Raw genomic sequence first — 56,157 nt, forward strand, 5'->3', positions numbered from 1 at the left:
ATAGGGCGGAGCAAATAGTCTTCCTCGCACACTATCCTGATAAAATGCAAAGCCTTCATAAAATTCTCCATAGGTTGCTAAAGATGAGGAACAGGCTAGTCTAGATATCTCTGGATGAAAGCCATCAGCACTGCCAATGTTTTTAATGACTCGACTAAAATAGAAGGAGGTGTAATTGCCTGAGCTAAGATTATATCGTTCAAAGGCAATTTGTCCCGAAATTTCCGCAGAGATACTATCTATATATAGGGTGTCTTGGTCTGGAAAATTGGAGTTGCCATTGCAAGTTGAGCGCGGATTGCGAACAATCAAAGAATCGCCTACTGTAGCATTAAAATCAAACTTGAGGATAAAGCTATTGCTAGTAGGATCATAAAAATAAAGACTATCATTAGACATGTATTCATACTCATAGCCCAAATGGTTCTCTATTCGACCAAGAATAGGACTGACGGAGTAGTATTGAAGGCGGCTAACGGCAATTTTTTTGACCGCTTGATTTAGAATCACAGTATCTTTCTCATAAGAATATTTAAGATAAGCGCCAGAGTTTGCGCTAAATGTTCGGTATACCCAAGTCGCTCCAGGGGGGCACCAAGCAGCCGTATCTGCTTGCTGGGCTTTTACAGTACTAAAGAGTAGGCAAAAAGCCATTAGGCTGAATAGAAACTTCATAAGTTTTGGTTTAAATATTAGAAGATTGAAAAGTTAACTATTGATTTTCTAACTTTTCTACACGTCTTTTTAACTCTTCAATTTGAGTCTGTTGTTCCTGTAGAGCTTTAATTAAAACAGGAACTAATGCCGTGTATTGTACACTATGGTAGCCATTGTCATCTGTTCCCACAATTTCGGGGAGGATTTCTTTAACCTCTTGGGCAATTAACCCCATACTAGTACTAGCTTCTACTTCATTTTTATTTTCCTTATCAGCGGCTATTGTTTTTTGCTTCATTTCAGTTTCTGCTCCTTCTTTAATGCCCTTGTATTTATTATCAGGGAAGTTATACTGATAACTAACAGGACGAAGCTGCATAATTGTAGAAAGACCGACATTTAAATTTTTAATATTTCTTTTAAAGCGCTTATCAGATGTTACAAAAACATAGTTCTGTGCGGATATACTCCCATGAACTCTTAGCTTATAGTTATTCTCAACAGGTCCTCCAATAGAGACATTACCATTGTCCCCTAACGCTAGAATATAGTTTTGTGCATTCCAAGTAGGCCAAGGTTTAAAGAAATTTAAAGCACCCGCAGATTCCCAGTACTCTAAAGCAAAGTGGCCATTTGTTGGAACAGCTGTTCCTGAGCCAAAAGATAGAACTTTGTATTGATCGTAACCAATCTGAACAAACTCATCTGAGCGCACTTTAAAGTGCCCGTTCTGAGCTTGTAGTTGAAATTGAATACAACCAATGAAAAAAACAAGTAGAAAATTTTTAAAAAAATAATTTGAATTGTGACTAAAGTAAAACATTTTAGTTGTGGTTTTAGATTAAAAATGAAGGCTCAAATGTAGTGAGTATATATTTAATATTGATATTAAGTTATTGTTAATAGCTCTATTCTGTATACAGAAGGTTTTTGGGACTGAAATTTAGAGGTACATAAAAAAGCCCAGCAGATAACTAAATCTACTGGGCTTTTGACAATCTGCATCCAAGCTATTGCTTCACAAATTTAGTTTGATAAAACTGTTGATCATCTGTTCGCAAATGCAAGATGTACATGCCCTTGGGCAAGTCTCGAATAGAAAAGTGGTTTTGATGCAGCTGAAAATGACGAACTTCCTGCCCCGCCAAATTATAAATGCTAAGATTCAATGCGCCATTTAGCGCTATATCTAGCCAAAGCTCATCCTGCGCTGGATTCGGAAATACCCGCACTTCTTTTGCTGCCGAAACCCCCGATTCCGTTCTGAAAATATTGCTGATGATGTTATCTACAAGGGTATCATTATAATTTTCGCTAAAAACTAGTCGGCCACGAAGACTGTCCTGATAGAAAAATAGCTGTTTATGGACATAGCCATCAATGGGCAGCGGACAGGTCATTTCAGAGACCTCGGGATGAAAACTCTCAAAACTACCAATGTTCTTAATAACTGGATTGAAATTAAATGAGGTGTAACTACCTGAACTAAGATTATATCGTTCAAAGGCAAGCTGTCCCAAAATTTCTGTAGAAACACTATCTATATATAGGGTGTCTTGGTCTGGAAAATTGGAGTTGCCATTGCAAGTTGAACGCGGATTGCGAACAATCAAAGAATCACCTACTGCCGCATTAAAATCAAACTTGAGGATAAAGCTATTGCTAGTAGGATCATAAAAATAAAGACTATCATTAGACATGTATTCATATTCATAGCCTAAATGGTTCTCTGTCCGACCAAGAATAGGACTTACGGAGTAGTATTGAAGAAAGCTAAGGGCTATTTTCTTAACCGCCTGGTTCAGAAGCAGAGTATCCTTTTCATAAGTATATTTTAGATAGCTATCTGGCCCCCAAGCCGAGACCGAATATACCCAAGTCGCTGCAGGGGGGCACCAAGCAGCCGTATCTGCTTGCTGGGCTTTTGTGACATTGAAAAACGTGAAAAGAGTAAGGAAAAGTAATAAATACCTCATAAGAATTTTATTTATAATTTTAAGATAATGGCAAATGTAGTTCTTTTTGAAAAAAAACAATTCAAAGTTAATATCTTTGTTAAGCTGGGCTGTTTTGGGGCCTCCGCTTCGCTCGTTGGCGCTAGGTTTACTCTCTTCAGGTTGTTTAAAATTTTGTGTTTCTCCTTTTCTGCGCCTAGGGACAAGCCCCTAGGCTAGCTTTTCAGACAGCCCTCTAAAGAGGGCCTTTGGATGAGGTTTTTTTTTGCGATAACAACTGAGCAAGGCCTTGTATATCAGCAGTTGAGGCCCTTTAGGGCTGACTCCATTGGATTAGCCTAGGGGCTTGTCCCTAGGTGATGAATGGCTGAATCCTGCTTTTAAGCACTAAGAGAAAAGCTAGCCCGAGCAAGGAAAAAGCTAGCCCGAGCAAGGAAAAAGCTAGCCCGAGCAAGGAAAAAGCTAGCTCATTAGGGGCATCAACAAAGTTCGTTTAGCTTCTGATTTAACAAAGCTTTAATAATTATACTCAAGAGAGGCTATTTAATTGCTAAAGAGAAGAGGAAGTCGGCCAGGCCTATATTGGCCCAGCGCTGCGGAGCGGGTGGCGCGCAGCGGCAGACCCAGGCGGCGGAGCCGCCGCAGGGCCGAGCAGCCTTGCGAGCCCCGCAGCATAGCGGCGGCCTACCGAGGCAAAGCCGAGCAGGCCGCGGGCCCCAAAACCCCTTGAAAAAGAGCGGTTTTAAAATTTTTGTGCGATTTTGGGGTTGATTTTCAGGGATTTAGAAAAGGGCAGTTGAAAAAACCCATAAAAAAGCTTCCGAATACAGAATAGGAATTGTACATTTGCAAGCGCTTTGGGCTAAAGTAGATTGTTTTTGTGCTCAAAAGCTGCTAATAAATTGATTACTAATATAAAATTATAGGAATTGTGGATACGCTGAGTTACAGAACACAGTCTGCAAAAAAAGAGACCGTAGAGCGCAATTGGTGGATTGTGGACGCAGAGGGTAAAACCCTAGGTCGTCTTGCTTCTGAGATTGCCAAGGTACTAAGAGGCAAGCACAAAGCATGCTTTACTCCTCATGTAGATACAGGAGACTATGTGATCATCATCAATGCTGAGAAAATCAACTTGACTGGTCGCAAATTGCAAAAGAAAGTATATTTGACTTATTCTGGTTACCCCGGTGGTCAGAAGTCGGCTACAGCAGCAGAGTTGTTGGCCAAGCGTCCTCGCCGCGTGCTAGAGAATGCGATCAAAGGTATGTTGCCCAAGAACAAATTGGGTCGTGCCACTTTCAAAAAATTGTTTGTATATGAAGGTTCGGAGCATCCTCATCAGGCCCAGAAGCCTCAGACTTTCGATCCTACTAATAAATAAAAGGCAAGTATTACGATATGGAAATGATTAACACTCTCGGAAGAAGAAAAGCGGCTGTAGCCCGTGTATACCTGCGTCAGGGAACTGGCCAAGTAACGGTAAATGGTCTTGATTATAAAGAGTACTTTCCTGCTATCCACATTCAAGGTAAAGTAGTAGCTCCTCTACATGAGGTAGAAGTACAGAACCTATATGACATCAAAGTTAATGTAAGTGGAGGTGGAATCAAAGGACAAGCTGAAGCGGTACGTTTGGGTATCTCTAGAGCGTTGGTAGAGTTGAACGAAGAGTTCCGCAGCCCGCTCAAGGTGAAAAAATACCTCAGTCGTGATCCTCGTTCTGTTGAGCGTAAGAAATACGGTAAGCCCAAGGCCCGTAAGAGCTTCCAGTTCAGCAAACGTTAATTTTATTTCTGCCATCTCTCTGCTTGGGGCTGCTTAGCGGCCCGAGCTACAAATTATAGATAAAGATATGCAAACACCTACTTATAAAGAGTTGTTGGATGCGGGTTGTCATTTTGGCCACATGAAAAGAAAGTGGAACCCCAAAATGCGTCCCTTCATTTTTATGGAGCGTAAAGGTATTCACGTAATTGACCTTAACCGCACAATTGAATCGCTAGAAGAGACTGCTAAGGTCATGAAGCAAATGGCTAAGTCTGGCAAAAAGATCCTTTTTGTTGGGACTAAAAAGCAGGCTCGCGGTATTGTAGAAACTGCTGCCCGCAGCGTAAACATGCCTTTTGTTACTGACCGTTGGTTGGGAGGTATGATGACAAACTTTGCGACTATCCGCAAGTCTGTACGCAAAATGCAAAGCATCGAGCGCATGCTCAATGATGGTACGCTAGATAATATCACTAAGAAAGAGCGTTTGGTGCTTAGCCGTAAGCATGCTAAACTAAACCGTATGTTTGGTGGTATTGCTGACCTTAACCGTCTGCCCCATACTTTGTTTGTTGTAGACATTAGCCATGAGCACTTGGCTATTGCCGAAGCAAAACGCTTGGGGGTTAGCACTATTGGTATCGTAGATACTAACTCTGATCCTACTGTAGTAGATTTTGCCGTTCCTTCTAATGATGATGCTTCTAAAGCCATCGCTATTGTGGTAAATTACCTCACTGAGGCTATCCGCGAAGGCCAAGAAGAAGGCAAAAAAGTGAAAGAGGAAAAAAAGGCTAGCGCCGAGAAATAAGCGACGACATCACATCTCACACCTTATAAACCAATAATTGACAATGGCTTTCAAAATTTCTGCAGCCGAAGTTAAAAAGCTACGCGACCAAACTGGCGCGGGCATGATGGATTGTAAAAAAGCCCTACAAGAAGCTGAAGGCGACTTTGACGGTGCTATTGAGTATCTTCGTAAGAAGGGCCAAAAAATGACCGAAAAGCGCGCAGACCGCGAAGCTAAAGAGGGCGTTGTTTTGGCACTCACTTCTGAAGATAACAGCAAAGGTATCGCTGTTCGTATTAGCTGCGAAACTGACTTTGTTGCCAAAAACGACGAATTCGTTGCTTTTGTAGCTTCTATCGCTGAGTTGGCCTTGGCTAACTTCCCCGAAAATGCTGAAGCTCTTGCCGCCCTAGAACTAAGCGCTGGCAAAACTGTAGCTGATGCTCTTATTGAAAAAACAGGGGTTATCGGTGAAAAAATTGAGTTGAATAGCTATGGCCGCGTTGAAGCTGCCAAAGTTATCTCTTATGTACACATGGGCAATAAAGCTGGTGTTGTTGTAGGTTTCAACAAAGATGTTGATAACCTAGAAACTGCCGGTAAAGATGTGGCTATGCAAATCGCTGCTATGCACCCCATCGCTGTAGATAAGGACGGTGTTGACGCTTCTGTAGTAGAGAAGGAGATCGAAATCGGAAAAGAGGTTGCCCGCAATGAAGGTAAGCCCGAGCAGTTGCTCGAGCGTATCGCCATGGGTAAACTCAATGCTTTCTACAAAGAAAATACGCTCCTTAACCAAGAGTTCGTAAAAGGACATAAGCAAACTGTTGCTCAATTCCTTGCTACACTAGATAAAGACCTTACGGTTACTTCTTTTGTACACATTACCCTAGGTTAATGCTTGTATAAGCAAATATATAAAGCGTTTCGATGCCGTCGAAACGCTTTTTTTATACCCAAAAATAGACAGAGACAGATCTTTTCAACAACTTCTAGAAGCTTTCTATTATCATGGCTAATTACAAAAGAGTCCTGCTCAAACTTAGTGGCGAGTCGCTGATGGGCGGCAAAGATTTTGGCATATCTCCCAAAATGCTCGTACATTATGCTTCCGAAATTCGTAGAGCTATCGACCAAAATATTGAGGTGGCTGTCGTTATCGGAGGAGGAAATATTTTTCGTGGACTAGAAGCCAAGGATTCTGGCATCGAAAGAGTTCAAGGCGATTATATGGGGATGCTCGCTACCGTAATCAACGGCCTAGCCCTGCAATCTGCCCTAGAAGCAGAAGGTATCTATACCCGCCTCATGACCGCCCTCGGTATGGATAAAGTAGCCGAACCCTATATCCGCCGCCGAGCTATCCGACACCTGGAAAAAGGCCGTGTGGTCATTTTTGCCGCAGGAACCGGTAACCCTTACTTTACTACCGACTCCGCCGCCGCCCTCCGCGCTAGCGAAATTAACGCCGATGTGATCCTTAAAGGTACCCGCGTAGATGGGATCTATACCGCCGACCCCGAACTAGACCCCAATGCCAAAAAGTTTGATAATATCTCTTTCTCAGAAATTATCCGCTCTGGCCTCTCTATTATGGATATGACGGCCTTTACGATGTGCCAAGAAAATGCAATGCCTATTGTGGTTTTTGATATCAATGAACCCAATAACCTGATCCGCATCCTGAAAGGAGAAGCCATCGGGACACTAGTGACCAACGATAGCAAATAAAATACAATAAGAACCCAAAAAAAAAACGCAGCCCCTAATGGCTGCGTTTTTTTTGACCCCACAGAAGCTTAAGCGTTTTAAATGAGTTCTAAATAATCTAACGTATCTTTAAGCCCTCAATACAAAACTATGGAACAAACAATACCCGCCACTTTTAAAAAGTTGGCTTTCTGGAACCTCTTCAGCTTCCTAGAACGAGCAGAAGTAAAAGAAGAAATGGTAGACCAATGGCTAGACGCTTTGGCCCAAGACTTTAAAGTGCAAAGAGAACAGTTCGATTTTAAAGTAGGCAACCAACGCCAAGAAGGCTTTAACCGCATTTTGGTCCTCGAATTTGACTGCGGCAGAGGCTATACCCTCCGCCTAGAATATACCCCACACCCAGAAGGAGGCGAAAAGTATCTCTACCTCTGCGCCCCACATCAAGAAAAACAACTGATGGGCTGGTGGAACCTTGAAAATTGGCACCCCTACGCCCTCTCCCCAGAAGAACTAGACCTCTTGCTCTCTTATTGGGAAAAACAAGGCGGAAAATGGACCAACCGCCATCTAGCACATGCCCTTCTACACGATTTTGTTGGCCTCGATAGCGAAGATGCTACCGCCGATTATGCCAGCAAAACCTTGAACGCCTTCAACGAACTCCGCATCAAGGGCTTTGCCAAGGTAGAACAAAAACCAATCGCTATCTTTTATTATGAAGATAGCGAGTACCACTGGCGCTACAATAGAAAACTCGGCTGGCTCTTCGAAAGCGACCAATATGCCTGCTATTCTATCCGTAATAAAGCCCACTCCAAAGGCGAAGAAGGCCGCTTCCCCTTTGAAGATTGGAATTACCTCATGAAACAAATTCGCCAAGAAGTTAGCCAATAAAATATACCCCCTATGCCTAAATTGTATCCCCTACTTATCCTCGCTTTACTGCTGTCGGCCTGCCAGGCTAACAAAAAATTGCCTAGCCAAACTCCCCAAAAAACAGCCTTTGTCCCTAGCCAAAAAGGTACGGTCTGGACCTATCGCTATACCTTTCATAATCAAGAAAAAGAACCAATAGAACAAAAACTCGAGCTGCTGCAAACAGAACAAAAAGCCGATGGACTCTACCTAGACCTCAATCAGGCCAAATGGATGCTCCGAAATGATAGCCTTTTTGTTCGCTGCCAGGGCCGTGGAGGAGGAGAGTTCCTAGCACCGCTCTATTTGCCCACCGCCGACTCTTGCACCTACAATACCTGCAAGGGCGATGTCTTTATGCAGGTAGAAGCCAAACGCCTGCCCCCAAAAGAGATTTTGGGCAAACGCTATGAAGATCGCTTTAGTTACCAAATTGGCCCTTATGAACGAGTGGAATATGCCAGGGGCCTGGGCCTGACTCTACATCAGTATTTTGGAATCGGCCAAAAATTAGAAACCCAAATGGAATTGATCGATTTTCAGCTGGGAGTAGGGGAGGACTAGGGGCCTCCGCTGCGGCTTCGCCTTGCGGCGCTATGTTGCGGGGCTCGCAGGTCTGCTCGGCCCTGCGGCGGCTTCGCCGCCTAGGTCTGGCCCTTCAGGCCACCCCTCCACAGCGCTAGGCCCAGCGGGCTTCGCCCGCTGCTAGACGCAGCATCAAAACTGTCAAAGAAAGATGAAAAATATCGCTGAATTTAGCCAGCAATACGAAATAGATTATGCTCGGCCTTTGCCGGCCAGAGGCTTGGGCTCTGTTTATCGGGCCAAGGACCAAGAGGAGCAGCTCTTGGCCCTAAAGGTCCTAGAGCTGCACCCCAATTTTGATGATGGACTCTTTGGCCGCCTCTATGAAGGGGCCAAAAAATTAGAACATCCTCATTTATTGCCCTATCAGGTGGTGCATATTTTTAGAGAAGAGGAGGTGGTCCAATACTATATATTAATGGACTATTGCGCTGGCGGGAATTGGGCCAGCCGCAGCAGCCAATTGACTACTGAAGAAAAGCGAGCATTGCTGCAAGATTTAGTCAAACTGCTGATTTTCTTAGAAAAAGAAGGACATTGCTTACAGAACTTAAAGTTAGAACATCTGTTATTTAAAGAAGAAGAGTCCTTAGACTGGCAGTTGATAAATTATGGGGCCAAGGAAAACTTGCCCAATTATTTTCATCTGGATTATGCCTATTTGGCACCAGAGCAACTGCAAAGGCAGGCCATTGGTCCCGCTGCAGATATTTGGGCTTTTGGGGTCTTGCTTACTGCTTTTTGGACCGGCCAATTGCCTTTTGGCCAAAAGTCGCCTCAGCAAACTAATGCAAAAATTAAAAATCGCATCCTGAAAGGGGAGCTGCCTAGGGAGCTCCTTAGACGGTTGCCCCTCGATCTGCGTTATTTAGTAGAAGGCTGTTTGCAAAAAGAGCCTGCCAAGCGCTGGCCCTCTTTTGAGGCCTTGGCCGCTGCCTGGGAAGCTGGTCCCGCTAAAGACTATGCTCAAAGTTGGGAGGCTGCCCCCAGCGCTGAAGTCTCTGTTTTGGAAACCTTGGCCTATATGGGCCAAGAAGCAGAAAAAACAGAGGCCCCAAAAGTAGAAGAGCAGTCGGAAAAGACGCCCTTTTTAGAAAGAAAATTTAAACGACAGAAAAGCAAGCCGATTACGATTTGGGAAATACTGCTTTGGTTGGGCGGGGCCTTGGCCCTAGGCTATTATCTCTCTAGTTTGAGCTAGTGTGCATGAATTTTGAGGGGACAAAATCGCCCTGGCCTAGCGATTTGAAAGGGTGGCCGAAGGCCAGACCGAGTTTTTGAGCGCAGCGAAAAACGAAGGGCCGAGCAGACCTGCGAGCCCTGAAACGACAACAAGCCCTTTAGGGCGCAGTTCGACGACCGAAGGGAGTAACCGCCGACGACCAAAAGGAGGCGGAGGCCCCAAATAAAAAAAGAAAAGCCATGAAAAAACAGTTACTCCTACTTTTTGCCCTCTTTTTCTTGGGGAATGCCTATGGGCAGCAGGCCGTGCAATATAGTTTGCAGCCCTGGAACCCCTACTATTATAATACAGCCTATGCGGGTTTAGATGAATCCTTGAGCATGACGGGCCAATTTCGGAAGCAGTGGACCGGTTTTGCGGGCAGCCCCTTGAGCTTTAATTTTTCGGCGCATTTGCCCATTAATTACATTAATAGTGGCCTGGGCTTTATGGTTGAGCAAGATTATCGGGGCTTGGATGGCAATGCCTACACCAACACCAACTTTCGTTTTTCTTATAACTACTTTATTGACCTGGGCGAGGGGAAATTATCTATAGGTGCGGCTTTTCGCTACTTGCAAAAGCGGGTAGATGGGGGGGCATTTCGGGCGCCAGATGGTTCTTATAATACAGATAGTGGAATTTTTGACCATAATGATGGGGTAATTCCCTTGGGTGTAAGTCAGGCGCAATCGGCCACGGCAGATTTTGGGATATATTATAAAAATGAGCGTTTGCAGTTGGGCTTATCCTCTAATTATTTGACCGAGCCTATTTTGGCCTTAAATGATCAGGCGGTGGACCATGAATTGCGCAGCCGAAATTATTTTTTATCGGGCTCTTATACCTTTGATATGGATGGGCGGGGCGATTGGAAATTGCAGCCGACCGTATTATTGAAAACCGATTTGACCAAATTTCAGCCAGAACTGGGTGTATTGGCGCATTATCAGGACCAATTTTATGGAGGGGTCAATTTGCGGGGTTATGATAGCAAAAGCTTAGATGCCGTTGTTTTAGTGATGGGCTGGCGCCTGAACAAGCAGCTAAAAATGGCCTATGCCTATGATTTGAGTGTATCGGGCTTGCGCAACTTCAATGGGGGCTCGCATGAAATTATGTTAAATTATAATTTGCAAGAACCTATCGGTAGAGAATTACCGGCTAAGGTCATTTATAATCCCCGATTTTTATAAGGAGAAAGGGAAGGAAATAAAAAACAAAAGTAGCTCTGGACAAAGGAGCTACTTTTTTTATTCTATGCAGATAGTTTTTATCTTTGTGGGTCCTCGGCCCCAAATTGTCAAAAAATAGAGTAAAAAGGGGGCGAAACGAAGCCCTCTAAAAGAAAGTTGGGAAAAAAGCAATTTTTAATAAAATAATTGCTTTTGCTCCTCCGTTTCTATGATGACTTTGTCAAGACGAAGCTTTGTACTGCAATGATTTTGGAATAATTTTCCAGTGAGCTGTTAACCTTGGCCTAGTTTTAAGATGAACAACTAAGAAAGAAAAAAGAAAAAAAGGCCTACTTGCCAAAAGGGCCTATTGCCTTTATATACGGATCATACGCAACTCTAATCTTTAAGCCTTTAGGATTGAGGGGCATTATTAACGAAAAACAACGAAATTAAACTCGGGTGCGAACATGAAAAAACAGCAAATTCTAGCCGTCATTGCCAGCACGTTGCTCCTGTTCTCTTGCGCTCCGCGCGATAATGGACAACTTATAGGTGTTATGGACCGTCCCTCTTGGTCGCCTATCAATCCTTACGGAATGCAGTACGTGCCTTCGGGTGCCCTACATATCGGTCCCAGCGATCAGGATGTCAACCAATCTTTGGTAGCTCGACCCAAACAGGTCTCTATCCAAGGATTTTTTATGGATGATACAGAAATTACCAACAATGAATACCGCCAGTTTGTACACTGGGTGCGCGATTCTATCGCTCACGTACAAATGGGCCATACTGTAGACCATCCCAATGGCGTTCAGGGCGTTGACTGGGAGGCTGAGCTCGATTGGGAACCCGGTGGAGCACTAGACGGAATGTTCTATTCTGGTGCCGAGCAATTGGGGGACCGCCGAAATATCGATATCCGCCAATTGGTCTATGATTACCAATGGTATGACTGGAAAAAGGCCGCTCAGGACTTTGACTGGAAGACGGACTTTAACCGCTTCTCTAAAGAGAAACACAATCGCGCCGATTATATCCGTAAAGATGCTATTCGCATTTATCCCGATACCCTTTGCTGGATCCGTGACTTCACTTATTCTTATAATGAGCCCATGACACGGAACTACTTCTGGCACCCCGCCTTTGACGATTATCCCGTTGTGGGTGTGGCTTGGAAGCAAGCCATGGCTTTTTGCTACTGGAGAACTAACCTTTGGAACGCTTTTGAAGAAGTTAATACAGAGGATTTCCGCCTGCCCACAGAACACGAATGGGAGTATGCCGCCCGTGGTGGCCGCGAATTGGCTCCTTACCCTTGGGGGGGATACTATGTGCGCAACGCCAAAGGCTGTTTGTTGGCCAACTTTAAGCCCGGCCGTGGTGATTATCCCGCAGATGGTGGTTTGTATACCGTAAAAGGTGATGCTTATTTCCCCAATGATTACGGTTTGTACTGTATGGCTGGAAATGCTTCTGAATGGACCTCTTCTGCCTATTACGAAAATGCCTATGCATTTGTACACGACTTGCAGCCCGATATCCGCTTTGATGCCGAAGAAGATGATCCCAACACTTGGAAGCGTAAGGTAATCCGCGGAGGTTCTTGGAAGGATATTATGTACTATATCCAAACGGGAACTCGCCACTGGGAGTACCAAGATACCACGAAGTCTTACATCGGTTTCCGTTGTGTATTGACCTTCCTCGGTCGCTCAATCAATGACTTCAACTAGGCTACTTTTAGCTAAAAATACCTTAGGCGCTATATCTTAATGATGTGGCGCCTTTTTTATTGTTTTTTGGGGCCTGCCGCCTGCGGCGGCCGGGCTGTGCACTGGCTCGCTACTCGCTCGGCCCTTCGCTTTTTTCGCTGCGCTCAAAAGCTCGGTCTGGCCTGAGGGCCACCAGTTACCATCCCTAGGCCTGCGGGCGCTTCGCGCCCTGCTAAGCGCAAAAAAGAGAGGCGGCCAAGCAAGAACAAATTGGCATTTTATAAAAAAATTGATATTTTTAGGCAACAAACTGTAACCAATACCCAAGGGCTGTATTAAGAGAATAAAATAGCCCCCCAAAAGGCAAAAAAAAGGGATGAAAAAGCCCAAATAAAAAGAAAAGAACCCAAATAAAATTTGGGCAAAAGAGCAAAAGAAAAACTGAAAAAGCCCATTAAAAGGAGCATTCAAAAAAAATGTTATAAAAAGTGTAACGATTTTAAGAAATTGTCTTATACTTACGAACCCTTAGCCTCAAGGAGGCCCTCGAGCTAAGGGCACACTATTATTACTTTCTTTATTATTGATTGAGAAAACCCTTTTCATTCACTAACCATTTAAAACTTTAGCGTCATGAGTTTTATTCATTCTAGTGGCTTCGCTTACATCAAAAACTTGATTATCGGTGTAGGTGCATCTGTTGTACTTGTAGGAGCCCTCTTTAAAATCCAATCTTGGCCCTTCGCCTCTGAAATGTTGACTGCTGGTCTTTTGACTGAGGCAGGTCTATTTATCATGATGGGTGTTCTTCCTCCCCACAAAGAGTACTACTGGGAAAAACTATACCCCGGACTAGATTCTCACGGTGGATCAATCGAAGGTGCTATCGGACAAGGTAGCGGATCTAGCTTTGATGGTGATGCCCTAAACGTAACAATCGAGAAGTTGGGTAGCCAGATGGGTAACATCAAATTGGATACTACTGGAATCGAGAACCAACAAAAAGCTATGATCGGTGAACTACAGACCATGGCGAAGAGCATGACTTCTTTGAAGGCTCTTCAAGAAGCTGACTTTGGCGAAATCAAAAAAGTAACTCAAGGTGCTGGCAAATTTGCTTCAGCTTTGGGTGAGGCCGTAGAAAGCATTAGCGAATCTCTAGAAGATACTCGCGTATACAAAGAGCAATTGACTCAGTTGAACAAGAACCTCAAGTCAATGAACTCTGTCTACGGTAATGTTCTTTCTGCTATGGGCCAAAAAGCCTAATTCTAGCATAAAGTACAAAAACTGAATTTTGAATTCCAAAAAATCATTATAAACTATGGCAATTCCAAAGGAGCCACGGGCACTGATGATTAACCTGATGTACCTCGTACTGACGGCTATGTTGGCCTTGAACGTCTCGGCCGAAATCATCAATGCCTTCTTTATGCTCGATAAGGGTATTAAACACACAAACGAAATCGTTGGTGAAGGTATTAAGGAGTCTATTGAAGCTATGCAAAATACAGCTAAAGATAAGTCTCACCTACAACCTATCGCTGATGCTGCCAAAACAGTTCCAGCTCAAATTGAAGAGCTAATGGGCTACATTGATACGCTTCGTGTAAATATTACTAACGGATCTGGTGGACTTTATTCTACCGCTGACCACAAAGCAAAGTGGGAAGGTAAAGGATTTACTATTGGTAAAATCGTTGAAGGCGCCGAAGAAAAACTCGACGGTAAGCCTAAGGGTAAGAAAAATAAAGATATTACCCAACGTCTTTTGGTAGATGACGGTCAGGGAGCAAAACTAAAAGAGCTTCTAGACAAAACTCATGACAAGTTAATCAAAGTAGTAGATGACTTGGTTGCAGAGGTAGAAAAGAACCCTATTGACGGGGTGAAGTTTGATCCTAACCAAATCAAAAAACTAAAGGAAAACCTTGTACTCGAGAAAACAGATGACAAAGTTTGGCAGGATGCTGGTAAGCCCTCTTGGGAGGCTTATGTATTCGGTTACATGCCCGTAGCCGCTTGTTATCCTCTTTTCCGTAAGTATCAGAATGATGCGAAGAATGCAGCTTCTCAGGTAATTAACTTCCTATCTGCGAACATGGGTACCAAGTCATTGGTTTATGATCAGTTTGCAGTATTTTCTTCTTCTAAAAAGCCTTATATCCTTTTGGGTGAGACTTATGAAGCAGAAATCGCCTTGGGTGCCTACTCTAGCCAAGCAGAATTCTCTGTAAGCGTAAGTGGTCGTTCTCTTCCTGTAGAGAATGCGAAAGCCAAGTTTACGGCTAAGCCTTCTTCTGTGGGTACGCAGAAGTACACGGCTACTATTACTGTAAAGAACCCTGCTACTGGTAAAACTGAAACTGTAACTGAAGAGTTTGCCTATGAAGTAGGTGTACCTTCAGTAACTGTTGCTGCCGACAAGATGAACGTATTCTACATTGGTGTAGATAACCCCATTTCTGTAGCTGCTGCTGGTGTTTCTTCAAATAATATCTCTGTATCTGTTTCTGGTGCTGGTGGAGCAAAACTCAAGCCCGCTGGTAAAGGTAAGTATATTGTGAATGCTACTAAGATGACTAAGCAAGGAGCATACTGTAACATCGTAGTAACCAACAAGAAAACAGGAAAGGCTTTGGGCTCTTACCCCTTCCGTGTGAAGCGTATTCCCGATCCTATTGCTATCTTGACTAACGGTAAATCAGATGGAACTGTAAAAGCTGGTGAAATGCGCGTACAAAGAGGTCTTATTGCTAAATTGCAAAACTTTGACTTCGATGCACAGTGTAAAATCCAAAGCTTTACTATGTACTACACACCTCCTCGTCAGGACCCCGTTCCTGCCAAGAACAATGGTGGTACTTTCTCTGGTACAGTATTGAGCTCTGTTAGATCAGCTAAACCTGGTGGATCTTTCCAATTCGTTGATGTGAAAGGTCGTTGCCCCGGTGATGCTGTAGGTCGTAAACTAAACGGCTTGGCTTTCCAAATTCGATAGAAGTTTTTGGTAGCTGAATAAAATAGAAGTTGGTTGTCTTTCGTTAACATAAGGAAGCAACCAACTTTCTTTATTAGTGATAGAGGCTCCACAACCAAAATCACTTCCTTCGCATTCGGTGAGTCTTTCACAAGCGAGAGAAAGATTACGCTTTTTTTCTTTCTTAACATTTAACTCACTCTGAGGCCCTAGCTAAGCCTCGCACTTAAATTGTTAAATTCAATGAATGCTACTGCCTTATTTCAGTCTGCCTTGGTATTTATGTTTCTGTTGGCTGCTAACCTAACAGTTTCGGCTCAAAGGATGCCTATTGGCACTACCGAATCAAACAATCCAATTCAGGAAACACCCCGTGACGATATCTATGAACGTCATATCAACTCTAAAAAGTTGATCATCCCTTATGACTATCTACATGAAAAAGATGTCTTTTGGGAAAAACGCGTTTGGCGCCTCATTGATGTGCGCGAAAAGCAAAACCACCACTTTGCCGCTGTGGCCACTACTGGCCGTAAGCCGTTTATTATGATTCTTTTGGATCATGCTCGTAAAGATGATATTGCCGCCTACTCGGTGCAAGGTCTAGAAGGAGCCGATGGAGATAACTTTAGTAACCCCATCCCAAAAGAAGAAATGCAGACACTAGGGACCAAAATTGACACTGTTGTTACTTTTGACCCCGAAACACTAGAAGAAATTATCGAGCCTGTTGTCAACCCCTTCAACCCTGAAGACGTACGACAGTTCCGCCTCAAAGAGGTTTGGTTCTTTGATGAAGAAACTTCTGCCATGGATGTGCGTATCCTCGGTATTGCACCTATCCAAGATCGTTATGATGATAATGGAAACTTCATTAACTCTGGTCCCATGTTTTGGGTATACTACCCCGACATCCGTCCAGTTTTGGCCCAACACGCTTGCTATAACCCCACCAACGACTTGAATACCATGAGTTGGGAGGATGTCTTTGAAGCAAGACACTTCTCTTCTTATATTATCAAGGAATCTAATGTGCATGATCGCCGTATCCAAGATTATAAGTCTGGTGTAGATGCTTTGCTAGAAGCCGATAAAATTAAGGAGCAGGTCCGTGACTATGAGCATGACCTCTGGACATACTAGACCCTGGTCTACAGAAAACAGCCAAGCTGCTTTCTACTTTTTTAAGAGACGTTCTATACGAATAGAACGTCTCTTTTCGTTTTTAGAATAACTTGGTCCTATTTCTGCGTATTGCAGGGCCCAGTATGGGCCCGCAGGCTGAGGGATAGAAAGTGGTGCGGCGTAGCCGCAGACCAAGGCGGCTTGCCGCCGAAGGGCCGAGCAGACCTGCGAGCCACGACATAGCCCGACCCGGCCGCAGGCCGGGGCAGCCCCCAATTATTTGGCTTAAAAAAAATAGTCCTATAGAGATAAGCTTTACTCCTAACTTGCCGCTAAAAAAGGCATATAGATGTACCTACCGAACTCATTAAAAATGATACTATGGCTTATCCTAAATTGATGATTTGGGCGCTGCTCTTTTTTGGGCCCCAACTAATTTTTGCGCAACATACTTTTGAGACCCCAAAAAATGACCAAGAGCTCAGTAGCCAAGCCGCTCCGCCCCTTTTGCAATACTCGCATTTGGAAGAGCGAGACGTTTTTTGGGAAACCCGAATTTGGCGAGATATTATTGTGGCCGAAAAAGCAAATCAGCATTTTTCCGCTATAGACCAAGAGCTGATTGCGGCACTGATTAAGGCCGCCGAATATGGTGAAATTACGCTTTATCACCCCATAGATGACCGCTTTAGCCAGCCGCTTTGCCCTGCCGACCGAAAAGCAATTTTGGGCGAAACCGATACCACAACCGTCATTGATCCAGAAACTTTGGAGGAGGAGCATATTGCTATTTATACGCCCCTCAATTATCAAAATATTGTGGCCTACCGCCTCAAAGAGGTCTGGTACTTTGATTTGCAAAGAGGAAAACTAGATGTGCGAATTTTGGGCTTGGCCCCAATTGTAGAAGAGTATGGCGAGGATGGAGAGTTTTTGGCCCGCCGCCCCCTCTTTTGGGCCTATTATCCAGATGCCCGACAAGCACTGGCCAAAAGCAGAAGCTACACGCCTTATAATACGCCCATGAGCTGGGCCGATGCCCTAGATGCCCGCTTCTTTAGCTCCCTGATTATTAAGCAGTCTAATTTGCAAGATCGCCGAATTGAAGATTATGCCGAAGGGATGCAGGCCTTGCTAGAAGCCGAGAAAATTCAGGAGAAAATCCGAAATTTTGAACAGGATCTCTGGACCTATTAAAGCAAAAAGGGTAGCCGATTCATCGGCTACCCTTTTTTTATTGGCGATGCAAATGCTGTATTTTGGCCCCAAATAAACTGTCTAACTTTGGATAGGTACAATTTTTTTTGAGCAAAGAAAAATGCAATTGGTTAATCTTTAAATCTACCTCAAATTCATTTTTCAACTGAAAATACTCCCGAACATTATCCCGAATTGGATCATTATAGGTGAATTGGGCACAGTAAAGCCCCTCATTTTCTCCTTTTTCCAAACATTCACAGGTTTTTACGGCAACAGCCTCTAAACGAAACTGGCTAAAAATACCCAACTGACGAAGCTGAAGGTCCAAGACCTCCGCACTAAGGATATACTCGGGCCGAGTCTTTTTTCTGAAATCTACCTCCTGCAAAACGTAGACGGTCCCCAAAACGCCTATGGCCAAGGCAAAAAGGACAAAAAACAAGGAGCGAAAAGAGGGACTTTTTTCCATGATAGCACTTTCTTTTAATAGAAATAATAGCCTATTTATTTTGTTGTTTGTCTCGCTGCAACGCCCCCACTAAATTAGAAATTTGCGCCCGCCGAACACTATTGCTGTAGGTCATGATTCTAAAATATTTGCTATCCTGATAATCTACTTCCCACTGCGCATAGGCCTCTTCCGTCTCGCTGAGGATGTTGAGCATACGCTTATTTTTCTGGACCAAAGGCAGCTGAATAATCAAGGGCATGCGTTGGTCAATTTTGCGCTGTAGCTCAAAAAGCGAGGACACATCTTTAATTTTTCCGCCTTTGGCCTGCTGCACATACTTGAAAACAAGGTCCATCTCAGAAATCGTTTTGAGCAAGCTCTCCGACAGGCTTTCGTCTTCTTCTAGCCATTTTTTGGCCATTTCTCGGCTCAGGTTTTCCGCAGAAAGCTCTTCCTCTTCTTGCACATTTAAGCCCATTTCTTGCCAGCTTTTTAGCTCGCCCTGAAGCAATACTTCTTTAAGGATAAATCCCCCAATGACTAGGCCAAGCACAACGGCGATGGCAATGGTTGTTTTTTTCATTTTTCTTTGTTTTTTTGGGGCCCGCGGCCGGCTAGCCTTTGGCTAGGTCGGCCGCCGCTATGCTGCGGGGCTCACAGGTCTGTTCGGCCCTGCAGCCGCCTTTGGCGGCTTTGGTCTGGCCTTCGGCCACCCACTCCGCAGCGCTGGGCCAAGGACCGCCTGGCCCTTAGCCGCTATTAAAGTTTATACTTAAAGCTTTTATTTCCTTTGATCAGTTCTATTTCTTGGCTACCTCTGGGGTAGCTGTAGGTTTCCCACTTAATGGGTTCAATAATTCGGCCACCAACCGCCACTACACCCCATTTTCCGCCTTTTTGGACCAAAAAACGGCCTTTGGGCAAAATGACCACATCCTCATATTTTGGGGGCAGCAAAATACCCTTTTTTAGAGAAACTACCCCCCATTTTTCGCCATCGGCGGCAAAGAAGTAGCCCTCTTTCCTAAAGTCAAAGTTGGTAAAAGCGGGGGCAATGAGTTCTCGGTTTTGGGCATCGACCACGCCCCATTTTCCGCCTTTTTGGACCATAAAGGTGTTGCGGTCAATAATGTGCAGCTGATTATATTTTTTTGGGGGAATCAAAATGTCTTTTTCCACATTGGCCACTCCCGCCTTGCCATTGAGCTCTATAATAAAGAGCTGATGCCGCAAAAAGTACTTAATGCCATCATAGGCAAAATTAAAATAGCCTTCGCCCTCATACATGTAGTCTTCTTTGCCCTTGTAGCGAGCCATCAGCTTGTAGTTGTCGGGGTCAATGCCAATATCATCATAGATAGGATCCAGAATAGTGTCCAATTTCCCCAAAGAATCTAGCCGCAAAATACCATACTTATCTTTTTCTAAGACCTTGAGCCAGCGCAGGGGCAAAAAGGAAAAGGGTTCGAGCTCCTTGTATTTTCGCTCAATGAGTAATTTCCCCTCATCGTTGGCAACGCCCCAGAGCCCATCTTTATAGACCGTAAAAAACTCATTGAAGTATTCTATCCGCTCAAAGCTGAGCTCGGGCTGCAATTCGCAGGGCGAATTGCCATTTTGGGCCAACCAATTATATACGGACCAAAGTTGTTTATTCTCTTGGCGAACTAAAGAGTATTTAGGTTCTAGATTGTCATAAATATGCGCAAAGCAAATGGGCAAATATTCTTCTCCACGAATAGTGAGGATACCCCATTTTTCTCCTTTTTTGACCTTAAAATAATTGCCATCAAACATGATTTCATCATAAATGGGGGCCAGCCATTCGCTACCATCTTCATTAAAGATGCCGTACTTTCCACCAACTTCTACAAAGATGCGGGCTGGGTCTAGTTTATAGCGATAATTGACCTTATCGTATTTTGGGGGCATCCAAGCGCTGAGGTCCTTATTTAGTAGGCCCCATTTTCCATTTTTCTGAATTTCGTAATAGCGCAAATCTTGTTCTAGGCGAAACTGATATTTGATGCTATCATAGGCGGCGGGGCTGAGAATTTCTCCCGTTTCTCGCTCATAAAAGCCCCAGAGGGTTTTTTCGCCCAATTTGACCTTGTAAATATTGTCCATCAAAAAGCTGCTGTCGGGCCGTTGGGCCTTTAGGGGCCCAAAAAATAGGAGGGCCAAACAGCAGATAAAAAAGAATCGAATCATAAGAAAATAGTTTAGTAGCTAGACGGAATTTCTGGATGGCTGCCAGGCCCTATTGGCCCAGCGCTGCGGAGTGGGTGGCCGAAGGCCAGACCGAGCTTTTTGAGCAAAGCGAAAAAAACGAAGGGCCGAGCAGACCTGCGAGCCCCGCAGCATAGCGGCGGCCAACCGAGGCGCAGCCGAGCTGGCCGCGGGCCCCAAAAAAAGAAAAAATTAGATATTTTGCCAAAATGTTTCTTGCTGCAACTGCTCTGGAATTTTGGGGCAGGGGTGTAGGCAAATGCGCTGCCCATTTTCCCATTGAATGCTTGTTGGCTGCTCGGCGATTTTTTGGCCTTCTAGTTGAGCAAAAGCGGCCCAAAGTGCAAGTCCACCCGCCCGAAAAGTTTGCTCAATATGGTTTTTTGTACTCTTTTTTTGCCAAGCGGTAGCAAAAATGCCTTGGGCCAAAATAGGTCCAGCATCTACTTTTTCCTTTACCAAATGCGCTGTGGCTCCAAAAAATGGCGACTGCTGTTTTCTGGCGGCTTCTAGGGGGGCTAGGCCAATGAGGCCAGCAAAAGCAGGTAAAAGCGAATAATGCAAATTGACCCAATGGGCTTCAGAAAATTGGGCCAAGGTTTGGGCATCAATAATTTTATGGATATTGGTAACGATCAGATCGGCCTGCAATTGGGCCAAATACTGCCGCAACTCCTCGGGCTGGCTCTGCCGATAACCAATTTGCTGGGCAAAAATGCCTTTTTCTTGGGCCCAAATCAGGGCGGGGCAAGGCCGATCGGCCAAAACGCCAACCAACTCCCCCTCCAAAAGGCCAAAGGCCAAGAACTTGGCCAATAATCGGAGATTGCCGCCCCCGCCCGAAACCAAAAAAACATAGCGCCTAGTCTTCATCTTGCTCTTCATTTTCTGAGGCGCGGAGCCAAAAATTGGGCCTTCGGCTGCTGCGCTGATTGATACGGTGGATATACTCGCCCAAAATGCCAATGCCCAAAAGAATCAGACTGAGCCCAAAGCCCAGGATAATCACCAAACTGCTATAGCCTGGAATAATATCGTTGAGGAGCAGTTTTCGGAGCAAAATGTAGAGCGAATAGACCGAAGATAGTATAAATATAATGATCGAAATGCCCGAAAGTAAGCGGATGGGCAGGTCCGAAAAAGTAATTAAAATATTGATGCTATGATTGAGCAATTTGCGCAGGGTATAGCCACTTTCTCCGGCCTGCCGCTGCTGATGACTGACCCGCACACTGCTCACCTGCTGCGTAATCCAGCTCAGATAACCATCTAAAAAGGTGTAAGAATTATTCATCTGCAGGCAAGCCTTGGCCATATCGCTACGAATCAGGCGAAAAGGGCTATAATGGGGGTGTAATTGGGGAATGGCCAAGCTCAAACTGCGCTGCATCAACCAAGAGGTCAGGTTCCGAAAGCCATTGTGCTGTCGCTCTTCAAAGTAGCCATAAACCAAATCAAAATTGCCCTTTTTTTGCTCGGCAATTAGGGCCGAAATATCGGCGGGGCGCTGCTGTAAATCCTCGTCCATCGTAATGACCCAAGGGGCCCGAACCTGCGCAAAACCGCAGATAATGGCATTGTGTTGGCCAAAATTTCGGCTCAGTTGAAAGGGGCGGACACGAGTATCCTGAGCCGCCAATTTTTTCATGACCGCCCAGGAATTATCGGGGCCGCAATCATGGACCAAAATAAGCTCAAAGCTCAAATTGGCCCCCTCAAAAAAGGCCTTAATTTCTTGATAGAGTAGGGGTAAACTCTCTTCGCCTCGATAAACGGGGACCACAACAGCATAGGCTACAGATGACATCGCTAAGTCGTTAAAGTTGGATGATTTGGGGCTGCCCCTCGCTTTGCTCGGGTCGGGCTATGCGGGGGCTCGCTGCTCGCTCGGCCCATCGCTTTTTCGCTGCGCTCAAAAGCTCGGTCTGGCCTTCGGCCACCCCCTACTATCCCTCAGCCTGCGGGCGCTTTGCGCCCTGTAAAGCCGTTAAATGGACCGAAAAAACTGCTTGGCGGCAGGCCCCAAATGAAAAAATAGGTCTAAAATACTGACCGCATCGCTAAATGGCGGATAAAGTTGCTCATAAGTAGGGTAGGGGCCATAATTCAAATACTCCAATTTGATATTAGCCGCCTCAAAAGCTTCTTCATGGATATAGGCTTTGGCTGCAGGGCCCGACAAATAATGTTGGGCATCAATTTGCTGTAAGAGCTCAATCAATCGCAAACTAGGGTCTTGCTTTTGCAAGTCAAAATGAACGCTTTCTAGAACCTTTGTTTGTATCTGCAGCTCATTTAGGGCCCAGAGAATAAAGCGCTTATTGATTTGAGAGAGAAAAGGGCTGTCCTCTTCCAAATAAAGGGCCTTAATTTGCGGGGCATATTGCTTAAAAAAAGGCGCCTTGGCATAATGCGTCTGCCAGCTATTCCAGTGCTTTTTGGCCCAATTGGCCTGTGCAACTTGCGTATCGGCAATGCGTTGTTTTAGCTGCTTTTGACGAACGGGAATCGTTAGCCATTGTAGCCCTTGGGCGGTTTTTATACGATTTCGGTTGCGCCAATCGTTCTTGGTATATTGCACACAATCGTAAAGTACAAAAACATCGGCTTGGGCAATGGCCTCAAAGTAGCCTTTCCAAGGAATATAATTAGATTGACAAATAAAAGCCTTGCGCATAATTAGTTAATTTCGGCTAAAAGGTCTAGCGTCCAAGCCTCGGGCTTGGCCGCAAAGCGTTTTTTTGTTTCTGGCCAAACCTGCCCAAAAAGCGTTGATTTTCTGTAACAGTCTAAGGCAGCAGGCCCATCCCAGTAGCTATAAGAGAAAATAATATTTGGCTGATCTTTTCCTCTAAGGATCTGCAATTTTTGGCAGCCCTCAAAATGGCGAATTTGCTCCTTGAAAGGCTCGAAAAAAGCTAAAAAATTAGCGGTTTCCTCTGGCTGGAAAGTCATCTTGACAATGCGAATAATCATAGGATAAATTTTTTAGACAATGCCTAAAGCTATAGTTTTTAAGGGCTTTTTAGCAATTTTTTAGTTGAGGAATCGGTAAAATATTTGTACTTTTAAAAAGTTCCCATTCCCAGCGTTTTTATGTACCTCCCCCACAAATAGTGAACATAGCAACTAGACACTGAATATTAGATATTATGACGGTTAAAGATAGGAGTTTAACAACGGCCTTGAAAAAATATTTTGGATTTGAACAATTCAAAGGCCAACAAGAGGAGATTATTCAAAGTATTCTCGGTGGACAAGATACTTTTGTGATTATGCCAACGGGTGGGGGAAAATCGCTTTGTTATCAATTGCCTGCGCTGCTTTCTGAAGGAACCGCTATTGTGGTTTCTCCACTCATTGCCCTAATGAAAAACCAAGTAGATGCCGTTCGCTCTTATGCTGAATCGGACCAAGTGGCTCACTTTCTCAATTCTTCACTTAGTAGAGCGAAGGTAAAAGAAGTCAAACAAGATATTGTTTCTGGCGCTACTAAATTACTTTATATTGCCCCAGAAACCTTAACCAAAGAAGATACACTTCGGTTTCTATCGCAAATTAAGGTATCCTTTGTTGCAGTTGATGAAGCACACTGTATTTCGGAATGGGGCCATGATTTCCGTCCAGAATATCGCCGAATCCGCTCTATGATTGAAAATATAGAGCAAGAGATTCCTATTATTGCCTTAACGGCTACAGCTACGCCTAAGGTCCGTATGGATATTGTGAAAACGCTACGCCTAGAAGCACCTAGAGAATTTATGGACTCCTTTAATCGGGATAATCTCTTTTATGAGGTGCAGCCCAAAGGAAAAAAGGAAGATGTCCTCCGACGTATTGTACAGTTTATTAAGGATAAAGCCCCCAATGAATCAGGGATTATCTATGTCCAAAACCGTAAAACAACCGAAGAGGTGGCCAAGGTGCTCTCTGTTAATGATATTAAGGCGGCGCCTTATCATGCTGGCCTAGAGGCCAAACTCAGAAGCGATACCCAAGATGCTTTCTTAATGGAAAAAGTGGATGTGATTGTCGCTACAATTGCTTTTGGGATGGGCATCGATAAACCCGATGTGCGCTTTGTGATCCATTATGATATTCCTAAAAGTATTGAAAACTACTATCAGGAAACAGGCCGGGCGGGTCGAGATGGCCAACATGCTCACTGCCTAACGTTCTACTCTTATAAGGATATTCTCCGCCTCGAGAAGTTCTTACGCGATAAGCCTGTGGCCGAAAGGGAAATGGGCGCTCAGCTATTGGCCGAAATGATTGCCTATGCGGAAACTACTGCTTGTAGAAGACGCTTTTTGCTGCACTATTTTGGAGAAAAATATAAGGATGAGGTCTGCCGAAGAGACCAAATGTGTGATAATTGCAAAAAACAACATCCTACCGAAAATGCCAAGGAGGCTTTGCTGCTCTTGTTGCAGGTGGTCAAGGACCTACACGAACAACTTCAAGTTAAGGAGCTACTCGACTTTCTCCTTGGAGAAAAAACGCAGTCAATTCTCGACTTTAAGTACGAGAAACACAAACTCTTTGGCAAAGGAAAAGATAAGGACCGCCACTACTGGAATTCTGTCCTCCGACAAGGCCTACTCAATGATTATCTCAAAAAAGATATTGAAGATTATGGCATTTTGAGGGTGGCAGAGGCTGGGCACGATTTTTTGATCCAACCCCAATTTTTTGAGATGAGCCTAAATCATAATTTTGCTCAAGAAATGCAAGATATGGAGGAGGAAAGAGAACAGAATGCTAGTTCTACGCTAGATCCTCAATTGCTCAAAATTCTTCTCGATTTACGCAAACAGGTGGCCCGTAAAAAAAATGTACCGCCTTTTGTCGTCTTCCAAAAAGTGTCTCTAGAAGAAATGGCGACTCAATATCCCTTTACTATTGAGGAAATGAAAAATATTGCTGGGGTCTCTGAGGGCAAAGCTCGCCGATATGGCCGCAACTTCTTGGCCAGCATTAAGGATTATGTAGAGGAGAATAATATTATTCGCCCCGTCGATTTTATCATTAAATCAGTTGCCCGAAAATCAAAGTCTAAGGTGACTATTATCCAAAGCATTGACCGAAAAATGCCCTTTGAAGACATCGCCGATAGCCTTGGCATCCGTATGGATGAGCTACTGCAAGAACTCTACATGATTATCAATGCAGGCACCAAACTCAATGTTGATTACTATATTGAGGATATCTTGGATGAAGGGGTGCAGGAAGATATTGAAGATTATTTTATGCAGGCCGAAACCGATAATCTCGATACTGCTTTTGAGGAACTCAAAGAAGATGATATTTCGCTAGAAGAAATAGAACTCTACCGACTCAAGTTTCTCTCGGATAATGCAAACTAATTTTTTGCCCCGAGCTTTTGCTTGGGGCTTTTTTAGTTTTGGGGCCTCCGCAGCGAAGCTGCGGCGCTACGTTTACTCCCTTTGGTCGTCGAACTGGCGCCCCTATAGGGGCTGGTTGTCGCAGCTCGCAGGTCTGCTCGGCCCTGCAGCGCTAAAGCGCTTTGGTCTGCAGCTTCGCTGCACTGTTCCACATCGCTAGGCCGCTCAACTGATAGCTTTGCTTTAGTCTTTTTGCTCTGGCCCAAAAGAAAAGGCCACTAACTGGAAAAAGTTAGTGGCCTTTTGGCATTTTTCTGTGCGGACTAGGGCGCGAAGCGCCCTGCAGGCAAAGCCTGCAATGGCCTAGCGCTGTGCAGCAGTGGCCGTTAGGCCAGACCCAGCCAGCTTGCTGGCGCAGGGCCGAGCGAGTAGCGAGCTGTGAAACCTAGCGCCCGCAGCCCCCCAAAAAAAGGGCTGCGGGAGGCCCCAAAAAAACAGTAAGTTATTAGAGTTGTAATTGGCCCACCACTTTAAATCTTTTCAAATGTTCGGCTGAATGGGGAGCTTTTTGATCTAATTCTGGGGTAAGGTCTTGCCCGGCCCATTGGCCATAATGCTGGCCATTTCGCCAAAGGCGGCTGCCATTGAGCTCATAGATAAGGCCTTGGTAGGCCACCCAAATTTCTTCTCGGTCTTGGCCATTGCGCAGGGCCAGTTGGCTGCGGCTAAAAAGAGGGAGATCTTGCATTAAGACTCTTCTTTTTTGGGTGTTTCATTTTCTTTTTCGGCCTGTCGTTTTTTCTCTAGCTGTTTGCTGCCATCATAGAGATCGTATTGCAAAAGGCGGCATTCGAGAGGGCCATTATAAAGTGGAATTCGATTTTTGGGTCGGAGTCCCACCTCCTTAGTCGCCTCTCTGTTAGAGGAGAGGAGCCAGGCTGAATAGCCAGAAAAATGCTTCTTGAGAGCGTCGCCAATTTGGGCATAGAGGCGGCCAATTTGGCTAGGTTTGAGGCGTTCGCCGTAGGGTGGGTTGATAATCACGGCACCGGGCTCGCCTTCTTCGGGGCGTTTGAGCTTTCTGAAATCTAGGTTCTCTAGCTGCATAAAGTCGGCCACGCCAGCGGCATGCGCATTTTTGAACGCCTCAGAAATGGCCGATCGTTTAAAGTCTGAGCCATAAATGCGGTGTTCAAAGGTTTTTTCCTCGCTCATCAGTTCCATGCGGGCTTGGCTCCAGAGTTCTTTATCGAAGTTTTTCCAGTGCTTGAGGCTAAAATTGGGCCGGAGCAAATTGGGGGCTTTATTGGTAGCGAGCAGGGCACCTTCGGTCAGAATTGTTCCTGAACCGCACATAAAATCGACCAGATTACCTTGGCCACGCCAATCAGAGAGGAGGAGCATACCAGCGGCAAGGACCTCATTCATGGGGGCGGCATGTCCCCCTCGGCGGTAGCCTCGGCGGTGGAGGGAAGAGCCGCTACTATCAATAGAAATGCTACAGCGATCTCTAAAAATATGCAGATGGATTTCGATATCGGGATTATCCCGATCGATATTGGGGCGGCTGCCTGTAAAATCTCTAAATTGGTCGGCGATAGCATCCTTGAGTTTAAGGGCGGCAAAGAGCGGGCTTTTAAACTCTGGGGCATGGCTTACTCGGGCGCGGATAGCATAAGTAGACTCATTATTAAACCAGCGCATCCAGTTGATAGCTTTGCCTAGGGCATAGAGTTGGTCGGCATTTCGGACCTTTTCTTCGGCCAGGGGGTGCAAGATGTGCAAGGCTGTGCGCAGGCCCATATTGGCCTTATATAATTGAAGCGGGTCGGCCTCAAAGCGGACCGCTCTTTTGAGGGGCATAATATTTTTGGCGCCAAGCTGGCTGAGTTCTTTGGCCAGGACATTTTCTAGGCCAAAAAAAGTAGTGGCAATATAGGCTTGCATAGGAGCAGAAGGTTTAAAACGGGCACAAAAAGACAGACCTAATGGAACCAAGCCAGTAGGTCTGCCAAATATTTGTCAAGGACCAAAAATCCTAGAGGTTATTGACGTAAGCAGTCAATTTGCTCTTCAAGTTGGCCGCTTTATTTTTGTGTACTTGGTTCTTTTTAGCTAAGCGGTCGATCATAGAGACTACTTTGGGCAAGAACTTCTCCGCATCAGACTTTTCAGTGATGCTGCGTAGACGTTTGATAGCAGAACGAGTTGTTTTCTTGTAGAAGCGGTTGTGCACGCGGCGCTTAGTTGTTTGGCGAATGCGCTTTTTTGCTGATTTGTGATTGGCCATTTTTATTGAATAGTTTACGATTTGGCAATAAAAAGAGGCTGAGGGGCAATGGCCCACAGCTCAACGGATGGCAAAGGTACAATTTTTTCCAAAAAAATCTAAACCTCAGCCTTTTTTAAGAAAAAAAGAAAAAACACAGACCGATAAGCCGAATTCTGTCACTTTTGGCCTAAGCCTCAAGGCTTCATCATTTATCTGGGCGTTTACTCACATAAACGCTCTATCTGCCTACCCTCCAGCATTGGGCCTGCAACCCTCGGGCGCTGGTTTACATGGCATTTCAACTCGCGGGGTTTATCCCAAGCTCCTGTTGCCAGTAGCTTGCCTGCGCGCTTATCTGCAGGTTTTCACCCTTACCCAAAATGGGCGGTTATTTTCTGCGACACTTTCCGTCAGAGTGCTAAGCATTCTGCCCAGCCGTTAGCTGGCGCGATGCAGTACGTTGTTCGGACTTTCCTCAAGAAGGGCCTTATCTTATAGTATTTTATAAGTTCAAGCATCCGCTTCTCGCGATGAAGTAGCCTGTGTTTCAGGTAAAATTAGGCAAAAAAAATGCTTTTTGTTCCACTTTGCCCTAACCTTTTACAATTAAGGGCATAAAAAAGCGCCAATTATCCCGCCCTAGCTAGAACGGATCAGTTGGCGCTTAGTCTTTCAGTGACTTTTAGGTTGTGGAGCCTTTTAGAGTCTGTGCTATTAAGGGCATGGACTCTTTTTTAATTTTGGGCTGTCGTATTGCTGTCTGGACGCTCCAAATCGGCTTGAAAAAGAATACCCATCAGCTCTATTTGCTCGCGGCTGTGTAGCTTGAAATTTACGGCAGACCATTTTTCATCGCTTTGCATACGGAGCTCAATGTTATCTTGCTCTTTGTTGTAGCGCCATTCTCCTTCATAGCCGCCATAGTTGTCGCCGCCTTCCATAAATCCGCCTGGGTCCAAAATTAAAAAGCTTCCCAATTCATCATTGCCCAACCATTTAATGGGGTTACCTTCTTGGTTGACCATATAAGCCTTAAATTGCTGAATGTAGAGGGGCTCTTCCTGAATTTCTACCACCACTTCATCTCTAAAGCTAGCCGATCGCTGGGCGGGTTGTTGTAGTAGTTCTTGGCTGCTCATTTCTGGGATCTCGGGGCTTGCTGTAGATTGACAGGCCCAAACTAGGGACAAAAAGGCCAATACAGCTAAAATCTGGGGGAATTTCGGTTTTGAGATCATATGACTTTTGTTAAACTTTATTAATGGCAAAGCTCAACAAAATTTTGACCAAAAAGCCAGTTACTTTTACAAAATAAGACTTTTGTCTTCCTTTTGTCGCTACTTTTGGCAAGCTGTGATTGTTATTGCAAACAAACTGCTGCTACTCGCCTTTCTTTGCACAAAAACGATAATAATGTCAAAACAACAAGCGCTAGCCAATAGCTGGCCTATCCGTATACTCTTTGTACTTCTTCTTGTTTGGGCGCTTACGCCATGGGCAAATAGCGCTGCGGCCTTGGTCGTTGGCCTCCTTTTTCGACATTTTTTGGGGCACCCTTTTCTTAGCCATAGCCAAAAGGCCGTAAAAAAATTACTCAAGATAGCCGTCATCGGCTTGGGCTTTGGCATTTCGGCCCAAGAGGCGCTGCAAGTAGGCCAAGAGGGCTTTTTGCTAACCGTTTTTTCAATTAGCCTTACGCTTAGTTTGGCCTTTATTATTGGCCGTTTGCTCAAAATGCCTCGGGCAGAAAGTCATCTGATTGGCTCGGGGACTGCTATCTGTGGCGGAAGCGCCATTGCCGCCGTAGCTCCCGTAGTCAATGCTTCCGAACGCAATATATCCACGGCCTTAGGGGTGGTCTTTATCCTCAATTCTATCGCCTTAGTCCTTTTTCCCCTGATTGGCCAAGCCATAGGCCTCAGCCAAGCCGATTTTGGCCTTTGGGCCGCTATCGCTATACACGATACTAGCTCGGTGGTGGGGGCCGCTCATAGCTACGGAGAAGAGGCCCTAAAGGTCGCTACTACGGTCAAATTGGCCCGCGCCCTCTGGATTATCCCCATTGCGCTGCTCTCGGCCTATTGGTTCAAAGGCGAACAAAAGAAAATTAAAATTCCTTATTTCATCGGCGGCTTCCTCATCGCTATCCTCATCAATAGCTACACCCCTTTTCCCGACTTTCTCTCTTCAGGCATCAAACAGGCCGCCAAGGCCCTCTTGGTCCTCACGCTTTTCCTCATCGGAAGCAATCTTTCTTTAGAACAAATGAAACAAGCTGGCCTCAAAGCCCTTAGCCTCGGTATCGCCCTTTGGCTAATTATTTCACTAACGAGCCTCTTCTGGATCCTCTATTTATAAACTGGATGTTTTGGGGCCTCCGCCTCGCTGCGCTCGTCGGCGCTACGTTTCAGGGCTCGCTCTTCGCTCGGCCCTGCGGCGGCAAAGCCGCCTCGGTCTGGCCCTACGGGCCACCCTTACACATCGCTAGGCCTGCGGGCGCTTCGCGCCCTGCTATACCGCAATTTGGCCCAAAAAAGCCCTGCCCAAAGGAACTTTAGCCAAGGACAAATCTTAAAGCCCCAAAAAGTTCCGCTAATTATTTGGTTTTTTGAAAATTAGCTGCTTATCTTTGTCTGTCTTTAAAAAGACCTCGCCGCAAAGGCTGAGTTGGGCCTAACTGCCTAAGCTTTAGTTCACTAGAACGACTACCTATGAAAAAACGAGTATTTTATCGTTATAACAGGAACACGCTCTCCTACGAACGAATCAAGAAAAATTGGCTCCAACAAATTGGCCAAATGACAATGATTCTGACCGCCACAGCCTTTTATGGCTGGGGACTATGGACGCTAGCGGCTCCTGAAAGCCTGCGCAATTATGTTGCTGAAAAACAACTGATTACCGAAAAAATTCAAGAAACTAACCAGAAATTGGACCTGATGGGCGCTGCCTTGGTAGACCTCAAAGAACGGGACCAAAACTTATATAGCCCCACGCTAGACCTCAACCAAATTGATGATAGTGAATGGGAATACGGAGTAGGGGGTAGCGTAAAACATCCTGAACTCCAACAACTCCAAGATGGAGCGGCCCTAGTTGAAATGGCCGAAAAATTGCAAAAAATTCGCCACCAAATGTCTATGGTGGCCGCCTCTCAAGATAAGTTATTAACCAAAACCAGTAAGGCCGAAAAGCGCATGCGCGCTATTCCTGCAATCCGGCCCCTTTTGCGCCTAGAGCGCGCCCTTCACCTCTCTTCGGGTTTTGGTATGCGTAGAAATCCTTTTAATAAGTCCGTTTGGCAAATGCACCCCGGTATTGACTTGGGCGCCCCTATGGGAGCTCCCATTTTCGCTACTGGCGATGGTACGGTGGTTCGTGTAGAGCACAAACGCAGTGGCTATGGCTTTAATGTGGTGATCGACCACGGCTATGGCTATAAAACACTCTATGGCCACATGTGCCTGATTGATGCCAAAGTGGGTAAAAAAGTACAGCGTGGAGAAATTATTGGCTATGTGGGTAGCACGGGCTATTCTACTTCGCCTCATGTTCACTATGAAGTGTTTATCAATAATAAGCGTGTAGATCCAGAACCCTACATTGCGGATATGACCACAGAACAAATCAAAACGATTGCAAAATCTGTAGATCCTGAGGTTAGCTTCTCTTATAAGCGCCGCCGTTCGCGCCGCCGATAGATAGAAGCAAAAGCTAAAAGATTATCAAATAGAGCGATATGTGGCCCTTTGAGGATGCTGCATATCGCTTTTTTATAGGAAAACTGTGGAAGAGCAAGCAAAAGAAAATAAATTGGGCCTAGCTGCGGCTGTAGCCGTTATTGCTGCCTGTATGATTGGTACGGGGGTCTTTACGAGTTTGGGCTATCAAGTGATAGGGATCAAATCTACCTTTGCGGTGGTGGTCCTTTGGTTGGTGGGGGGATTGGTAGCGCTTTGTGGCGCATTGGTCTATGGCGAGCTGGCTGTCCGTTTGCCAGGTTCTGGTGGAGAGTATAATTACCTAAGTAAGATTTATCATCCCGCTTTGGGGTTTCTGTCGGGTTGGACCTCGGCCACAATTGGTTTTGCGGCCCCAATTGCCGCTTCGGCTATGGCCTTTAGCAAATATTTTTCTTGGGCTTTGCCTAGCTATTTTGAGGGCATGAGCGAGGCCGAACTGCAAAGCTCGCAGCTAGTTGTGGCCATGGTTTTGGTCCTTTTGGCCGCCTTGGTCAATTTTATGAAACTCTCTTGGTCCTCTTTGATACAGAGTGGAACCACCTATCTCAATCTCTTTCTGATTATGGTCCTGATTGTCTGTGGCCTTTTTATAGCTGGAGATACGAGCCATTTTTTTTTTAGTATAGAGGCGGTAGATTTTGAGGCCATTGCCAGTCATAGTTTTGCCGTTTCCCTAATTTATGTCTCTTATGCCTTTTCGGGCTGGAATGCGGTCACTTATGTGGCGGGAGAGGTGAAATCGGCCAATAAAAATGTGCCTCGTTCTCTGATTTTATCGGTTGTTTTGGTGGCTACGCTTTATGTTTTGCTCAATTTTGTATTTTTGTACCGGGTTCCAATGGAGGAGCTAGCTGGGCAAAATGAAGTGGGCGCCATTGCGGCCCAAGCCATTTTTGGCGATTTGGGCGGGCAGTTGATTTCGGCCATGATTTGCCTAGGGCTTTTAGCCTCTGTTTTGGGCATGACCTTAGCGGGCCCCAGAGTGAGCCAGCAAATGGGGCAAGACCTAAAAGGCTTGCGCTTTTGGGCCATTAGCAATAAGGCGGGAGCGCCTTATATGGCCGTAATTATTCAGTCTGTTATTGCTATAGCTCTTATTTATACCGCTAGCTTTGATGCCGTAATTCGCTATGTGGGTTTTACCTTGGCCCTCTTTACCTGCCTAACGGTTGTGGGCCTTTTGGTGCTCAGAACTCGGCAGCCAGCGAGCCAAGGTTACCGTTTGCCGCTTTATCCTTTGCCTGCGGTAATTTTCATTTTGCTAGAGCTTTGGATGCTCGTTTATACCATGATCGATCATCCTAAAGAGTCTTTTGCGGGCTTGGGAACGCTAGCTGTTGGGCTAATTGTCTATTTTGTGGCCAAGGGCCGAGAATAAGGCGGCTTTGCCGCCCTGCCCCAAAGGGGCAGAAATGGCCTAGCGATGCGAAAGGGGGGCCGTAGGCCAGACCGAGCCAGCAAAGCTGGCGAAGGGCCGAGCAGTCTTGCGAGCCCTGTAGCGTAGCGCCGCAGCTTTGCTGCGGAGGCCCCAAAAAAATAATCCATTTACAATCAAGTAATAAAATCCATGATGAAAAAGTCGATTTGGACCCTAAGTAGCCTAGCTTTGGCTGCCAGCCTTAGTTTGGGAAGTTGCACAGAAGCGGGCTCGAAAACAGGCGCTACAGAAGTAGTAAATAATGCGGTAGATACCGTAAAACAAGATAGTGTGGCGGCTGTAGCGGAGCCTGTGGTAGAAGCTGTAGTAGAAAAAGTAGCTGTAGACCGAAAATATGATGATGTTGCCCGAATTTTGGCGGGAATGAGCATTGATGAGGCCTCTGAATTTTATGAGGTGACGCAGGGAGCGGCTTGGAAAGCCTACGCCAAAAAGGCGGATCAAGGTTGGGCTTCTGCTGATGCTAAGCGCTTTGATGAGTTGCGGACTTGGGCCGGAGCAGAGTTGGCGGGCTTGAATGAAATGAAGGGCGATTTGTTCTATCCTTTTTCTGGGCCAGATATTTATTATGGCTATCAGTTTTTTCCTTCTGCTAAAAATTATCACCTTTTTGCTTTGGAGCCAGCAGGGAATTTGACCTTTATGAAATCGGATGATGTGAACTGGATGAACTACTGTAATTCGGTGCAAAATACGATTGCCGACTTTATTCGGGGGGGCTTTTTTCATACCAAGCACATGAAAGTAGATATGGCCAGAACAGGCGTATTGCCTACACTTTTGGTCTTTTTGGTTCGTTCGGGCAACAAGATTGTCAATGTGCGGCCAGTGGCCATTCAGGCAGATGGTAGCGTAGCTGTTTTGGAGGGAAGCAATGACTTTTCTTCCGTGCGGGTAGACTTTTTAGATGCCAAAACCCAAGAACAAAAGACCCTCTTTTATCATTCTTCTGATGTATCGGATGCGGGCTTGGAAAAACGTCCAGAATTGTACAAGCATTTGGAGATGGTAGCGGCCAACCGCACATTTACCAAATCGGCTAGTTACTTGATGCACCGCCCAACCTTTACCAAAGTTAGAGAATTGATTTTGGCCAAGGCCAAGGCTGTTTTTCAGGATGATACGGCGATTCCCTACCACTACTATAATAGCAGTGAATGGGATTTTACCTTTTATGGTCAGTATACCAGCCCGATTCCATTATTCAAAGTGCGTTATCAGTCGGAGCTAAGAGAGGTGTATAAAACGCAGAAAATTAAGGATTTGCCTTTTTCTTTGGGCTATCACTCTACTCGAGAGCATGACAATATGATGATTGCCAAACGCAAAAACTAAAAAGATGTCAGTTGCAGTAATTACGGGCGCGACCAAGGGAATTGGGCGTGCTTTGGCCCTGATGGGGGCCGAAAAAGGCTATGATTTGGCCCTTTGTTCTAGAACTTTGGCCGATTTAGAAGCCTTTAAAGCCGAACTTTTGGCCATTAACTCAGCTATTAAGGTCTTTGTTCAGGCTGTAGATATGTCTAAAAAAGCAGAGGTAAAAGCTTTTGGCGAGGCAATTCTCCAGGAGTTTGAGCAAGTCGATCTTTTGGTCAATAATGCGGGGGTATTCATTCCTTGTCCCTTAACGGAGGCTGGACATGAGCAGAGTTTTGAGCTCATGATGGATACCAACCTCTATAGCGCATATTATTTGACGCAGGCGCTATTGCCTAAGATGCAGGCTCAAAAATCGGGACATATCTTTAATATGTGTTCCATTGCTAGTTTTATGCCTTATGGGGCTTATGCCGTTTCTAAGCATGCTATGCTGGGCTTTTCTAGGGTCCTTAGAGAAGAAGTAAAAGCCCAAGGGATTCGGGTAACGGCGGTCATGCCAGGCGCCACTTATACGGCTTCTTGGGAGGGCACAGAGCTGCCCAAAGAACGCTTTATGAAAGCTGAAGATATTGCGCAGTCGGTTTGGGATTGCCATGGTTTGAGTCCGCAAACGGTGGTGGAAGAAATTATTTTGAGGCCGCAATTAGGTGATATTTAAATCAAAAAGCGCTTGCAGGAGTACTGCAAGCGCTTTCTTTTTTTGGAGCGGTTTCGCTTAGTTATTTCGGAGTTTTCGCAAGAGCTCCATGGTCTCTTCGGCTTCTGCCAATTCGCCTGCATCTTGAGCGGCCAAAATAGCATCAACGGCTAGTTCTAGGGCTTCTTTGTTGCGGTCCAATTTGGCGAGTAGATGTGCTTTGGTATCCAAATTATACCAATTTCGGTTCATCTCAATAGAGGTGTTGGCCCATTTTAGGGCTTTGCTGAGGTCGGAGCGGTTCGATTTAGTTTCGTAGTACTCCCAAGCTTTGGCGTTGAGGCTTTCCCAATTGTTATCTGTGGTCGTTTGCTCTTGATTTGCATTATTGTTGGCCTTCAAATAAGGTTTGGCCAAGCTGATGAGGCCTTCTGCATCCCGGGCGCCTTCTGCCTTTTTGAGCAGTTCGCCATCGGGGGAGAAGAAGAGGAGGGTGGGGTAGGCCCGAATACTTTGTTGCTGAGCAAAAGCTGGCCCTTCGCCTTTTTCCATATCAAATTTGTAGCTGATAAAGCCACTGTTGTAGAGCTCACCGACCGAGGCATCGGTAAAACTATTGGCCGACATCCATTTGCAGGGGCCACACCAAACGGCATAGGCGTCTACAAAAATGGGTTTGTTTTGGGCTTTGGCTTTGGCTTTTACATCGGCCCAACTTCCAGATTCAAACTGAATGCCCTGGGCAAAAAGGCTGCTCATGGCCAAGAGGCAAAAGCTAAGACTAAAAATTAACTGTTTCATAGCGGTTGTGGTTTAATGCGTATTGCTTAATGCTGTCTTTTAGTCAAGGTTAGGGCCAAAAGGAAGTTGTTTTATTATTTTTTTGGGCCTCCGCCTCCCTTTGGTCGTCGGCGGTTACTCCCTTCGGTCGTCGAACTGCGCCCTAAAGGGCTTGTTGTCGTTTCAGGGCTCGCAGGTCTGCTTGGCCCTTCGCAAAACTTCGCTATCGCTCGTTTTGCTTGGTCTGGCCTAGCGGCCACCCTTTCACATCGGTTACTCCCTTTGGTCGTCGAACTGCGGCCTAAAGGCCTTGTTGTGTCCGCTCAACGGTCTTTTTTCTTTTGGTTTTCTTCTTCGGCAGTGAATTTTAGGCGGCAGGGAGGGCAGTAAAAAGGCCCGAAGGGCCGTCGGCTGAGCTGCCCGGCGGGTGCCGCGAAGCGGCAGACCAAAGCCGCCGCAGGCGGCTGCAGGGCCGAGCAGACCTGCGAGCCCAGAGGGGAGCGACCCGCCCGCAGGGCGGGGCAGCCCCAAAAAGAAAAAATCATTAGTAGCCTGCAGCGCTATCATTGCCTCTTTGGTCGGCTGCGCCCTGCCATTTTCCATTGGGCAAGCGAATAATGGCGTCCACACGGCCAATAGGCTCTCGCAACTTAAATTGATGGCCCATTTTTTTGAGCTGCTCTTGTTCGCTTTCTGGAATGGCCCCCGCCTCCATATAAATCTGATCGGGCAGCCACTGATGATGAAAACGAGGGGATTGAACGGCGCTGGGTAAATCTTGCTCAAACTCAATGACATTGAGGAGGACCTGAAAAACGGAGGTAATAATGGTGGAGCCGCCGGGGCTGCCCAAGACCATAAAAAGCTCCCCATCTTTATCGACAATAGTGGGCGTCATGGAGCTGAGCATCCGTTTTTTGGGGGCGATGGCATTGGCTTGGCTGCCCAAAAGGCCGAACATATTGGGGTGGCCGGGTTTTGCGCTAAAATCATCCATCTCGTTGTTTAGGAAAAAGCCAGCCCCTTGGACCATCAATTTGCTGCCAAAATTGCCATTGAGGGTGGTGGTAATTGAAACCGCATTGCCGGCCTCATCGACAATAGAATAATGGGTGGTTTCCTCTGCTACTTTTTTAGGTTGTCCCGCTTGAATTTCTTGGCTTGGACTGGCTTTTTGGTAAGAAAAAGACCGCATTCTATTTTTGGCATAAGTCTTATCGGTTAGGGCCTCAATAGGAACGGGATAAAAATCGCTATCGCCCAAATGTTTGGCTCTATCGCTATAGACTCGGCGTTCGGCTTCTACCATTAAATGCACGGCTCTAGTTGATTGAAAGCCCATTTGCTTCAGGGGATAATTCTCGACCATCTGCAGCAGTTGGGCCAGGGCTATGCCTCCACTAGAGGGCGGCGGCATGCTATAAACCGTATATTCATTTTGATAATTAAACTGGATGGGGCTTCGCCATTTTGGTTGGTAATTTTCTAGGTCTTCGGCTCGAATAAGGCCGCCAGCTGCCTGCATTTCGGCCAAGAAAAGGGCTGCTGTTTCTCCCTTATAAAAGCCATCTCGTCCTTCTTTTTGGATGCGTTTTAGGGTTTGGGCCAATTCTTTTTGGACAATTCGATCGCCTGCTGCCCAGCTTTCTTTTTGCATAAAAGGCGTTTGGTAGCGGTTCACCTTATGCATTTCGGGCAGCTTTTCATTTAGGCGTTTGGCTGCCGAAGCAGACAAGATATAGCCTTTGTTGGCCACCTCAATAGCGGGGGCAATCAGTTTGGCCCAGGGAAGCTTTCCATATTTTTGATGGGCCTCAAAGAGTCCGGCCACCGAGCCGGGTACCCCCACCGAGCGGGCCCCCAATCGGCTGAGGCTGTCATTGGCTTGGCCCAGGCTATCTAAATACATATCTCGATAGGCTAGGGCGGGGGCTGTTTCTCTAAAATCTAAGCTTTGTACGGGTCCTTGAGCTGGGCGAAAAATCATAAATCCGCCCCCGCCAATATTGCCTGCTTCTGGATAGACCACGGCCAGCATAAAATGAACGGCCACAGCGGCATCTATGGCGTTTCCGCCTGCCTTAAGCACTTTTTTGCCTGCCAAAGAAGCTATGGGGTGGGCTGAAACCAGCATGGCTTTTTCGCCCTCCAATTGTTTAAATTCCTGATAGCTGTTTTGGCAAGAGAAGAAGCCGCCAAGCAGCAAAAAATAAGCTAAATAGCGCATTAGATTTAAGGTTTTAGGGGCAAAAGAACTCGGCCATTCCATAAAAAGTCGGTACTGCTTTGCTGATCGTACTTCGGTTGCCTGCTGGCATCATCATATTCTCCAGACTCATTTTTAAAAATGAGTAGGTTGGCGCTTTTTTGATGCTCCTTAGGGTAGACAAAATATTGATGTTGGAAAAGGGGTAAATCAGAACCGCTATAGAGCGGGGGCAAGGCATAGAGCTGTTGTTTTTGAAGAAAAACCGTTTGCATGCCATTGGTCCCGCCGCAATAGCCATCGCTAAAAGAAAGCTCAATAATATGTTCTAGCTGCTCTAGGCCACGGTTATCGTCTAGTCTAAAACTCAGGCTAGTTTGCAGGTTGCCCATGGCCTTTATGGCTAGATGCTGTAACTCTTTATTATTTTGGACCAAGCGCAGCCCCAGCCAAAACTGCCGGCTTTCTATTTGGCCCTCTTTGATCAGCTCCATTCGCTCATAACCATACAGTAATTGGCGGCCATCTTGGAGTAGTTCTTGGCCCAAAGCCAGTAATCCGCCCCAAACAAAGGCTTTTTGTCCTTTATAACGGATCAAATACCAGGGGGCGGTCATCCCTTTTAACCGAAGCTGCTTATCTGATTTAGCAATAATTTCTACTGTGCTTCCAATAGGCGCTCTTTGCAAAACTTTGGCTTGCAAACTAGGTTTTTGGCGCAGATTGACCTTGTCGGCCATGAGCAGATAGCTTTGGCCAGGCAAAAAATTATAATAAACAGAGGGGCTGTTCTGGCCCACTAAAGGAGAAAGGAGCCCCAACATAAATAGGAGGGAAAGTAAACGTATCATGAGCAGTAAGTTTGTTTTTAAACAAGATACGTTTTTTTCTAAGCTTCATAAATACAGAGCCCTTAGGTACAGACACAAAAAAGGGCAGATAATCGATAAGGATTATTGCCATTTTTTGATGGGTAGAGAACGGGGATTCTCAAGAAAAAAGGGGAATGGGGTGCTTGGGATTACAGAGCGTTGATAAAGACCTCGTCAAGGAAAAGTGTCAAAGGGAGGGAAGTTTGTTTATTGTGTAGAATAATGGTTCCAGAGGAGGCATTAAGGTGTGTACAGATCTTTATCCATAAAAAGTGTTTGGTTTATACGACCTTAATGCAAGTTTTGGCCAAGTTGTGAACTTTAAAACTGAACTTTTTTCACTTTTTTTTCAAAAAACCTGACTTTTCCCAGAAAAAGGGGGCTTATATGGCTTTCTATAGCAAATTTATAGCCAAAAAAAAGCCTCGACCAACTGGCCGAGGCTCCTAACAATCTATGAAAATCTGATCTCTATCGCTGAACAATATCAGAACGTAGGGTTTCCAACAAGGCCACCAAGTCATTGATGAGCTCCGTATCGGTCACGCCATTTTGCCCAAGGGCCGTTCCCACATCCGCAACAAAGGCGTCATAAGCTGCATCATCTGCAGCTAGCCCCATCCGGCTATATTGGGCGGGGTCATGAGCAGAGACCATATCGCGGCCACTATAACTAAAGTTTTCTGCTCCGGTAGCTACAGCCATAAAGTTGGTCAAACTAGCACTTAGTGCAGTTACCCCAGACATGTCGCCACTGCCTACTTCTGTAAGCAAAACCTGAAAATAAGGCGCCATTACCGTGTCGGCAGCAATCACAAAAATTGCCGAATCGACTACCGAGCGCAGGGTCAAATAACCTTGCTCCATCATTTGACTAGAGTTGTTGGGGTCCGCAACCATGGTCGTCCCACCAACTCGCTCATAAAGCGTTGGCTCGTCATTGTTGTTGTCATCGGTATCATCTTCTTTACAAGAACCCATAAAAAGGGCTAAGGCCAATACGGCAAAGAGAAAACCATTTAAATACTTTGTCATAAAATAAGGATTAAACAGTGATAAATAAAAATAGTCTGCCATTAGAGGAGCGGCAATGCTATATGTGGTTAATTCATTTTTTTGGGGCCCGCGGCCGGCTAGGCTTTGCCTAGCTCGGCCGCCGCTATGCTTCGCGGCTCGCAGGTCTGCTCGGCCCTTCGCAAAACTTCGCTAGCGCTCGTTTTGCTCGGTCTGGCCTGCGGCCACCGCTGCGCAGCGCTGGGCCATGGACCATTTTCAGGCCCGGCTTTTTTCCTGCCTAAAAGAAGGATTGAATCAAGGCGCCTAGCCGATAGCTAAAAGAACGTTTATCCAAAACCGGACAACCATTGGCCAGTTGCTCTTTATCTACAACATACATCTTGGGCCGAATCGGTAGCTGCTCTATTTTAGCAAAAACAGCCTTGGGGTCTACTTCTCCCGGAGCGTATCCATAGACTAAGGTGCCATGCGATTTGTTCAAAAAAGCATGCTGTACCCCAGCCGTCTTGCGCACTTCACGCTCCGCCAAATGAAATAAACTGTCGTTTTTAGGGCCCTCAAAGTCAATCCGAGAAAGCTGTATGGGCTTGCTATTGTGATATTTCATGTTAGAAGGTCCCATCACCATATAAATATGAATGACTAGGGCCGAAAAAAGAAGGAAGGAGACCGCTAGGCTGCTCCATATAATTCTAAAGATCCATTTTTTCATAGCAGGGCTTTTTATTATAATTAGTCTAGTTACGGCCCTCTTCCTTTCTTGGATTTTCTGTTTTGACATTTTTATGACAAAAGGCCCCAGCTTCTAGTCCAGAAGCTGGGGCCTTTTCTTATATCTCCCAAAAAAAAGCCCTACAACATCAACTGTTATAGGACCTTATCCAAAATAGCTACATTTTTTGATGAGCACCTAACTCAAGACTTCCGATTCTAACTGGATGTCTTCAATTTTCCAATTACCCTCCAAAAGCTGATGAACATGGCAGTGATTAGCCGCAGCCAAAAGCTGGGCTTTCTGTTCTTCCTTCAATTCTCCCTGAATCTGCATTTTCATACTTACGCTGGTTTCAGGAAGTTCGCCAGTCATGTCCTCTTTCATTTCCAATTGAGCCGTGATTTTCTCTAGCTTCCATTGGTTTTTCATAGCAATAAAACGAACCGTGGCCAGCTTACAATAGGCAATACTAGACAATAATAAATCTACTGGAGAATAACCACTGTAAGGGGCGCCAGCCGCCATCGGAAGATCCAACTGCATGTCTACTTGGCCATTGTGCACATTAGAGACAAAGTGGCTTCCCTCATTATTGATTTCAATTTTTACGCTCATTAGATGAATGCTTTTAATAGTAATACTTGTATACTACAAAGTAAACAGATTGCTGAACGAAAAAAAAGACCGTTTTTCCCTAAGATGTAGCCATATTTCCTTTTTTCTGCCTAAATGTACTGGGGGATAATAGGGTTTGCTGCTTAAAAAAACGGCTAAAACTGCGCTTTTCTTCAAAGCCCAATTCGCTGCTAATTTCAGCTATTGATTTATTGCTGTAAATAAGTAAACGCCGAGCTTCTAGGGTCCTCCTTTCTTGAATATATTGCTGCGGACTTTTATGGCCCAACTCCTTGAGTAGGTTGCTGAGCGTTTTGGGCGAACGATGTAGCAATTTGGCATAATCACTCACTTTGGTCTTTTCCCTAAAATGCTGATTAACCAAATAGTAAAATTCTCGAACGAGCTCTTCTTGGGGCCATTTTTCTGCCGCCTTTTGGTGGTTCTCCAAATAAAGGCGGTTGGCATAGATGAGTAGGTTGCGCAACAAACTACGCAATAAACTGAGTTTGTGCGGCGCTTCTAGGAGCAGCTCTTCCTCTATATCGGCCCAAGTTTGCTTAATCTTTTGCCCCAGTCTGCCCAATAAAGCAATTTTAGGCAGCTCTGCAGCCGAAAAAAACAGGCGTCCCTTACAACCCAATTCTTGGTCCTGCTCCAAAATACAGTGAAATAAGGAATTAAATTGTAGGTAGGAGAGGCCGTCTATCACCAAAAACTGCCGCCTTTGTTCTGGCCCCAAAAAAAGAAGTTCATCCGCCCCCAAGGCCAAGGGCTCTCCATCTACTTCTATAGATACTGTATTTTTGGCCCAAAGGACCAATAAGCCTTTTTGGACCAATTCCTCTCGAGGCCCCGCCTCATAACCCATCTCTAAACAAGGGCTTTGAGCAGAACCAAAACGTTTTCGCTCTTTTCTGTTCATATTGATTATAGTGGTTAAAATAGGAGCGGAAATAAATGAGCTGCCCCAAGCCACTAATGACCCAGGGCAGCCCCAAAACCTCACTAAAGCAAATGCGTCCAAGAACCCTGAATCCCAGGCTCCTGCTCATTCTCCTTAAGAAAGTCTAAGTAAATTTTTCGAGGGTAGAGCCGAGCCCCAAGACTCGACAAATGCTCCGTGTACATCTGGCAGTCAATCCACTGAAAACCAAGCTGGCCCAAAAGCGGCACTAAGGTCAAATAAGCCGCCTTAGAGGCATTAGAGACCTTGGAAAACATAGACTCCCCAGAGAAGTTCCAGCCTACAGCTACACCATATAAGCCCCCAACCAATTTGCCATCTTGCCAGGCTTCTACAGAATGGGCATGCCCCGCCTTATGCAGATTGATGTAGGCCTCTTGCATATCCTCCAAGAGCCAAGCCCCAGATTCTTCCCCCTCGACCACCTCCTGGCCGCGGCGGGGAATATTAGCACAGTTGCGAATAACCTCCTCAAAGGCGGTGTCCAAAGTAATTTTAAAGTCTCCACGGGCCAAGATTTTCCGCATGGATTTACTGATTTTTACCTCCTCTGGCCGCATAAGCATCCGCGGATCCGGAGACCACCACATAATAGGTTGCTTGGCAGCAGTCCAAGGGAAAATCCCCTTCCGATAAGCCGAAAGCAAACGGGCCGTCGTTAGTTGTCCCCCAACCGCTACAATACCATCCAAATCCTCTTCTATAGGCGGAAATTCGTCAATGTTGTCATTTGAAAGAAAGTTGTACATCAATCCTGTGTTTCAATTTGTTCATAAAAAAAGGGGCCAAGCCCCCGTTAATTATTGCAATGTTTGTCCAACTTAGGTGAGTAGGTAGTTCGTTTTAGTCCTCCAAAACAGCGGATAAACCCCGCTCTAATAAAGCCTCTTTCATCGGCTTTAGCTTGGCTTTAGTCCCTGTTTTAACCACCGCCTTGCCATTAAAGTGAATCATATAGCTCAATTGCTCGGCCTGGATGCTGCTATGACCACAAACCTCTATAAAAGACTCAATCACCCAATCAAAGGTGTTGTGGTCGTCATTGTAAACCAAAAGCTTGATTTCATCTTTTAAGGGGTCCATTAATAAGACCTCTTCCTCTTCGTAATATTCTTTTCTTTGCGAAAAAATAGCTGGCTCCTTCCACATAGCGTAGTATATTTTTAAATTTGGCTAAATTTTGACCTCAATCAAATATACGTATATTAAACTAATATGTCTAATTTTTTTGCTATTAAAAATGGCTTAAAAAAGATTAACGCACTACAAAACAGCAATTTATGTTAGATTTTCCGCCCAAGAATATACAAGATTACTGCGAACAGCATTCAGCGGTTTTTCCCGATGAGATCCTCAAAGAGATAGAACGCTATACGCATTTGCATGTACTAATGCCTCAGATGATTTCTGGGCAGCTGCAGGGCCATTTTTTGGCTTTGTTGAGCAAGCTCTTAGCCCCAAAAAAGATTTTAGAGGTAGGGACCTTTACGGGCTATTCAGCCATTTGCCTAGCTCAAGGTTTGGTGCCCGGCGGACGCCTACTGACCATAGACATTAATGAGGAGCTAGAGGAGGCCGTAAATGGCTTTTTTAAGAAGGCTGGCCTGGCCCAAAAAATTGAGCTGCGCATCGGCGCCGCCCTAGATATTATTCCACAGCTAAGCGATGACTGGGATCTGGCGTTTATTGATGCAGATAAAATGAATTACGATAATTATTATGAACTCATTTTACCCAAAATGCGAAGCGGCGGATGTATTGTTATCGATAATGTGCTCTGGAGCGGCAAGGTGGCCGAAGAGGAGCTCAAAGGGAAAAAAACAATCGCTATCGATGCCCTAAATAAAAAAATTCGAGAAGATAATAGGGTAGAACCTATGCTTTTACCCCTCCGAGATGGCATGATGATGATCCGAAAGAAGTAGTTGCTCGCAGTCAATAGGACAGGCCCTTAGCGCATTGCGCTAAGGGCCTGTTGTCTTTGGAGCGCTAAGCCTAACGTATGCTGCCCGTACCAAAGCCTTTACCCAAGGGAATTACCCCCTCTACCACTATGCCCTCTTCTTTGGACCATGCCTGTAGATAAGATTGTTCGCTATCTCTAAGGGCATCGTCTAGAAACCAACGAGCGCCAGATTTTGCAAACTTCTTTAGGTTGGGCAAGGTGTTGAGCCGGCTCCCTCTTGGCCCATCTACCAAAATAAGGTCGGCCTTTTGGTCCATCTCTGGAGAGAATTTACTAAAGTCGTAGTTTTGATCGGCCCCAAGCGGAACATAATAAACAGAGACATATTCCGCTAAACCCAGTTTCTCTAGGGTGGCTTCTATGCTGGCTTTCTCTTCTTCCGATTGCTCCAAAGAGATCAATTGCCCATTAATGCCTGTTTTCTTAAAGTAAGTGCCCGCCATAATGGTGCTGGTCCCCGAACCACATTCTATAATGACTTCCGGACGCAAACGCAGCAGCTCGGCCCAATAAAAATGAATGCTGTCTACATCCAAAGCCCAGGCGCCAATGGTACGACCCGCTAGGTTCTCCCGCAATTCAGACACCTCTATCAAGTCCGCAGAAACGGCCTCGGGTACATAATGTAAGGATAGCGGATGCTCATAAGGGTAGCTCTTGGCTATTTCGGCCCTTAGGGCCGCCCATTCTGCTAAGGGACGAGGCGTATTGGGCCAGGCCGCATATTGGGCCTGTAATCTTTTGCGGGGCTTGGCAGATAGGACCTTCTCTAGGCCCTTGCGGAAGAGTGTTTTCTTTTTCATAGCTAGATAAGCTGCTGTTTACGCAGATGAATTTCTATAGGATGAGTGGAAGGAGTCTGATTTGTTTATTTTACATTTGGATCTCCAAATTTACACATTTCTTCTGGCTATTTAAATTCTATCTATGCTGGCCCCGCTTCTAGAGCGTTTGCGCTCTTTTTCTTTCTTCGATGTGTTCAAACATTCTAGCATCTACTTTTTGGGTACCCTGCTGACCCAAGGCCTTGGCATTATTTCTCTGCCGGTCTTTACCTATTTTATGGATGAGGCCCAATATGGGGTGGCTAGCATTTTTCTCTCTTATGTCAATTTGGTCTCGGTGCTGCTCTCCTTTAATCTGCATTTGTCAATTAGCCGCTATTTTCATGAGGATAAGCCAGATGTAAAGGGCTTTGTGAGTACGGTCCTCAGCGCTACAGGACTCATCAATCTGGCTCTGGGGGGACTGGTCTATTATTTTAGGACGCCTATCTCCGCTTATATCAATTTGCCCGCAGAAACAATTATTTATTTGCTGATCACGGGCTATATTGGGGTGCTTTATTACATTTTCTTTCAGCTCAAAAGAGAACAGCAAAAGAGCGTGGAACTTACCATTATCAATGTCATTTGGCAGTATGCTAAGTTCGCTTTGGCCTGTGTTGGGATGTACCTTTTGCATGAAACGGGCCGGGTCTATATGGGCAAAATTATCGGGGAGATGCTGGCCGGTGGCTTTTTTGCCCTGATTTTTATCTGGCGCATCTGGCCTTTTGTACAGCCTTTTCAGCTGGAACGCAAGCATTTTCAGTACGCTTTGGCCTATGGCCTTCCCCTGATTCCCTATTCTATTGGGGGCTATTTGCTCAATTCTTTCGATCAATGGCTGATTAACAGCCAACTGGGCCATGCCGAGGCGGGCCTCTATAGTTTTGCCTACAAAATCGGGATGCTCTTGCTCGGCCTCATTACGGCCCTGCAAAATGCAGCCAATCCCGCTTATCATAAAATAATGAATGAGCAAAAGTATGAGCAATTGGGCCCTCAGGTCTATAGTATCCATAAGTTGAGTTTGCTGGGGGGCGTTTTTCTCCTCCTCTTTGCCGTCGATTTGGCCAGTTTGCTGCTCAGTTTTAGCAAAAATAATTTTCAGCAGTCCCTCTATATTGTGCCCATTATTATTCTGGGCTACATTTTTTATAGTATGTCGCTGCTCTACAACCGCTATATTCAGTACCAAAAGGTCAATATTTACCTGACGGTTATTTTGCTGGCCTCGGCCTTGGGCAATTTACTGCTCAACCTCTATTTTGTCCCGCTCTATGGCTATCAGGCGGCGGCTTATACCACCTTAGTTTCCTATATCATCATGTTTTTACTCAGCTGGTTAGTCTGCGATTATTGGCTGAAAGCGCCCCGCCTGCCTTTGGGCAAAATGCTCTTGAGCTTGCTGCCCGTTTTGGGCATTACGCTTTTATATTATGGCTTGGGTTGGGACCAAAAAGCCCTAGAACTGAGCAATATGGCCCTCAAACTGCTTTGTTTTGCCCTTTTTGCCGCTCTCATTTTTGGCCAATCTATTCAAAGAATGCTGCAAAAAGGAAGCTAGTGAAGGCTGCTGTTTTGGGGCCTCCGCAGCAAAGCTGCGGCGCTACGCTTTGGGGCTCGCAGGTCTGCTCGGCCCTGCGGCGGCTTTGCCGCCTGGGTCTGGCCCTGCGGGCCACCCCGCCGCATCGCTAGGCCTGCGGGCGCAAAGCGCCCTGTTCGCTGCAGAAAATAAGGCCTGGCAAAATAAATAGTATAGGCAATTAGCTTTGTAAGAGAAAATATCTATCTTAATTGGATATTAACCATCTATTATTCTCAGATAAATAAAAAAGTTATGAAAAACGCAATCTTATTTTTCTTTTTCTTGGCTAGTTTTTCTTTTGTACAAGCACAAAGCAATGCCTATTTGAGCAACCAAAGCTTTGAGGTTGCTTTTGAGGGCCAGCTTTGTACCATTAGTTATGATGCAGAGGGTGCCGCTACCATTAGCCGGCAGCAGCAGAGCAGCGAAAACGCCACACAGTTGGCTATTCTGGCTCCAGAAAATGATGTAGAACTGGAATATGACCCCGCTACGGCAGAAGGCATCAGCGCTATTTTTGCAGGAAAAACTGAAGACTATTGGGTCTATGATGTGGCCAAAAATAGCTTGAGCCCCTTGGGCGCAAGGGCTATTTCTTCTATTCGTAGCAGAAATAAAGCGCCTCAGATTAACATCGCCAGAGGAACTATTCAGCTGAAGAGCCAAACTACAGACCTTTTGTCTATGCAAGGCACTACGGAAGATGAATGTCTAGCAGATGGACTTCTTGTATTTAAGGCAGCCACTATAACCATGGAGTAAATCTTAGGCTTAATAGATAAATTTTAAAAGGCCACTAACGCTAAAAGTTAGTGGCCTTTTGCTTTGGAGCAGGGGCAAAATAGGGCTAGATGAGACTGTTTAAAATTTTGTGTTTCCCATTTTTGCTGCCTAGGGACAAGCCCCTAGGCTAGCTTTTTCAGACAGCCCTCTAAAGAGGGCCTTTGGATGAGGTTTTTCTCTGTGATAACAACTGAACAAGGCCTTGTATATCAATAGTTGAGGCCCTCGTAGAGGGCTGACTCCATTGGATTAGCCTAGGGGCTTGTCCCTAGGCGACTATTGGCCAATTCCTAACAAGCTAAAGGCCCAAATTTTATTCTAATACACAAAATCCCGAACAGTCCCGAACAGTCCCTTTCACAAATTACAAATAGCATCCCCTGTTTTACAAATGCCGTTTCACAAATTGCAAATAGCATCCCCTGTTTTACAAATGCCGTTTCACAAATTACAAATAGCATCTCCTGTTTTACAAATGCCGTTTCACAAATTGCAAATAGCATCCCCTGTTTTACAAATGCCGTTTCACAAATTGCAAATAGCATCCCCTGTTTTACAAATGCCGTTTCACAAATTGCAAATAGCATCCCTTGCTTTACAAATGCCGTTTCACAAATTGCAAATAGCATCCCCTGCTTTACAAATGCCGTTTCACAAATTGCAAATAGCATCCCCTGTTTTACAAATGCCGTTTCACAAATTGCGAATAGCTTCCCCTTGCTTTACAAATGCCGTTTCACAAATTGCGAATAGCTTCCCTTGCTTTACAAATGCCGTTTCACAAATTGCAAATAGCATCTCCTGCTTTTTTAGGCTGGAGCGAATAGGTTTTGTTTTCAGGTCCTGCGGGTTTCAACCCGCAGTGATGGCCGAAGGCCAAACGGCCTAGCGATGCGGCGGGGTGGCCGTCAGGCCAGACCAAGGCGCCGAAGGCGACGCAGGGCCGAGCAGACCTGCGAGCCCCAAAGCGTAGCGCCGCAAGGCGAAGCCGCAGCGGAGGCCCCAAAAACAAAAGAAAGAAGAAGGAAGGGAAGGGGAGGAGTTTGTTGTGCTTAAAATCTAGTTTAGTCAGTCTGCAAAAAATGTTTATTTTTGCCCAAACTAGTTGGGTCTGAAAGCAAAGGCCCTCAGCTGCCCTTAAGTTGGGCGAACAAACTAAACTTTATGATTAACCATTTTAGAGACTGGATATTTAAGAATGTGCATGGTGGGAGCCTTGTATACAACATTTGTTGGGAAGATCCTCGTTGTGACCGTGAACTGATGCAAATTGAGCCAGACAGCGAAATTGTGATGATTACGAGTGCGGGATGCAATGCCCTAGATTATCTGTTGGATGCCCCCAAGGCCATTCATTGTATTGATTTAAATTCTCGGCAGAACGCCCTATTAGAATTTAAGAAGAGTTTATTTAAGCATAGCTCTTATGATGAGTTGTACGACTACTTTGGCGATGGCAAGCATGCGCAGGCGGAGGAAGTTTATCGGCAGCAATTGCGTTCTCATTTGCCGGCTTATGCGCAGGAATTTTGGGATCAAAAGATGAGTTACTTTGAGGGCAAGGGGCCTAAGAAGAGTTTTTATTATAGAGGATCTTCGGGGACATTAGCCTGGTTATTTGTGCGATATATGCAGATGCGGCCTAGTTTGCACAGCAAGGTATTAAAATTGCTCAAGGCGGAGACCTTAGAAGAGCAGGAGCAATATTTTGATCAGGTAGAGCGCAAATTATTTAACAAGGCGGTACGTTGGACCATCAGTCGGCATTTTTCTTTGGCTTTGGCGGGTGTACCTAGAGCGCAGCGTCGGTTAATTACTGAAGAATATCCGGGTGGGGTGAGTAGTTTTGTGGTAGATGCGGTTCGGCATGTATTTACGGAATTGGACATTAAGGAAAACTACTTTTGGCAAGTCTATGTGAATGGGCATTACACCAAAGATTGCTGTCCGAGTTATTTGCGGGAGGAGAATTATTTATCATTGCGAGAGCGGGCGGACAATATCCATACGCATACCACAAGTTTTTCGCAATTTCTCAAGGACAATCCGGGGCAATATAGTCATTATGTATTATTGGACCATCAGGATTGGTTGGCGGCGCATGATGTGCCAGCTTTAGAGGAAGAGTGGCAGTGCATCTTGGCGAACAGTCGGCCGGGCACAAAAATCTTGATGCGTTCTGCGGCTATGCGGATCGACTTCTTTCCGGATTTTGTGAAAGAGCGGGTCAGTTGGGTTTCCTCGGAGGAGGAGTTGAAGGAAAGTCATTTTCAGGATCGGGTAGGGACTTACGGCAGTGTTTATTTAGGGACAGTGAAATAAGTTTGTACATCAAGAACAAGAATTAGCGCATGGGAACAGCACATAAAGACTCGAGAGAGCAAGCGAGTAGTATGGACCAGTACTACAAATTTCAGTCAAAAATTTATGATCTAACGCGATGGAGTTTTCTCTTTGGTCGGGTAGAAGTGATTAAAGACATTCCGTTGGAGCGGAATGCCTCGATAAAGATCTTGGAAGTAGGATGTGGGACGGGTTTCAATACGAAGATATTGGCCGAGACCTTTCCTGCTGCGGAGATCAAGGCCTATGAGGTCTCTACGGATATGGTAGATATTGCGACCAAGAAGGTGGCGCCATTTGGTCAGCGGGTGCAGGTTGTGCATGCGCCTTATGGTCAGGATGCGGAGGGGCAAAACGGGCAGTATGATGCCATTTTGTTTTCCTATTCATTGACCATGATCAACCCACAGTGGGAAGATCTATTGAAGCAGGCGAAGAAAGACTTGAAAGTGGGGGGGTATATAGCGGTAGTAGATTTTCATGACAGCAAGCAAGCTTGGTTCAAGAGTCATATGGGCAACCATCATGTGCGGATGGATGGTCATCTGCGTCCTTTTTTGCGGGACAACTTTGAGCCCATCGTGAACAAAGTGCGGTCTGCCTATATGGGAGTTTGGGAATACATTAGTTTTGTAGGCAAGAAGCAGTAGCTCCAAAATACCCCCATGGCAGACAAAAGAGAAATCGACATATTGGTCCTTTCTGATGTGCATTTGGGCACCCAGGGTTCGGAGGCCAAGGCCTTATTGCAATATTTGCAGAGCTTGGCGCCTAAAATGCTCATTTTGAATGGAGACATTATAGACATTTGGCAATTTCGGAAGGGATATTTTCCGCGGGCTCATTGGGCCGTTTTGCGGCATTTTCTGAACTTAGCAGAGGCTGGAGTGCCGGTATATTACTTAACGGGCAACCATGACGACAGTTTGCGTCGGTTGACGCCTTTTCGTTTGGGCAACATTCACTTACAGGACAAATTGCTTTTGGAGTTGGATGGCAAGCGGGCTTGGTTCTTTCATGGAGACGCTTATGATCCCTCGGTACATAAGGGGCGTTTTTGGGCCAAGATAGGGGGGCAATTTTATGATTGGAGTATTCTACTGAACCGGGGGGTGAACCGTTTGTTGAAGCCTTTGGGGGTACCGCCTAGTCAGTTTTCTAAGCGCTTGAAGGCCTCGGTAAAGGCGGCGGTACAAAAAATGAATGACTTTGAGCAAAAAGCGATAGAGGTGGGTTTGGCCAAGGGCTACGACTATGTAGTTTGTGGGCATGTACATCGGCCTCAGCATCGGGAGATTGTGACAGATTTTGGGCAATTGACCTACTTAAACTCAGGCGATTGGATGGAGCACCGTTCGGCCTTGGAGTATGTAGACAAGGCTTGGCGGCTCTATCATTATCGGGCCGAGGAGTTTGCTCTGCCTGCCTGTTTGGAGGGCGTAGAGAACAAGCTAGAAGAGCTCCTACGGAGCATACAGGATGATACTTCAGACCGTTTTTCTCGGCTTTAGTTAAAAGGTTTAGGGGGCTTTTGGTATATTAGTTGAAACTATAGCGACCGAAATTCCACATTTAAATGACTTCATCGAATAAGCTAATATGAAACAACTACTCATTTTCTGTTTGACGATATTATTTGTCCCGCAGATACTTTCGGCACAGGTTCCGGAGGTACCTAAAAAGAAATTCACTTATGTAGAAGATCGGGACTACTTATATGATTATGACTTAAGGGGAAACACTATTTTTCCCTATCGGACCAAATTGCGGGGAGCGCATTATGACAGTCCCTTAGAGCATGGGCAAGCCATTTTTGAAATTGAGGGGACCAAGGTCACGATTAGTGAAAAGATTCGGTTTTCGACAGCGGGCATAGATGCTGCGCCTAATAAAGAGCCGGTGACTATGCACATTCATAAAACGGAATCAAAGGCTTTTGGCTTTGTAATGACCTTGATTGACTTGCGGAATCCAGAGATTCAGGGTTTTATTCAGTTTCATTGTGACCGTGGCCGTTTGGTGAAATTGCATTATCAGGAGGAGCCGACGAGTTCGGAGCATATATATTATATAGCGCCTACTCCAGATTATCAGTTGAACAGAGACCGTTTATACTTTACGCAATTGGGTGATGTGAGTTTGGTGGATGAGGAGCAGTTGTATAAGCAGAAAGTGGTGCCATTTTCTACCTTAGAACTGAAGTACGATCATTTGGAGTTCAATCGGATTTACGCCAAGGATTTGGTGAGCATTGAGTTTGAGGAAGTGGTTATCCCTAAGGGCAAGCGTCGGAAGAAGCGGGAGCAGTTTATTAAGATTAGTGATAGCCGAAACAAGGCCACCCCCAAGCAGGTCTTTAAGATCAAGAAAAACAAGCGTTCGCGTTTCTTTGATCCGATCAAGGGGAAAGAGGTACCCGCCCGCGTTCTGAAGGTAGTTAATGAAGTTACCTCAAAAGAGTCGGAAATCTTTTTAGTTGAGGGCTCGAACCAAACCTTAAAATATATTGTAATTGCTAATATGCGTTATTTACTGCGCTCTAAATAAATGAATTATGCCTTTGGCCTTTGGCTGAAGGCTTTTTTTATGGAGCAGTGGGGCATTGCGCTTTAGGGATATGCTTAAAAGCTTATATTTTCAAACAACTTAGATTGCATTCATAGAAATCTGTAGCGGATTTCATTAAAACTTCCTCCTATTATGGAACTCGTTAGTAATGTAAAACTTTTTTCTGGGCAAAATTCTCGTTATCTGGCCGAGCGGATTGTAGACTACTATGGTCAGCCTTTGGGAGACATGAGTATTGAGCGTTTTTCGGATGGAGAATTTCAGGCAAACATCAAAGAATCGGTTCGTGGTGCCTATGTATTTTTCATTCAGTCTACTTTTGCGCCTACAGAAAACCTCATGGAATTGCTCTTAATGATGGATGCGGCCAAGCGGGCTTCTGCAGGCTACATCACGGCGGTAATTCCATATTTTGGTTTTGCCCGACAGGATCGCAAGGACAAGCCGAGGGTGGCCATTGGGGCCAAGTTGGTGGCTAATTTACTGATGGCGGCTGGGGCCAATCGGATTATGACCATGGACCTACATGCCGATCAGATTCAGGGATTTTTTGATATTCCCGTAGACCATTTAAAGAGTGAGGGCATCTTCTTTGAATATTTGGAAGGCTTGGATACTGCTAACCTCATTTTTGCTTCTCCGGATGTGGGCAGCACCAAAAGAGCGAGAGTCTATGCGCAGCATTTTGATTGTGGCCTAGTCATTTGCGACAAATACCGCAAAAAGGCCAATGAAATTGCCGAGATGACCGTAATTGGAGATGTAGAAGGCAAAGACGTTATCTTGGTCGATGATATTATTGATACGGCAGGGACTTTATGCACAGCGGCCCAAGCCTTAATTGACAAGGGGGCGCGTTCGGTGCGGGCGGTTTGTACGCATGCGGTCCTTTCTGGCCCAGCTTATGAGCGCCTAGAAAAGTCAGTTTTGACCGAATTGGTGGTTTCGGATACAATTCCGCTGAAGGAAAAGAGTGAAAAAATTAAGGTGGTTTCTACGGCTAAGTTATTTTCTCGGGCCATAAGGAACACTCATGAGCACCGTTCTATTTCGGCACTTTTTGTAGAAAAGCGAAAATCTAGTTATAGTAAATAAAACTTGGGGCTGCTGAAAAGTGGCCCTTTTTTTTGGGTCTAGAACGACCGAAGGGAGTGGCCTAGCGATGCGAAAGGGGGCGGCGAAGCCGCAGACCGAGGCCGTTAGGCCGCAGGGCCGAGCAGACCTGCGAGCCCTGAAGCGTAGCGCCGCAAGGCGAAGCCGCTGCGGAGGCCCCAAAAGCAGTAGAGACATTAAAAAAAACAAAAAAGCCTTTAGAACCTTCTGAAGATCAGGGATTCTTTCTTTCTTGGAAGCAGTAAATTAGTTAATGGAATGAATCGATCGTCTATTATAGGAATTGTTGGGGTGATGAGCATTGCTCTTTTGGGGATCTTTGGCGTACAAGTCTATTCGATCCAGCGGGCTATTATGCTCAATGCCGAGCTTTTTGACAATAATATTCATGCGGCATTAGAGCATGTGGTGTCTAAATTGGAGCAGGCTGATATTAAGCGGATGGCAGAAATGTACGACCTCCCTAAACTGTCGGAAGGGCAAGATTTGGGGCGGGATCTGCGGACCTTGGCCGAGGTGGAGGCCATACATACCTCTTTAATTTATCAGGATACCAATAACCAAGCGGTTTCTGTAGATACCTTTGAGGTAGAGGGAGTTGGGCGTTTGCAAACCGTCTTTTTTAGCCGAGAGAAGAGGAGCCGAAGCTGGAAAAAAGGGGGCGGGCAAGCCTTTATGACCCAATTTAAGACCTACTTTACGCATCATAGTTTGGTGCAGAATATTCCTTTGACGGAGCGTTTGGATTGGTCTAAACTCAATCGTTTGATTGAAATTGAGCTGAGCAAAAAAGGAGTAGAGGGTCCCTATGCCTACGGTGTTTATGATGTGCGAGCCGATAGCTTTTTGCGCCTCAACCCCATTTGTAAGAAGGCCGAGCAGAAAGACTACTTTGAGAAAGAAGACTTTAAATATATGGCGAGTTTGTACCCTTCTTTGGAGGAGGAAACAGCCCGGATTTATATTGACTTTCCCTATAAACAGTACCATATTTGGCAGAGTTTATTGGCCAATATTATTCTGACGATCTTTTTTACGGGGATTGTGAGTTTTATCTTTTATTATACAATTCATATTATCCTGAAACAAAAGAAGTTGTCTGAAATGAAAAGCGACTTTTTGAGTAATATGACGCATGAGTTTAAGACGCCTATTGCTACCATTTCACTAGCCACCGATGCCGTGCGCAACTTTGTGAAAATGGGCAAGGTGGATAAAGCCGAGCGCTTTATACATATTATTAAGGAGGAAAATGAGCGGATGAACTCGCAGGTGGGGAAGGTCTTGCAGATGGCGAGGATAGACAAAAAAGAGTTCTCCTTAAATATGGAGATCATAGATGCCCATCAGATTATGCGAGATGCGGCAGAGAAGATTATGCTGCAATTGGCTCAGAAAGAAGGGGTAATAGAGCTCGATTTACAAGCTAGCCAGCACGAACTAGAAGCCGACGAAACGCATTTTACAAATATTATTCATAACTTATTGGATAATGCCAATAAGTACTCCCCTGAAAAACCACATATCATTTTGCATAGTCGCGATGCTTCTGGCGGAATTAAAATTACGGTAGAAGATCATGGTTTGGGCATTTCTAAGGAGGCGCGTCGACATATTTTTGACAAATTCTATCGGGTCCCCACAGGCGATATTCATGATATTAAGGGATTTGGCCTAGGGCTAAGCTATGTAAAGGCCATTGTAACAGCTCATGCCGGACATATCGAGGTGAAAAGTGAAGAAGGCAAGGGGAGCCGCTTCACACTTTTTTTTCCATATAAACATCAGGAGGATTAAAGCCGCCAAATGTTAAAATTTGGTACATTTTATGCGAACCTTCAAGCAATCGATGAAGAGCAGTAACCCTAAAAAATAAAAGACTCTATGACTGAGAACAATAAAATCCTACTGGTAGAGGATGATCGCAATTTTGGCGATGTATTATCTTCTTACCTAGAAATGAATGACTTTGATGTCGTCTTGGCTACAGATGGCGAACAAGGACTAGAAAAATTTAAGGAGGGGCAGTACGATCTTTGCATCTTTGATGTGATGATGCCTAAAAAAGATGGCCTTTCTTTGGCCAAGGATGTCCGACAGCTGGACCAAGAGATTCCGATTATCTTTCTCACGGCCAAAACCATGAAAGAGGATGTCATCAAGGGCTTTAAGGCCGGAGCCGATGATTATATCTCTAAGCCCTTTACCTCTGAGGAGTTGCTCTATCGCATTCAGGCGGTGCTCAAGCGCAGCCAACGAACAGATCAGAAGGATCGCTCGGCCAAGGAGTTTGAGTTTGGCCGCTTCCATTTTGATTATCCTTTGCGCATTCTAACCTTCACGGCAGCCGATGGCAGTACCGCAGAAGACAAATTATCACCCAAGGAGGCAGAGTTGCTCAAAATGTTCTGCGTTTATGTCAATGACGTTTTGCCCCGATCGGTGGCCCTCAAAGAAATTTGGGGCGAGGACAACTATTTTACGGCCCGCTCCATGGATG

At 45.4% G+C, this 56,157-nt stretch carries 55 protein-coding genes and 1 other RNA gene (1 of these 56 cut by a window edge); 30 read left to right on the forward strand and 26 right to left on the reverse strand.

The annotated features are described in order from the left end of the window. The 3 genes from SAPGRDRAFT_RS23110 to SAPGRDRAFT_RS10725 form a co-directional block, all read right to left on the reverse strand. Window positions 1–675, reverse strand: a 675-nt coding sequence (locus SAPGRDRAFT_RS23110; protein ID WP_002659284.1) for a hypothetical protein, incomplete at its 3' end; no start/stop codon positions are given. 37 nt (window positions 676–712) lie between these two features. Next, window positions 713–1,480, reverse strand: a complete 768-nt coding sequence (locus SAPGRDRAFT_RS10720) for a tail fiber domain-containing protein (RefSeq protein WP_002659285.1) — start codon at window positions 1,478–1,480, stop codon at window positions 713–715. A 187-nt stretch (window positions 1,481–1,667) separates the two neighbouring features. Further along, window positions 1,668–2,633, reverse strand: coding sequence for a T9SS type A sorting domain-containing protein (locus SAPGRDRAFT_RS10725; protein ID WP_002659286.1), 966 nt, complete (start codon window positions 2,631–2,633; stop codon window positions 1,668–1,670). Between the two features lie 910 nt (window positions 2,634–3,543). Here SAPGRDRAFT_RS10725 and rplM point away from each other — a divergent pair. The 14 genes from rplM to gldN (SAPGRDRAFT_RS10805) all read left to right on the forward strand — a co-directional run bounded on the left by rplM (window position 3,544) and on the right by gldN (SAPGRDRAFT_RS10805) (window position 17,802). After that, window positions 3,544–3,996: a 50S ribosomal protein L13 gene (rplM, locus tag SAPGRDRAFT_RS10735; RefSeq protein WP_002659287.1), complete on the forward strand. Its 453-nt coding sequence runs from the start codon at window positions 3,544–3,546 to the stop codon at window positions 3,994–3,996. Between the two features lie 17 nt (window positions 3,997–4,013). Continuing rightward, window positions 4,014–4,400: a 30S ribosomal protein S9 gene (rpsI, locus tag SAPGRDRAFT_RS10740; RefSeq protein WP_002659288.1), complete on the forward strand. Its 387-nt coding sequence runs from the start codon at window positions 4,014–4,016 to the stop codon at window positions 4,398–4,400. Between the two features lie 67 nt (window positions 4,401–4,467). Further along, complete coding sequence (gene rpsB / locus SAPGRDRAFT_RS10745) at window positions 4,468–5,193, forward strand: 30S ribosomal protein S2 (protein ID WP_002659289.1); 726 nt, start codon at window positions 4,468–4,470, stop codon at window positions 5,191–5,193. 43 nt (window positions 5,194–5,236) lie between these two features. After that, a complete protein-coding gene (gene tsf, locus SAPGRDRAFT_RS10750) occupies window positions 5,237–6,073 on the forward strand; it encodes a translation elongation factor Ts (RefSeq protein WP_002659290.1) in 837 nt (278 codons plus the stop codon). A 113-nt stretch (window positions 6,074–6,186) separates the two neighbouring features. Beyond that, on the forward strand, window positions 6,187–6,906 hold the full coding sequence (pyrH, locus tag SAPGRDRAFT_RS10755) for a UMP kinase (RefSeq protein ID WP_002659291.1): 720 nt from the start codon (window positions 6,187–6,189) through the stop codon (window positions 6,904–6,906). 129 nt (window positions 6,907–7,035) lie between these two features. Then, the gene (locus tag SAPGRDRAFT_RS10760; protein WP_002659292.1) at window positions 7,036–7,782 is read left to right on the forward strand and encodes a hypothetical protein; all 747 of its coding nucleotides are present in this window, start codon (window positions 7,036–7,038) and stop codon (window positions 7,780–7,782) included. A 12-nt stretch (window positions 7,783–7,794) separates the two neighbouring features. Beyond that, on the forward strand, window positions 7,795–8,367 hold the full coding sequence (locus SAPGRDRAFT_RS10765) for a hypothetical protein (RefSeq protein WP_002659293.1): 573 nt from the start codon (window positions 7,795–7,797) through the stop codon (window positions 8,365–8,367). Window positions 8,368–8,539: 172 nt separating this feature from the next. Continuing rightward, window positions 8,540–9,589 carry a serine/threonine protein kinase gene (locus SAPGRDRAFT_RS10770; RefSeq protein ID WP_002659294.1) on the forward strand — a complete coding sequence of 350 codons (1,050 nt, stop codon included), beginning with the start codon at window positions 8,540–8,542 and terminating at the stop codon, window positions 9,587–9,589. A 221-nt stretch (window positions 9,590–9,810) separates the two neighbouring features. After that, window positions 9,811–10,806: a PorP/SprF family type IX secretion system membrane protein gene (locus tag SAPGRDRAFT_RS10775; RefSeq protein ID WP_002659072.1), complete on the forward strand. Its 996-nt coding sequence runs from the start codon at window positions 9,811–9,813 to the stop codon at window positions 10,804–10,806. Between the two features lie 449 nt (window positions 10,807–11,255). After that, the gene (locus SAPGRDRAFT_RS10780; RefSeq protein WP_002659295.1) at window positions 11,256–12,521 is read left to right on the forward strand and encodes a gliding motility-associated lipoprotein; all 1,266 of its coding nucleotides are present in this window, start codon (window positions 11,256–11,258) and stop codon (window positions 12,519–12,521) included. Window positions 12,522–13,133: 612 nt separating this feature from the next. Then, window positions 13,134–13,769: a gliding motility protein GldL gene (gldL, locus tag SAPGRDRAFT_RS10790; RefSeq protein WP_002659296.1), complete on the forward strand. Its 636-nt coding sequence runs from the start codon at window positions 13,134–13,136 to the stop codon at window positions 13,767–13,769. A gap of 55 nt (window positions 13,770–13,824) precedes the next feature. Further along, complete coding sequence (locus tag SAPGRDRAFT_RS10795) at window positions 13,825–15,501, forward strand: GldM family protein (protein ID WP_002659297.1); 1,677 nt, start codon at window positions 13,825–13,827, stop codon at window positions 15,499–15,501. A 222-nt stretch (window positions 15,502–15,723) separates the two neighbouring features. After that, window positions 15,724–16,623 carry a gliding motility protein GldN gene (gene gldN / locus SAPGRDRAFT_RS10800; RefSeq protein ID WP_002659298.1) on the forward strand — a complete coding sequence of 300 codons (900 nt, stop codon included), beginning with the start codon at window positions 15,724–15,726 and terminating at the stop codon, window positions 16,621–16,623. A 363-nt stretch (window positions 16,624–16,986) separates the two neighbouring features. Then, window positions 16,987–17,802, forward strand: a complete 816-nt coding sequence (gldN, locus tag SAPGRDRAFT_RS10805; protein WP_002659299.1) for a gliding motility protein GldN — start codon at window positions 16,987–16,989, stop codon at window positions 17,800–17,802. A gap of 37 nt (window positions 17,803–17,839) precedes the next feature. Here gldN (SAPGRDRAFT_RS10805) and SAPGRDRAFT_RS10810 read toward each other — a convergent pair whose 3' ends face one another. From SAPGRDRAFT_RS10810 to SAPGRDRAFT_RS10840, 7 genes are all read right to left on the reverse strand, one after another. Further along, window positions 17,840–18,274, reverse strand: coding sequence for a hypothetical protein (locus tag SAPGRDRAFT_RS10810; protein WP_002659300.1), 435 nt, complete (start codon window positions 18,272–18,274; stop codon window positions 17,840–17,842). A gap of 31 nt (window positions 18,275–18,305) precedes the next feature. Beyond that, window positions 18,306–18,839, reverse strand: a complete 534-nt coding sequence (locus tag SAPGRDRAFT_RS10815; protein ID WP_002659301.1) for a hypothetical protein — start codon at window positions 18,837–18,839, stop codon at window positions 18,306–18,308. 176 nt (window positions 18,840–19,015) lie between these two features. Next, on the reverse strand, window positions 19,016–20,467 hold the full coding sequence (locus SAPGRDRAFT_RS10820; protein WP_002659302.1) for a WG repeat-containing protein: 1,452 nt from the start codon (window positions 20,465–20,467) through the stop codon (window positions 19,016–19,018). Between the two features lie 210 nt (window positions 20,468–20,677). After that, window positions 20,678–21,358 carry a formyltransferase family protein gene (locus tag SAPGRDRAFT_RS10825; protein ID WP_002659303.1) on the reverse strand — a complete coding sequence of 227 codons (681 nt, stop codon included), beginning with the start codon at window positions 21,356–21,358 and terminating at the stop codon, window positions 20,678–20,680. Then, window positions 21,348–22,292 (reverse strand): glycosyltransferase family 2 protein, encoded by a 945-nt coding sequence (locus SAPGRDRAFT_RS10830; RefSeq protein WP_002659304.1) that lies wholly within the window; start codon window positions 22,290–22,292, stop codon window positions 21,348–21,350. The genes SAPGRDRAFT_RS10825 and SAPGRDRAFT_RS10830 overlap by 11 nt, the downstream gene beginning before the upstream one ends. A 180-nt stretch (window positions 22,293–22,472) precedes the next feature. Continuing rightward, the gene (locus tag SAPGRDRAFT_RS10835) at window positions 22,473–23,162 is read right to left on the reverse strand and encodes a WbqC family protein (RefSeq protein WP_002659305.1); all 690 of its coding nucleotides are present in this window, start codon (window positions 23,160–23,162) and stop codon (window positions 22,473–22,475) included. A 2-nt stretch (window positions 23,163–23,164) separates the two neighbouring features. Continuing rightward, window positions 23,165–23,461 carry a putative quinol monooxygenase gene (locus SAPGRDRAFT_RS10840; protein ID WP_002659306.1) on the reverse strand — a complete coding sequence of 99 codons (297 nt, stop codon included), beginning with the start codon at window positions 23,459–23,461 and terminating at the stop codon, window positions 23,165–23,167. 176 nt (window positions 23,462–23,637) lie between these two features. Between SAPGRDRAFT_RS10840 and recQ the strand changes: the two genes are divergently transcribed. Beyond that, complete coding sequence (recQ, locus tag SAPGRDRAFT_RS10845) at window positions 23,638–25,851, forward strand: DNA helicase RecQ (protein ID WP_002659307.1); 2,214 nt, start codon at window positions 23,638–23,640, stop codon at window positions 25,849–25,851. Window positions 25,852–26,335: 484 nt separating this feature from the next. Here recQ and SAPGRDRAFT_RS10850 read toward each other — a convergent pair whose 3' ends face one another. The 5 genes from SAPGRDRAFT_RS10850 to SAPGRDRAFT_RS10870 form a co-directional block, all read right to left on the reverse strand. After that, a complete protein-coding gene (locus SAPGRDRAFT_RS10850) occupies window positions 26,336–26,578 on the reverse strand; it encodes a cytochrome b5 domain-containing protein (RefSeq protein ID WP_002659308.1) in 243 nt (80 codons plus the stop codon). Next, a complete protein-coding gene (locus tag SAPGRDRAFT_RS10855) occupies window positions 26,578–27,777 on the reverse strand; it encodes a THUMP domain-containing class I SAM-dependent RNA methyltransferase (protein ID WP_002659309.1) in 1,200 nt (399 codons plus the stop codon). Before SAPGRDRAFT_RS10855 ends, SAPGRDRAFT_RS10850 begins: the two co-directional genes overlap by 1 nt. A gap of 91 nt (window positions 27,778–27,868) precedes the next feature. Then, window positions 27,869–28,120 carry a 30S ribosomal protein S20 gene (rpsT, locus tag SAPGRDRAFT_RS10860; protein WP_002659310.1) on the reverse strand — a complete coding sequence of 84 codons (252 nt, stop codon included), beginning with the start codon at window positions 28,118–28,120 and terminating at the stop codon, window positions 27,869–27,871. A gap of 144 nt (window positions 28,121–28,264) precedes the next feature. Beyond that, window positions 28,265–28,638: RNase P RNA component class A (gene rnpB, locus SAPGRDRAFT_RS19980), an RNA gene on the reverse strand. A gap of 198 nt (window positions 28,639–28,836) precedes the next feature. Continuing rightward, window positions 28,837–29,340: a hypothetical protein gene (locus tag SAPGRDRAFT_RS10870; RefSeq protein ID WP_002659311.1), complete on the reverse strand. Its 504-nt coding sequence runs from the start codon at window positions 29,338–29,340 to the stop codon at window positions 28,837–28,839. A gap of 175 nt (window positions 29,341–29,515) precedes the next feature. Between SAPGRDRAFT_RS10870 and SAPGRDRAFT_RS10875 the strand changes: the two genes are divergently transcribed. The 5 genes from SAPGRDRAFT_RS10875 to SAPGRDRAFT_RS10895 all read left to right on the forward strand — a co-directional run bounded on the left by SAPGRDRAFT_RS10875 (window position 29,516) and on the right by SAPGRDRAFT_RS10895 (window position 35,321). Further along, window positions 29,516–30,460 (forward strand): YeiH family protein, encoded by a 945-nt coding sequence (locus tag SAPGRDRAFT_RS10875; protein ID WP_002659312.1) that lies wholly within the window; start codon window positions 29,516–29,518, stop codon window positions 30,458–30,460. Window positions 30,461–30,813: 353 nt separating this feature from the next. Beyond that, window positions 30,814–31,803, forward strand: a complete 990-nt coding sequence (locus tag SAPGRDRAFT_RS10880) for a M23 family metallopeptidase (protein WP_037350113.1) — start codon at window positions 30,814–30,816, stop codon at window positions 31,801–31,803. An 85-nt stretch (window positions 31,804–31,888) separates the two neighbouring features. After that, window positions 31,889–33,223, forward strand: coding sequence for an APC family permease (locus SAPGRDRAFT_RS10885; RefSeq protein WP_002659314.1), 1,335 nt, complete (start codon window positions 31,889–31,891; stop codon window positions 33,221–33,223). Window positions 33,224–33,412: 189 nt separating this feature from the next. Continuing rightward, a complete protein-coding gene (locus tag SAPGRDRAFT_RS10890; RefSeq protein ID WP_253271309.1) occupies window positions 33,413–34,618 on the forward strand; it encodes a hypothetical protein in 1,206 nt (401 codons plus the stop codon). 4 nt (window positions 34,619–34,622) lie between these two features. Continuing rightward, window positions 34,623–35,321, forward strand: coding sequence for an SDR family oxidoreductase (locus tag SAPGRDRAFT_RS10895; protein ID WP_002659316.1), 699 nt, complete (start codon window positions 34,623–34,625; stop codon window positions 35,319–35,321). Window positions 35,322–35,378: 57 nt separating this feature from the next. Here the strand turns inward: SAPGRDRAFT_RS10895 and SAPGRDRAFT_RS10900 are convergent, their stop codons facing one another. The 9 genes from SAPGRDRAFT_RS10900 to SAPGRDRAFT_RS10950 all read right to left on the reverse strand — a co-directional run bounded on the left by SAPGRDRAFT_RS10900 (window position 35,379) and on the right by SAPGRDRAFT_RS10950 (window position 43,621). Next, entirely contained in the window at window positions 35,379–36,101 is a 723-nt protein-coding gene (locus tag SAPGRDRAFT_RS10900; RefSeq protein ID WP_002659317.1) for a thioredoxin family protein, read from the reverse strand. A 523-nt stretch (window positions 36,102–36,624) separates the two neighbouring features. Next, a complete protein-coding gene (ggt, locus tag SAPGRDRAFT_RS10910; RefSeq protein WP_002659319.1) occupies window positions 36,625–38,307 on the reverse strand; it encodes a gamma-glutamyltransferase in 1,683 nt (560 codons plus the stop codon). 5 nt (window positions 38,308–38,312) lie between these two features. Next, window positions 38,313–39,137 (reverse strand): SH3 domain-containing protein, encoded by an 825-nt coding sequence (locus tag SAPGRDRAFT_RS10915; protein WP_002659320.1) that lies wholly within the window; start codon window positions 39,135–39,137, stop codon window positions 38,313–38,315. Between the two features lie 492 nt (window positions 39,138–39,629). Continuing rightward, complete coding sequence (locus SAPGRDRAFT_RS10925; RefSeq protein ID WP_002659321.1) at window positions 39,630–40,193, reverse strand: hypothetical protein; 564 nt, start codon at window positions 40,191–40,193, stop codon at window positions 39,630–39,632. Between the two features lie 259 nt (window positions 40,194–40,452). Next, window positions 40,453–40,887 (reverse strand): hypothetical protein, encoded by a 435-nt coding sequence (locus SAPGRDRAFT_RS10930; RefSeq protein WP_002659322.1) that lies wholly within the window; start codon window positions 40,885–40,887, stop codon window positions 40,453–40,455. 198 nt (window positions 40,888–41,085) lie between these two features. Further along, window positions 41,086–41,505, reverse strand: a complete 420-nt coding sequence (locus SAPGRDRAFT_RS10935) for an OsmC family protein (RefSeq protein WP_002659323.1) — start codon at window positions 41,503–41,505, stop codon at window positions 41,086–41,088. A gap of 79 nt (window positions 41,506–41,584) precedes the next feature. Continuing rightward, entirely contained in the window at window positions 41,585–42,430 is an 846-nt protein-coding gene (locus SAPGRDRAFT_RS10940) for an AraC family transcriptional regulator (RefSeq protein WP_037350116.1), read from the reverse strand. Window positions 42,431–42,513: 83 nt separating this feature from the next. Next, the gene (gene aat / locus SAPGRDRAFT_RS10945; RefSeq protein ID WP_002659325.1) at window positions 42,514–43,221 is read right to left on the reverse strand and encodes a leucyl/phenylalanyl-tRNA--protein transferase; all 708 of its coding nucleotides are present in this window, start codon (window positions 43,219–43,221) and stop codon (window positions 42,514–42,516) included. Between the two features lie 94 nt (window positions 43,222–43,315). Further along, the gene (locus tag SAPGRDRAFT_RS10950) at window positions 43,316–43,621 is read right to left on the reverse strand and encodes an ATP-dependent Clp protease adaptor ClpS (protein ID WP_002659326.1); all 306 of its coding nucleotides are present in this window, start codon (window positions 43,619–43,621) and stop codon (window positions 43,316–43,318) included. Between the two features lie 131 nt (window positions 43,622–43,752). Here SAPGRDRAFT_RS10950 and SAPGRDRAFT_RS10955 point away from each other — a divergent pair, with 131 nt between their 5' ends. Next, the gene (locus SAPGRDRAFT_RS10955) at window positions 43,753–44,397 is read left to right on the forward strand and encodes an O-methyltransferase (RefSeq protein ID WP_002659327.1); all 645 of its coding nucleotides are present in this window, start codon (window positions 43,753–43,755) and stop codon (window positions 44,395–44,397) included. Between the two features lie 70 nt (window positions 44,398–44,467). On the opposite strand, the gene SAPGRDRAFT_RS10960 is transcribed toward SAPGRDRAFT_RS10955, so the two are convergent. Then, window positions 44,468–45,241 (reverse strand): class I SAM-dependent methyltransferase, encoded by a 774-nt coding sequence (locus tag SAPGRDRAFT_RS10960; protein WP_002659328.1) that lies wholly within the window; start codon window positions 45,239–45,241, stop codon window positions 44,468–44,470. A gap of 124 nt (window positions 45,242–45,365) precedes the next feature. Between SAPGRDRAFT_RS10960 and SAPGRDRAFT_RS10965 the strand changes: the two genes are divergently transcribed. Together SAPGRDRAFT_RS10965 and SAPGRDRAFT_RS10975 are read left to right on the forward strand one after the other, a co-directional pair. Beyond that, complete coding sequence (locus SAPGRDRAFT_RS10965; protein ID WP_002659329.1) at window positions 45,366–46,829, forward strand: lipopolysaccharide biosynthesis protein; 1,464 nt, start codon at window positions 45,366–45,368, stop codon at window positions 46,827–46,829. A 273-nt stretch (window positions 46,830–47,102) separates the two neighbouring features. Further along, window positions 47,103–47,612, forward strand: coding sequence for a hypothetical protein (locus SAPGRDRAFT_RS10975; RefSeq protein ID WP_002659330.1), 510 nt, complete (start codon window positions 47,103–47,105; stop codon window positions 47,610–47,612). A 311-nt stretch (window positions 47,613–47,923) separates the two neighbouring features. Here the strand turns inward: SAPGRDRAFT_RS10975 and SAPGRDRAFT_RS10980 are convergent, their stop codons facing one another. Beyond that, a complete protein-coding gene (locus SAPGRDRAFT_RS10980) occupies window positions 47,924–48,304 on the reverse strand; it encodes a hypothetical protein (RefSeq protein ID WP_002659331.1) in 381 nt (126 codons plus the stop codon). A 493-nt stretch (window positions 48,305–48,797) separates the two neighbouring features. Between SAPGRDRAFT_RS10980 and SAPGRDRAFT_RS10985 the strand changes: the two genes are divergently transcribed. The 7 genes from SAPGRDRAFT_RS10985 to SAPGRDRAFT_RS11020 all read left to right on the forward strand — a co-directional run. Continuing rightward, window positions 48,798–49,955, forward strand: coding sequence for a DUF3419 family protein (locus tag SAPGRDRAFT_RS10985; RefSeq protein WP_253271310.1), 1,158 nt, complete (start codon window positions 48,798–48,800; stop codon window positions 49,953–49,955). A gap of 29 nt (window positions 49,956–49,984) precedes the next feature. Further along, window positions 49,985–50,626 (forward strand): class I SAM-dependent methyltransferase, encoded by a 642-nt coding sequence (locus tag SAPGRDRAFT_RS10990; protein WP_002659334.1) that lies wholly within the window; start codon window positions 49,985–49,987, stop codon window positions 50,624–50,626. Between the two features lie 15 nt (window positions 50,627–50,641). Then, entirely contained in the window at window positions 50,642–51,487 is an 846-nt protein-coding gene (locus SAPGRDRAFT_RS10995) for a UDP-2,3-diacylglucosamine diphosphatase (protein ID WP_002659335.1), read from the forward strand. Between the two features lie 88 nt (window positions 51,488–51,575). After that, complete coding sequence (locus SAPGRDRAFT_RS11000) at window positions 51,576–52,523, forward strand: hypothetical protein (protein ID WP_002659336.1); 948 nt, start codon at window positions 51,576–51,578, stop codon at window positions 52,521–52,523. Between the two features lie 153 nt (window positions 52,524–52,676). After that, window positions 52,677–53,639: a ribose-phosphate pyrophosphokinase gene (locus SAPGRDRAFT_RS11005; protein ID WP_002659337.1), complete on the forward strand. Its 963-nt coding sequence runs from the start codon at window positions 52,677–52,679 to the stop codon at window positions 53,637–53,639. Between the two features lie 276 nt (window positions 53,640–53,915). After that, a complete protein-coding gene (locus SAPGRDRAFT_RS11015; RefSeq protein WP_002659338.1) occupies window positions 53,916–55,454 on the forward strand; it encodes a sensor histidine kinase in 1,539 nt (512 codons plus the stop codon). 87 nt (window positions 55,455–55,541) lie between these two features. Next, a protein-coding gene (locus SAPGRDRAFT_RS11020) for a response regulator transcription factor (protein WP_002659339.1) crosses the window boundary here: on the forward strand, window positions 55,542–56,157 show its 5' portion. Its footprint extends 110 nt past the window's final position; the window shows 616 of its 726 coding nt (coding positions 1–616); its start codon is at window positions 55,542–55,544; its stop codon lies off the right edge, out of view.

The organism is Saprospira grandis DSM 2844, assembly GCF_000275825.1.
In the GTDB taxonomy this organism is placed as follows: Bacteria; Bacteroidota; Bacteroidia; order Chitinophagales; family Saprospiraceae; genus Saprospira; species Saprospira grandis_A.

Coding starts and splice junctions, on each gene's coding strand:
- gldN (WP_002659299.1), top strand. CDS start 16,987: ATGGCTTATCCTAAATTGATGATTTGGGCGCTGCTCTTTTTTGGGCCC.
- SAPGRDRAFT_RS10795 (WP_002659297.1), top strand. CDS start 13,825: ATGGCAATTCCAAAGGAGCCACGGGCACTGATGATTAACCTGATGTAC.
- SAPGRDRAFT_RS10955 (WP_002659327.1), top strand. CDS start 43,753: ATGTTAGATTTTCCGCCCAAGAATATACAAGATTACTGCGAACAGCAT.
- recQ (WP_002659307.1), top strand. CDS start 23,638: ATGACGGTTAAAGATAGGAGTTTAACAACGGCCTTGAAAAAATATTTT.
- SAPGRDRAFT_RS10950 (WP_002659326.1), bottom strand. CDS start 43,621: ATGTGGAAGGAGCCAGCTATTTTTTCGCAAAGAAAAGAATATTACGAA.
- SAPGRDRAFT_RS10875 (WP_002659312.1), top strand. CDS start 29,516: ATGTCAAAACAACAAGCGCTAGCCAATAGCTGGCCTATCCGTATACTC.
- SAPGRDRAFT_RS10725 (WP_002659286.1), bottom strand. CDS start 2,633: ATGAGGTATTTATTACTTTTCCTTACTCTTTTCACGTTTTTCAATGTC.
- SAPGRDRAFT_RS10850 (WP_002659308.1), bottom strand. CDS start 26,578: ATGCAAGATCTCCCTCTTTTTAGCCGCAGCCAACTGGCCCTGCGCAAT.
- SAPGRDRAFT_RS11005 (WP_002659337.1), top strand. CDS start 52,677: ATGGAACTCGTTAGTAATGTAAAACTTTTTTCTGGGCAAAATTCTCGT.
- ggt (WP_002659319.1), bottom strand. CDS start 38,307: ATGCGCTATTTAGCTTATTTTTTGCTGCTTGGCGGCTTCTTCTCTTGC.
- SAPGRDRAFT_RS10995 (WP_002659335.1), top strand. CDS start 50,642: ATGGCAGACAAAAGAGAAATCGACATATTGGTCCTTTCTGATGTGCAT.
- SAPGRDRAFT_RS10880 (WP_037350113.1), top strand. CDS start 30,814: ATGAAAAAACGAGTATTTTATCGTTATAACAGGAACACGCTCTCCTAC.
- SAPGRDRAFT_RS10925 (WP_002659321.1), bottom strand. CDS start 40,193: ATGACAAAGTATTTAAATGGTTTTCTCTTTGCCGTATTGGCCTTAGCC.
- SAPGRDRAFT_RS10765 (WP_002659293.1), top strand. CDS start 7,795: ATGCCTAAATTGTATCCCCTACTTATCCTCGCTTTACTGCTGTCGGCC.
- SAPGRDRAFT_RS10915 (WP_002659320.1), bottom strand. CDS start 39,137: ATGATACGTTTACTTTCCCTCCTATTTATGTTGGGGCTCCTTTCTCCT.
- rpsI (WP_002659288.1), top strand. CDS start 4,014: ATGGAAATGATTAACACTCTCGGAAGAAGAAAAGCGGCTGTAGCCCGT.
- SAPGRDRAFT_RS10900 (WP_002659317.1), bottom strand. CDS start 36,101: ATGAAACAGTTAATTTTTAGTCTTAGCTTTTGCCTCTTGGCCATGAGC.
- SAPGRDRAFT_RS11000 (WP_002659336.1), top strand. CDS start 51,576: ATGAAACAACTACTCATTTTCTGTTTGACGATATTATTTGTCCCGCAG.
- SAPGRDRAFT_RS10980 (WP_002659331.1), bottom strand. CDS start 48,304: ATGCTATTTGCAATTTGTGAAACGGCATTTGTAAAGCAGGGGATGCTA.
- SAPGRDRAFT_RS10780 (WP_002659295.1), top strand. CDS start 11,256: ATGAAAAAACAGCAAATTCTAGCCGTCATTGCCAGCACGTTGCTCCTG.
- SAPGRDRAFT_RS10940 (WP_037350116.1), bottom strand. CDS start 42,430: ATGAACAGAAAAGAGCGAAAACGTTTTGGTTCTGCTCAAAGCCCTTGT.
- SAPGRDRAFT_RS10965 (WP_002659329.1), top strand. CDS start 45,366: ATGCTGGCCCCGCTTCTAGAGCGTTTGCGCTCTTTTTCTTTCTTCGAT.
- SAPGRDRAFT_RS10985 (WP_253271310.1), top strand. CDS start 48,798: ATGATTAACCATTTTAGAGACTGGATATTTAAGAATGTGCATGGTGGG.
- SAPGRDRAFT_RS10840 (WP_002659306.1), bottom strand. CDS start 23,461: ATGATTATTCGCATTGTCAAGATGACTTTCCAGCCAGAGGAAACCGCT.
- SAPGRDRAFT_RS10870 (WP_002659311.1), bottom strand. CDS start 29,340: ATGATCTCAAAACCGAAATTCCCCCAGATTTTAGCTGTATTGGCCTTT.
- tsf (WP_002659290.1), top strand. CDS start 5,237: ATGGCTTTCAAAATTTCTGCAGCCGAAGTTAAAAAGCTACGCGACCAA.
- SAPGRDRAFT_RS10895 (WP_002659316.1), top strand. CDS start 34,623: ATGTCAGTTGCAGTAATTACGGGCGCGACCAAGGGAATTGGGCGTGCT.
- SAPGRDRAFT_RS10775 (WP_002659072.1), top strand. CDS start 9,811: ATGAAAAAACAGTTACTCCTACTTTTTGCCCTCTTTTTCTTGGGGAAT.
- SAPGRDRAFT_RS10815 (WP_002659301.1), bottom strand. CDS start 18,839: ATGAAAAAAACAACCATTGCCATCGCCGTTGTGCTTGGCCTAGTCATT.
- aat (WP_002659325.1), bottom strand. CDS start 43,221: ATGTACAACTTTCTTTCAAATGACAACATTGACGAATTTCCGCCTATA.
- SAPGRDRAFT_RS11015 (WP_002659338.1), top strand. CDS start 53,916: ATGAATCGATCGTCTATTATAGGAATTGTTGGGGTGATGAGCATTGCT.
- SAPGRDRAFT_RS10930 (WP_002659322.1), bottom strand. CDS start 40,887: ATGAAAAAATGGATCTTTAGAATTATATGGAGCAGCCTAGCGGTCTCC.
- SAPGRDRAFT_RS10820 (WP_002659302.1), bottom strand. CDS start 20,467: ATGATTCGATTCTTTTTTATCTGCTGTTTGGCCCTCCTATTTTTTGGG.
- SAPGRDRAFT_RS10975 (WP_002659330.1), top strand. CDS start 47,103: ATGAAAAACGCAATCTTATTTTTCTTTTTCTTGGCTAGTTTTTCTTTT.
- SAPGRDRAFT_RS10720 (WP_002659285.1), bottom strand. CDS start 1,480: ATGTTTTACTTTAGTCACAATTCAAATTATTTTTTTAAAAATTTTCTA.
- pyrH (WP_002659291.1), top strand. CDS start 6,187: ATGGCTAATTACAAAAGAGTCCTGCTCAAACTTAGTGGCGAGTCGCTG.
- SAPGRDRAFT_RS10960 (WP_002659328.1), bottom strand. CDS start 45,241: ATGAAAAAGAAAACACTCTTCCGCAAGGGCCTAGAGAAGGTCCTATCT.
- SAPGRDRAFT_RS10770 (WP_002659294.1), top strand. CDS start 8,540: ATGAAAAATATCGCTGAATTTAGCCAGCAATACGAAATAGATTATGCT.
- rpsT (WP_002659310.1), bottom strand. CDS start 28,120: ATGGCCAATCACAAATCAGCAAAAAAGCGCATTCGCCAAACAACTAAG.
- SAPGRDRAFT_RS10825 (WP_002659303.1), bottom strand. CDS start 21,358: ATGAAGACTAGGCGCTATGTTTTTTTGGTTTCGGGCGGGGGCGGCAAT.
- SAPGRDRAFT_RS10855 (WP_002659309.1), bottom strand. CDS start 27,777: ATGCAAGCCTATATTGCCACTACTTTTTTTGGCCTAGAAAATGTCCTG.
- rpsB (WP_002659289.1), top strand. CDS start 4,468: ATGCAAACACCTACTTATAAAGAGTTGTTGGATGCGGGTTGTCATTTT.
- SAPGRDRAFT_RS10890 (WP_253271309.1), top strand. CDS start 33,413: ATGATGAAAAAGTCGATTTGGACCCTAAGTAGCCTAGCTTTGGCTGCC.
- SAPGRDRAFT_RS10990 (WP_002659334.1), top strand. CDS start 49,985: ATGGGAACAGCACATAAAGACTCGAGAGAGCAAGCGAGTAGTATGGAC.
- gldN (WP_002659298.1), top strand. CDS start 15,724: ATGAATGCTACTGCCTTATTTCAGTCTGCCTTGGTATTTATGTTTCTG.
- SAPGRDRAFT_RS10810 (WP_002659300.1), bottom strand. CDS start 18,274: ATGGAAAAAAGTCCCTCTTTTCGCTCCTTGTTTTTTGTCCTTTTTGCC.
- SAPGRDRAFT_RS10935 (WP_002659323.1), bottom strand. CDS start 41,505: ATGAGCGTAAAAATTGAAATCAATAATGAGGGAAGCCACTTTGTCTCT.
- SAPGRDRAFT_RS10830 (WP_002659304.1), bottom strand. CDS start 22,292: ATGTCATCTGTAGCCTATGCTGTTGTGGTCCCCGTTTATCGAGGCGAA.
- SAPGRDRAFT_RS10835 (WP_002659305.1), bottom strand. CDS start 23,162: ATGCGCAAGGCTTTTATTTGTCAATCTAATTATATTCCTTGGAAAGGC.
- SAPGRDRAFT_RS10760 (WP_002659292.1), top strand. CDS start 7,036: ATGGAACAAACAATACCCGCCACTTTTAAAAAGTTGGCTTTCTGGAAC.
- gldL (WP_002659296.1), top strand. CDS start 13,134: ATGAGTTTTATTCATTCTAGTGGCTTCGCTTACATCAAAAACTTGATT.